Genomic DNA, 57,671 nt, shown 5'->3' with positions numbered 1-57,671 from the left:
CGACGTTCGGGTTTGCCGTGGACCGTGTTCCGGTATGGAGGGGGAGGGCCCCCGCCGGGAACCTCCGTGCGACGGCCCCCGTTCAACTGTCAGTCACAAGGGGGTGGGCGCATGTCCGGAGAGCTGGGCACTGCGGAGATCCACGCTGGTCAGGCCAACGGTACGGCTGTCGCCGAGGACCGGATCCCGCTCCAGCGGGTCCCGGCCGCCGCGCCGCCCGGGCCCGAGACGCCGCCCGGCTCCGGGCTGGACACCCGGACGCTGTCGCGCTCGCTGTTCCTGCGGCTGGCCGCCCTGGAACCGGGCAGCGCGGAGCACACGTACGTCCGCGACACCCTGATCGAGCTCAACCTGCCGCTGGTCCGGTACGCCTCGGCGCGCTTCCGCAGCCGCAACGAGCCGATGGAGGACATCGTCCAGGTCGGCACCATCGGCCTGATCAAGGCGATCGACCGGTTCGACCCCGAGCGCGGGGTGGAGTTCCCCACCTTCGCGATGCCCACCGTGGTGGGCGAGATCAAGCGCTTCTTCCGGGACACCAGCTGGTCGGTCCGGGTGCCCCGGCGGCTCCAGGAGCTGCGGCTGGCGCTCACCAAGGCCGGTGACGACCTGTCCCAGCGGCTGGACCGCTCCCCCACCGTCGCCGAGCTGGCCGCCTGCCTGGGGGTCAGCGAGGAGGACGTGGTCGAGGGCCTCGCGGTGGGCAACGCGTACACCGCCAGCTCGCTCGACTCCAGCCCCAGCGAGGAGGACGGCGACGGACCGCTGGCCGAGCGGCTCGGCTACGAGGACCTCGCGCTGGAAGGCGTCGAGTACCGGGAGTCGCTGAAGCCGCTGCTGGCCAAGCTGCCGCCGCGCGAGCGCCGGATCATCATGCTGCGGTTCTTCGGCAACCTCACCCAGTCGCAGATCGGCGAGGAGATCGGCATCTCCCAGATGCACGTCTCCCGACTGCTCACCAGGACGCTGACCCAGCTCCGCGAGGGCCTGATCAGCGAGGGCTGACAGGCCCGGGGAAGCCACACCCGTCGCCGTCCTGGCAGGCCGATCGTCAGCCTGCCGGGACGGCGTCGTCCATCGCCCGGCCGGCCACTGCGGTGGCGCGTTCGTCGGTGCGCTCGACGGCTCGTTCGTCGGTGCGTTCGTCGGTGCGCAGGAAGTCCGCGAGGACGGTTCCGCGGTCGGCGCCGACGGTGTGCGCGCAGCGGGCCGAACTCGTCGGTAATGACACGGTTCAGGCCATCACTGCACAGGGCCACGGCGTGCCGCGGCGCCCGCCCGTCGACCGCCCAATAGCCGCCGGGATCACGGGCGTTGAGCGCACCGCGCGGTCCGGGAGTGGGCCCGACCAGCGCCGTTCGACCGGCTCCGGCGCCGCTTTCCGCCCGGCCCCGATTGCACCGGACTCGGTCCGCCGATCGACCGTGCGAGCACCTCCATTGCATATTCGGACTGTCACATGGCACAGCGGTGCCCGATATTGCATGAACCTGCCCAAGGCGTCGGCAAGATGTGCAAGAGTGTCATGCGCGACGACGACAGTGTAGGTGTCCGGTGGTCCGCCCAAGCCGCACGGGCGGTAACCAGGTGTAGCTCTCAGCTTCCGCTTTTTCATTCTCAATTCATTATTTGCATGGCCGGTCCGGTTCCGGTCACAATCGGCGCCTTCATGGCTTCGCCATGAACGTTGGTAACAGGTTCGCTGCACTCTCGCCCAATTGGTCCCTCGCAGAGGCCCCCCTCGACCAGGATGGGCGCCGGGCAGCCTGCTGCCCGCGAACAGCTACAGGGCAGGCGAGCGCTGAGCAGCGAGGCGCCTACCCAAGGGGAGGATCACCATGGGTCGAGCGACCCGAAGAGTTGCCGCGTGCGCGGCGGCAGTTCTGCTGGCCAGCGGCCTGCAGACCACCCTGGCCCACGGCGACACGCCGCCCAGGATCGACCTCACCATCCTGGTCATCGACGACGGAGGCCCGTCGGTCGCGGCGATCACCGCCGAGCTCAAGAACCAGGGCACCCCGTACAAGGTCGTCAACCTCAACGACACCAACCGTCCCATCATCAACTCGGCTTTCCTCAGCGACACGGTGAACGGCCAGCCCCGCGGGAAGTACCAGGGCATCGTCCTTCCCAACGAAAACCCCTTCCCCAACAGTGCGGCCGAGATGACGGCCATCGCGGGCTACGAAGCCGCATTCGGAATCCGGCAGATCGACGCGTACACGTTCGCCAGTCCTGCGGTGGGGCTGAACTACGCGGTGAATCCCGGTTACTACGGCACGCTGGACGGATTCCAGGGCGCCACCACCACGGCCGGCACTTCGGGTCCGTTCGGGTACCTCAAGGGCAGCGTGCCGTTCGAGGACAACGACCCGACCGTCAGTGAGAGTTACGGCTACCTGGCCACGCCACTGGCCAACCTGCCGGCCGGCGCCTCGTTCGTCCCGCTGGTCGACGCCGCGATACCGAGCACCACCTCGCGCGGTTCGCTGGTCGGCGAGTACACCCACGACGGCCGCAAGGAACTGGTCGTCACGTTCGTCTACAACCAGTACCAGCAGCAGTACCGCCTGCTGGCCCGCGGCATGGTCGACTGGATCACCCAGGGCGTCCACCTCGGCTACGACCGCAACTACTTCGCGGCCCACGTGGACGACGTCTTCCTGGCCGACGACCGCTGGGACACCGTGCTCAAGTGCACCCCCGGCGACGTCACCTGCCCGCCCGGCACCCCGGACACGGCCAACCCGATCCGGATGACGCCGGACGACGCCCAGCACCTCAAGCAGTGGCAGACCGCCAACGACTTCACCCTGGACATGGTGTTCAACGGTGGCGGCAGCGAGGACTGGAAGGCCGACCACCAGACCACGGTGGACCCCACGGCCAACCAGATGATCGCCGACCAGAACAGCTACCGCTGGGTCAACCACACCTACACCCACCCGTACCTGGGCTGCGTCCAGGACGTCACCGTGGTGCCGTGGCGCTGCTCCAAGGACTCCTCGGGCAAGACCGTCTGGACCGACCAGAACACCATCTCGGGCCAGATCAAGGACAACTTCGACTGGGCCGCCAAGAACGGCCTGAAGGTCGACCCGCAGGCCCTGGTCACCGGCGAGCACTCCGGCCTGCTGACCGCCCCGCAGGAGACCAGCGACAACCCGAACCTGGCGCCGGCGCTGGCCGCCAACGGCATCAAGTTCACCGGCAGCGACGCCTCCCGCGAGCCCGCCCAGCGGGCCGTCGGCTCGTCCACGCTGACCGTGCCGCGCTACCCGATGAACGTCTTCTACAACGCCGGCACGGCGAAGGAGGAGGCCGACGAGTACAACTGGATCTACACCAGCAAGGCCAACGGCGGCAGCGGCGTCTGTGAGAACAACGCCAACTCCACCTGCCTGACGCAGCCGCTGGACGTCAACACCGGCTTCCAGTCGTACATCGTGCCGCTGGAGGCCCGGATCGACCTCGGGCACGTGCTGAGCAACGACCCGCGGCCGCACTTCATCCACCAGTCGAACCTGTCCGAGGACCGGATCCTCTACCCGGTGCTGGAGAAGATCCTCGGCACCTACCGGTCGCTGCACGCCGACAACACCCCGATCGTGAACCTCGGCGAGCGCGAGATCGGCCAGGAGTTCCAGCGCCGCGCCGCCTGGAACTCGGCCGTCGCGGCCGGCCAGGTCACCGGCTACCGGGTCGGCAACACCGTCACGGTCAACGCTCCGGCCGGTGTTCAGGTCCAGGCCACCATGCCGACCGGAACTTCTCAGAAGCTGGTCATCGGATCGACCGCCTTCGGTTCGTCCTACGCCGGTACGATCTCCGGTTGGGTGTCCCCGGGCACCCTGCAGAGCAGCGTCTCCCTGCAGCTCCCCTCGGCCGGCACCCCGGCCGCCCCGGCCGCCGTCGCACCCGGCGTCGCGGCCAAGTCCGTCCCGGCCCCGGCCCCGGCGGACAAGAAGGTCGTCCCGCAGGGCGTCGCCACTCCCGTCCCGGTGGGCCCGAGCGACACCGGTCGTACCAGCGCCCCGACCCTGGTCCCCGGTAGCGGAAACCCGGTGCCCGGCAAGGACGTCGCCACCGGCGGCAACGGCGGCACCGCCGCTGCCGCCAAGAGCGGTAAGGCCACCGGGGGGGCGGCCTCGCTCGGCACCAGCACCACCGGACGCTCCGGCAACCGGTAGCCCGCAGCACCCGATGGCGGGGCCGGGCCGGTCGCCCGGTCCGGCCCTGCCTCGGGTCCCGTTCCGGCCACCCAGACCGGACACCGAAGCAAGGAACAGGAGGGGGGACAGGAGATGCGCGTCACCCTGCTCACCGAGGGGACGTATCCGCACCAGCACGGCGGTGTGAGTGTCTGGTGCGACCAGCTCGTTCAAGGCATGCCGGACGTCGACTTCGACGTCATCGCCGTCACTGGTACCGGCCAGGAACCGCTGGCCTGGGAACTGCCCGCCAACGTGCGGTCGGTCACGACCGCACCGCTGTGGGGCCCGGCCTCCGAGGCCGGACCGCCCCGCGGCAAGGAGATGCGGCGCTTCCTCAACGCGTACGAGCGCTTCCTCCACTCCATCCTCGATCCGGTCTACACCACCCACTTCGGCACCGAGCTGTACGGCTTCGCCGACCTCGCCCGGCGCGGGCTGCTCAGCCCGGCGCTGCGCAGCGAGCGCGCCCTGCGCACCCTCCAGCACGTCTGGACCCGTGACTACCTGCCCACGGCCGTCTCCCGGCCCACCATGCACGACGCCCTCAACGCCACCGACCTGCTGGAGCACGCCCTGCGGCCGCTCTCGGTCGAACCGCCCACCGGCGGCGTCGCGCACGCCGCCAGCGGCGGGCTGGCCACCCTGCCGGGGCTGATCGCCGCCCAGCAGTACGGCGTACCGTTTCTGCTCACCGAGCACGGCATCTACCTGCGCGAGCGCTACCTCGGCTACCGCACCGGCCCGTACCGCTGGCCGGTCAAGGCGCTGCTGCTCGGCTTCTACCGGATGCTCGCCGAGGAGAGCTACCGGCAGGCCGCGCTGGTCACCCCCGGAAACCGGTACAACCGGCGCTGGGAGGAGCGCGGCGGCACGCCGTCCGCCCACATCCGCACCGTCTACAACGGCGTGGACCCGGCGGCCTTCCCGCCCGCCGGGCCCGAACCCGAGACGCCGACCCTCAGCTGGGCCGGCCGGGTCGACCCGATCAAGGACCTGGAGACGCTGATCCGGGCCTTCGCCATCGTCCACCGTGAGATCCCCGAGGCGCGGCTGCGGCTCTTCGGCGGAACTCCCAAGGGCGGCGAGGCCTACCGGGACGGCTGCATAGCCCTGGCCGCCGAACTCGGCATCGCCGACTCGGTGGCCTTCGAGGGCCGCGTCGCCGACATCACCGACGCGTACGCGGCGGGCAACGTGGTCATGCTCTCCAGCATCAGCGAGGGCTTCCCGTTCACCCTGATCGAGGCGATGTCCTGCGGCCGGGCGACCGTCTCGACCGACGTCGGCGGCGTCCGCGAAGCCGTCGGCGACACCGGACTCGTCGTCCCTCCCCGCGAACCCGAACCGATGGCGGCCGCCGCGATCGAGCTGCTGCGCGACGCCGAGCGGCGCGCCCGCCTGGGCGAACAGGCCCGGCTGCGGGTCATCGAACAGTTCACGCTCCGCCAGAACATCGACGGCTTCCGGGGCATCTACACCGAACTCCTCGGCACCGCGCGCTGGATGCCGGACGGCGTGGTGGCCGTCACCGACCAGACCCCCACCACCGACTGGGACCAGCAGCTCGCCGCCGCCCAGCCGCAGCACAGCGAGGTGGGCGCGTGAACGAGCTGAGCGAGAGAACCATCAACGGGTACGTGTGCGGGGTGGAAGCATGAGTGGGCCCCTGCGGCTCGTGGAGGACGAGGGCGGCTCCGAGCGGACGATGCAGCTGCGCACCCTGCCGCTGAAGCGCCGCCGCCCCGCCCCGTCGGCGCAGCCCGAGCCCGAGGAGCAGCTCGACCTCTCCGCGGACCCGCTGGACGAGCTCGCCGAGCGGCTGCACGACATCTGCGCCGATGCCGTCCACCCGTACGAGATCGCCGCGTTCCTGGAGTCCGACGGCCTCTCCGACGAGCAGGCCGCCCTGCTGTACGGCCGCCCCGACTCGTTCACCCTCGCCGAGGAGCTGTTCGAGAAGGTCGAGCGCCGCTACCCCGGCCCGAGCTCCGAGTTCGCCAACCCGTGGCGGGCCGACCCCTGGCGCTGCGTCGTGCGCGGCCTGGTGTTCGCCCTGCCCGGGCTCGGCTACCTGCTCGGCGCCAACCTGTTCGCGGCCACCCGGATGCGGTTCGGCCTGCCCTCCGGCATGCTCGCGCTGTCCGTCGCGACGCTGGTCAGCTGGGGCTTCAACCAGGCGCTGGCACACCGCTCGTACCGCTGGCTGGGCCGGCTGCGGCGCCGCGAGGCCGCGGTCTGCCTGGCCCTCGGGGCGCCGCTGGGCGCGCTGGTCGCGTCCGCCGCGGCGTACGTGGTCGGCGGGCCGCTGGGCGCGCTCCTCTTCGCCGCCGGGCAGTCGATGTACCTGGGCGCGGCCACCGTCCTGTTGGTGCTGGGGCGGGAGAAGTTCCTGCTGCTGGCCCTGGTCCCGGCCTCGGTGGGCGCGGGCGTGGTGCTGGCCGTGGACGTCCCGCAGGTCGTGCGGACGGTCGTGCTGCTCGTCTCGCTGGTGCTGGCGGTCGGCCTGGCCGCCCGGGAGCTGCTGTTCTGCATCCGCGGCGGCGAGAAGGAGTCCGTCGAGCTGAAGCTGCCGATCCGCCAGGAGGTCCCGCACCTGCTGTTCGGCCTGGCCTGCGGCACCCTCACGCTGATCGCCGGCCTCGGCGAGACCATCCACCAGGCGGTGCAGACCGGCGCCGCGCACGGCGCGAAGGCCACCCCGACCGGACCGGCCATGATCGCGCTGACGCTCAGTCTCGGACTCGCCGAGTGGCTGCTCTTCCGCTACCGGGCGATGGCCGTGGCCGCGCTGCGCACCAGTCACACCAGCGGGCAGTTCACCCGCCGCACCGGCGGGATCCTGCTCGGCTGCCTGTTCATCTACCTCACCACCGTGGCCGCGCTGGACGCCGCCACGACCGTGCTGTGGCCCGGCGCCCCCGCGCTCGGTGTGCCGCAGCTCGGCGCGATGCTGCTCCTCGGCGGCTCGCTCTGGCTGGCGCTGCTGCTGAACGCCTTCGGGTTCAGCTGGAGCACCGCCCTCATCTGTCTGGCCGCCGCGGGTGCCGAGAGCGCCGGGCTGCTGACCGGTGCGGATCCGATCGTCCTGCAGCTGATCGGCTGCGGGGCGGCCGCCTTGCTCCTCACCGCCATCGCCGGGCCTGCGCTCGGCCGCACCACCCAGCACCGCTGAACACCGAAATCACGCACGCCCAATTCGCGTGCACCGCTCGACCCGCTCCACCTGAACACGCTCCACAACGCGCTTCACCCGAACACGCTCCACCTGAACGCGCTTCACGGCACAACTGAACCACCACCGGCCGGTCGCCACCGGGAGTCCGGCCGTTCCCAAAATCGAGAGAGCGAATCACGCATGAGCAGCGTCGCGGTCACCGGAGCCGAGGGCTTCATCGGCTCCCACCTCGTCGAGTCCCTGGTTGCCGACGGGCACCAGGTCCGGGCCATGGTCCAGTACAACTCCTTCTCGTCCTTCGGCTGGCTGGAGACCCTGTCCAAGGAGGTGCTGGACTCGGTCGAGATCGTCCTCGGCGACGTCCGGGACCCGGGCTCGGTCAACGGCCTGGTCAAGGGCACCGAGGCGGTCTACCACCTGGCCGCCCTGATAGCGATCCCGTACTCCTACCTGGCCCCGCACTCGTACGTCGACACCAACGTCACCGGCACCCTGAACGTGCTGGAGGCGGTGCGCCACCAGGAGATCCCGCGTCTGGTGCACACCTCCACCAGCGAGACGTACGGCACCGCGCAGACCGTGCCGATCACCGAGGACCACCCGATCAACACCCAGTCCCCTTACGCCGCCTCCAAGGCCGGCGGGGACCGGCTGGCCGACAGCTACCACGCCAGCTTCGGGACCCCGGTCGTCACCCTGCGCCCGTTCAACACCTTCGGCCCGCGCCAGTCGATGCGCGCCGTCATCCCGACCGTGATCGCCCAGGTCGCCGCCGGCGAGACCGAGATCACCCTCGGCGACCTGCGCCCGACCCGCGACTTCATGTTCGTCAAGGACACCGCGCACGCGTTCCGCACGGTCGGCACCGCACCCGCCGAGACCGTGGTCGGCCGGACCTTCAACGCCGGCACCGGCGGCGAGATCTCGGTCGGCGACCTGGTCTCCCTGGTCGGCAAGCTGATGGGCGTCGACCTCCTGGTGAAGGAGGACGAGCAGCGCATCCGCCCGGCCAACTCCGAGGTCATGCGCCTGGTCGCGGACGCCACCCGGCTGCGCGAGGCCACCGGCTGGGCCCCCCAGTTCACCCTGGAGCAGGGCCTGGAGCAGACCATCGAGTTCTTCCGCGACCCGGCCAACCTGGCCCGCTACAAGACCGACATCTACAACGTCTGACCGCCGTAGCGATCAATGCCCGTCCTGGTAACCAAGGTTCGTGTCCTGCACATCCTTTCCGTGGGGGAAACACCATGCATGCAGTGATCCTGGCCGGCGGTAAGGGCGTCCGCCTCCGCCCGTACACCACCGCGCTTCCCAAGCCGCTCGTCCCGATCGGCGACCAGCACGCGATCCTGGAGATCGTGATGCGCCAGCTCGCCGCCGCGGGCTTCAAGACCGTCACCCTGGCCATCGGCCACCTCGGCCACATCATCCGCGCGTACGTCGGCAACGGCTCCCAGTGGGGGCTGCGGGTCGGCTACGCCGTCGAGGACAGCCCGCTCGGCACCATGGGCCCGCTGCTCACCATGCAGGACCGCCTGCCGGAGCACTTCCTGGTGATGAACGGCGACATCCTCACCGACCTGGACTTCGCCGGGGTGCTCAAGCACCACGAGGCGTCCGGGGCACCGCTCACCATCGCCACCTACGCCCGTCAGGTGAAGATCGACTTCGGTGTGCTGACCGCCGAGTCCGGCAGCATCACCGGCTTCCAGGAGAAGCCGAGCATCGACTACCGCGTCTCGATGGGCGTGTACGGCGTGTCCCGTTCGGCGCTCGCCAAGTACACCCCCGGCCTGCCGCTGGGCTTCGACGAGCTGGTGCTGGACCTGCTCGCCGCCAAGACCCCGCCCGCCGCGTACGACTTCGGCGGCTACTGGCTGGACATCGGCCGCCCGGACGACTACGACCGGGCGAACGCCGAGTTCTCGTCCATCCGACCGGTGCTGATGCCCTTCGAGTCGGCCGGCGCCGGCCAGGGCGTGGCGGAGCTGCCGATCCCGGCCGCCCGCACCGCCCCGGACGACACGGCCGAGGCTCCCGCCACCGCGGGCGCCCAGAGTGACGGACGGGCCGCGTGAGAATCCTGCTCCTCGGCGGCGACGGCTTCCTCGGCCGTCACGCCACCACCGTCCTGCGGTCACTGCCCGGTGCCACCGTGCTGACCGCGGGCCGGCGGCCCGCCCACGACCTCCGGCTGGACCTGGCCACCGCCCAGGCCGGCCCGCTCGGCGAGGAACTCGCCGCGCTGGCACCCGACGTGGTGGTCAACTTCGCCGGCGCGGTGGCCGGCAGCGCGGTCAAGCTCGCCGAGGTGAACGCGCGCGGCCCGGCCGTGCTCTGCGAGGCGCTGCAGCTCGGCGCCCCGAAGGCCCGGCTGGTGCACATCGGTTCGGCCGGCGAGTACGGCGTCTGTCCGGCGGGCAGCTCGCTGTCCGAGGACTCCGACGCCCGCCCGGTCGGCGTGTACGGCGCGACCAAGCTGGCCGGCTCCCTCGCGGTGGCCGGCTCGGCGCTGGACGCCGTGGTCCTGCGGGTGTTCAACCCGGTCGGCCCGGGGGCACCGGCGGGCTCGCTGCCCGGCCGGCTGGCCGCCGAGCTGCTCCGGGTGGCGCCCGAGGGCGCCGACGGCGTGATCACGGTCGGCGACCTCTCCGCCTACCGCGACTTCGTCGACGCCCGGGACATCGCCCGCGCGGTCGGCCTGGCCGCCGCCGCGGACCGTCCGCTCCCCCGGGTGCTCAACCTCGCCTCCGGGCAGGCTCAGCAGGTCCGGGCGATCGCGGACGGGCTGGTCGCCGCGGCCGGCTTCACCGGCCGGATCGACGAGAGCGGGGCGGGCTCCGAGCGCTCGGCCGCGGTCTCCTGGCAGCAGGCCGACGTGTCGGCCGCCGCCCGGGAGCTCGGCTGGCACCCGGAGACGGACCTCGCCGACACCCTGCGCGACCTGTGGCTCAGCACCGCCGAGCCCGCCTCCCCACCGGTCGTCGCATGACCGGCGGGATCATCCCCGACGGCCGCCTGCTGGTGCCGCTGTACGTCCACCCCGCGGTGGACCCGGCGGCCTGGCAGGCGGTCGCCGCCGCCGACCCGGGCCGGATCGCCGCCGTCGTGCTCAACCTCGCCGACGGGCCGGGCGAGAACCCGGACAACGTCTTCGCCGAGGCCGCCGACCGACTGCGCGCGGCCGGAGTGCCGCTGGTCGGCTACACCGACACCGACTACGGCCGCCGACCGCACGCGGCGGTGGTCGCCGACATCCTGACCTACCGTCAACGCCACGACATCACCGGCGTCTACCTCGACCAGGTGGCCACCCACCCGGGTGCCCTCGCGCACTACCGGCGGCTGGCCACGGCCGCGCGCGCGGCCGGCTGCGGCACCGTGGTCTTCGGCCACGGCGAGCACCCCGACCCGGGGTACGCCGAAGTCGGCCTGGCCGACCTGCTGGTCACCTTCGAGGGCGACTGGGACACGTACCGTGCGATGACGCTCCCGCTGTGGACCGGCCGCCACGCGGCCTCCCGCTTCTGCCACCTGGTGTACGACGTCCCCGCCGAACACGCCGAGGACGCCACCGCGCTGATCGCCGCCCGCCGGGCCGGCGTCGGCTGCGCCGTACCGGGCGCCGGGGAGAACCCCTGGCGCACCCTGCCCTACGGCCTGACCGCTGCTGAACTGACCTGACCCGATCCGGAGTTCGACTACCGTGAACCGCCGTACCCGGCTCCTGCCGGCCGCCATCACCATCGCCGCCGCCCTGCTGGCGACCTCGTGCAGCAGCTCAGGCTCGGACGACGACGGCTCCTCGGCCGACGGCTCCCCGAGCAGCCCGCCCGCGGCCACCGCCCCGACCACCCCGGACGGCAGCGCGACCCCGGGCACCCCGTCGGACGCCGGCACCACGCCCCCGGCCCCCGGCACGCCCAGCGCCCCCGGCACACCCACCGCGCCCGGCGCCACCACGCCCCCGGGCGCCACCACCGCCCCGAGCACCCCCGGGACCCCGAGCGGAACTCCCGGCGGCACCACCGCCCCGCAACCGGCCGGCGCCCGCTGGCAGCCCACCCCGGGCCTCGCCTGGCAGTGGCAGCTCGGCGGCACCGTCGACCAGTCCGTGGACGTCCCGGTCTACGACATCGACGGCTTCGAGAACGACGCCTCGGTGGTGGCCGCGCTGCACGCCAAGGGCCGCAAGGTGATCTGCTACATCAACGCCGGCTCCTGGGAGAACTTCCGCCCCGACTCCGCCGCCTTCGCCAAGTCCCTGCAGGGCTCCGACACCGGTTGGAAGGGCGAGAAGTGGTTCGACATCCGCAAGCTCGACCAGCTCAAGCCGCTGATGGCGGCCCGCTTCGACATGTGCAAGAGCAAGGGCTTCGACGCCATCGAGCCGGACACCATCGAGGCCTACAACCAGAACAGCGGTTTCCCGCTCACTCCTGACGACCAGATCAAGTACAACCGCATGCTGGCCCAGCTCGCCCACGAACGCGGCCTGGCCATCGGTCTGAAGAACGACCTCGACCAGATCCCGGCGCTGCTGCCGGACTTCGACTTCGCGGTCAACGAGGAGTGCTCGCAGTTCGACGAGTGCGACCGGGTCGCGCCGTTCGTCAAGGCGGGCAAGGCGGTCTTCCACGTCGAGTACAAGCTCGGCACGGACCAGTTCTGCGCCAAGGCCAAGTCGCTCGGCTTCAGTTCGATGCAGAAGAAGCTCGACCTGAACGCCTGGCGCAAGCCCTGCTGAGCACCGGCGCACCGGTTCTCGGCGCACCGGTTTCCGTCGCGCGGGTGACCCTCGTCCGGGTCACCCGCGCGAGGATCACTTGACCGCCAGCCAGATGACGCCGCCCAACACGGCCAGCACGATGACGGCGACCAGCGCGATCACGCCGGTGCGGCCACCACCACCGCTGTTGCTGCGGCCGTAGGTGGAGACGGTGCCCGGCGCCTGCGGGGCCGCCGGGGTCTCGTCGACGAACGCCCGGAACATCTGGGTGCTGCCGGCGGGGTCGTAGTCGTTGTCAGCCATGGCACGGACTCTAACGAATCCGCCCACCTCACGGACACCCCGGACCCCTCCTGCGCGACCCCCACCACCCGGTCGCGCAACGGCGGTACGACATCCTCGTGAAGTCCGCCCGACACGCGGAATGCCGACCAGTGCGATCCGGTTGAATCCGACCATGACCGGAAACCACAGCGACGCCCCGGGCCGGGTCCGCCTCGGCGCCTCCGACCTGTCCGTCTTCCCGCTCTCCCTCGGCGGCAACGTCTTCGGATGGACGGCCGACGAGCAGCAGTCCTTCGCCGTCCTGGACGCCTACGCCGCGGCCGGCGGCAACTTCGTCGACACCGCCGACGTCTACTCGGCCTGGGCCCCGGGCAACACCGGCGGCGAGTCCGAGACCGTCCTCGGCAACTGGCTGCGCAGCCGCGGCAACCGCGACGACGTCGTGATCGCCACCAAGGTCGGCATGCATCCCGAGGCCGGCGGTCTGGGCGCGGCCAACATCAAGGCCGCGGCCGAGGGTTCGCTGCGCCGCCTGGGCGTCGAGCGGATCGACCTGTACTACACCCACCGGGACGACGACACCCCGGTCGAGGAGTTCGTCACCGCACTGGACGAGCTGGTCCGCGAGGGCAAGGTCGCCGCGGTCGGCGCCTCCAACATCGGCGCCGAGCGGCTGTCCGAGGCGCTGGCCTTCGCCGACCGCGAGGGCCTGGCCAAGTACGTCGCCGTCCAGCCGCACTACAACCTGGTCTCGCGCGGCACCTTCGAGGGCCCGCTGGCCGACGTGGTCGCCGAGCACGGCCTCGCCACCGTCCCGTACTACGCGCTCGCCTCCGGGTTCCTCACCGGCAAGTACCGCCCCGGCGGCCCAGGCGTCGACAGCGCCCGCTCCGAGGGCGCCGCCCGCTACCTGGACGACCCGCGCGGCCCGAAGGTGCTGGCAGCCCTGGACACCGTCGCCGGGGAGCACGGCGTCGCCCTCGCCACGGTCGCCCTCTCCTGGCTGGCCGGGCGGCCGACGGTCGCCGCCCCCATCGCCAGCGCCCGCACCGTCGAGCAGCTCCCGCCCCTGCTGGCAGCCACCACGCTCCGGCTCACCCCCGAACAGACCGCCCTCCTCGACGCCGCCTCCGCCTGACCCCGCCCCACCCGCAGGCTGCGAACCCGCCCCCACCCGGGCCCGTTCGCAGCCTGCGCCCGTTCCCGGCGAACCCCGCCCGGTTGGGAACGCCGTCCGCAATGATCGGACTTGGTCCACGAACGGCCCGACCCGGAACGGGACTTCGACGCCGAAGCCGGCACGGCGGCGGCATCACCAGGAATCCCGCCCGGGACGGGCTCCCTCGACGACGAGGACCGGAAGAAGTACGCGTGCCCGGCCCCCGATTCCGCAGACAATCCGGGCCCGGGCGGTAACACCCGCAGGATGACCGTCGGCCCCGCCGATCCGAGGGCCCGCGCCGGCACCGTCGACGAAATCCAGGCGACTTTCCGGGCGGTCGGCGAATCGGCCCGGAAAAAGACGGCCAACGCACCTGGCACACCGGCCCATTGGCAGATCGGGCCCGAACTGCGCAACCGATGCCTCCGCGAGGACGACCAGCCGGCCACGGTCACGCTTCGGGCCCCCGGCAGCACGCCGCTGTCGGGGGCCCGAAGCGCCCCGGCGCTACGGCCGCCCGAAGTGCGTCGGGTAGTAACCCGAGTTGAGGGTGGAGACCCGGACCGTCCTGCCGGGCCGGGGCGCCTCGACGAACTTGCCGCCGCCCAGGTAGATCCCCACGTGGTGGATCCCGGAGGCCCGGCCGCTGTCCGACCAGAACACCAGGTCGCCGCGGCGCAGCTGCCCCGCGCTGATCGGCGTGGTGGCCGCGTACTGGTCGTCGGCCACCCGCGGCAGGCTGATCCCGCTGCGCCGGTAGGCCTGCTGGACGAGCCCCGAGCAGTCGTAGCCTGACGGGCCGTTGCCGCCCCAGACGTACGGCTTGCCCAGCTGGGCGAGCGCGTAGTCGATGGCCGCCTCCATGCTGCCGGAGGCCGGTGCCTGGTCCGCCGACGGCGTGGCCGCGGGCCGGGCGGGAGCGGGATCGGCACCGCCGCCGGACTGGCCGGTGCGGCTCGCGTAGACGTCGTAGTGGCTGGTCCACCGCCACTCGCCGCTGCCGTTCTTGAACCAGTACTTCGACCCGTCCCAGCCCTGGCGCAGCCCGGAGGAGGAAGCGGAGGAGGCGGAACCGTTGGACACGGCGGCCGCCTTGCCACTGGCACCGCTGGAGCCGCCCGAGCCGCCGGACTGGCCGGTGCGGCTCGCGTACACGTCGTAGTGGCTGGTCCACCGCCACTCGCCGGCGCCGTTCTTGAACCAGTACTTCGACCCGTCCCAGCCCTGCTTCCCGGCCGCGGCGTGCGCGGACCCGGCACCGGCCGTCAGGCCGACCACGCCGGCGCCGGCCAGCACGGTGGTGGCCAGACAGGTACTCCGCACGGCACGGTGTATTCGGCTGCCGCCGGTCCCCGTCGCGGAGCGGGCGGTGCGCGGCCGGGCCGCGCAGTTCGGGCAGCCGCACCCCGCGATCGCGGGGATGCTGCCGGTGCTCTCCTCGAAGCCGATCAGGCCCCGGTCGAGGGTGGCGTCGAAATCGGCGTCGAGGTCGAGGTCGAGGCCGGGATCGGCGTACGCGCCGGTGGCTATCCTCATGCGGGTCGTCCTTCCTTCCGCCCGGCCCGTGCGGCCGGGGGCGGTACCGAGGCGGCCACTCCGGCCGGGGCGACGAAGGCGACCAGCAGCTGCTCCATCAGCGCGCTGCGGGCGGCCTCGTCCAGTTCGTGGGCGGTGGCGCGCTCCAGCCGCCGGACGGCGAGCGCCGCCGCCTCGACCGCGTCGTCCACCAGCACCGTCCGCAGGCCCGCGTCCAGGTCGGCCAGCCGACGGCGGCGCATCGACTCGGCGACCTCGGGCGCGTAGTCCAGTGCCAGCGGCTGCGCCGAGTAGACCTCCAGACCCGCCGGGGCGACCTCGGCGGCCAGTGCTCTGGTCAGCTCGTCGGCGAACCACTGCCCGTCACGCAGCGCGGGCCCGGGCGCCGCGTTGCTGTCGCACGGCAGGATGGACGCGGTGCGGGTGAGCACCGCCTGCACCTGCTCGCGCAGGTAGCTCTCGTGGTCCTCGATCGCCAGCAGCGCCCGCGCGGTGTCCTTGACCCGCCAGACGATCAGCAGCCGGACGACGATCGGAGTGCCGGTCCGGTCGACCGCCTTGACCGGCTCGCTGCGCCAGTGCCGCAGCCGCACGTCCACCCGGCGCCGGCGTAGCAGCGGGTTGACCCAGACCAGGCCGGTGCGGCGGACGGTGCCCCGGTAGCGGCCCCAGCGGGTCAGCACCCGGGTCTCGCCGCCCGCGTTGGCCAGCAGTCCGGCGAGCGCGAACACCACGAGCAGGCCGACCGCGCTGACCGCGGCGACCGACCTGGCGTCCACCTCGGCCTGGCCGCTCGCCTGCGCGGCGGCGCTGCGCAGGTCGGGCAGCGCGTCCCAGTACGGGATGACGCCGTCGCGCAGCAGCATCAGCAGCACGCCGGCCACGCCGACCAGCACCACCAGCAGGGCGATCCAGCCGGGCAGGACGGTGGCGCCGTGCTCGCGGACCGCCTGGTCGGCGCGCGGGGGGCGGCGGGAGGTGGCGGCCGCGGGGGCGCCGACCTGGACGGGCTCCGGGATCTCGGCGGTCTCCGGGGCGGCCGCCTCCAGCGGATCGCGCAGGTCGGCGGAGGCGCCGGAGGCCGGGCCGGGGACGACGACCAACGGAGTGGTCGCGGGGCCGCCGTCGACCGGGCCGAGCAGCTTGGCCGTCTTGGCGGCTGTGGCCGTGGCCAGCGGGCTGGCGCCGGAGGCGGAACGTTCCGGCAAGGCCGGTGGGAGCGCCTTGGGCAGGTGGTCGGGTCGCTGCGAAGAATCGCGGGTGACGTCCATGCACGGATCCTCGGGGTCGGTGTGTCGCGCAACGGGCGGCCCGGATCTGACGGGCAGTGCCAAGATCAGGCTAAGTTCATACGTCATCAAATGCGACATTTGAGGTGAGGTGTGTCGACATTTGCTGACGAATCGTCCGAAGCCGACCTGACGCGCAGGCACATGAATGGATGGTCGGGATGGTTCAGCGCAGGTCAGCGCCGTCGGCCACCGTCACCACGGGCGAACACCCGGCGGGTGATCAGCCCGATGGCGGCGAGCACCAGCAGGCCACCGGCGACCCCACCGCGCCAACCGCTCACGGTGGACCGAGCGGCCGCCGCCTGCGAGGCCTCCGCGGCCGCCCCCACGGGCGGCGCGCTGGGCGGCGCCGGCAGCTGCCCGGCACTCTCCCCGGCGGACCCGGGCGGTTCGGCGACTACCGGCGTCGATGACGGTGACGGTGACGGAGGCGATGACGGGGGCGATGCCAGTGACGGTGACGGTGACGACGCCACGACACCGACGGCCGCCCGGAACGGACCGGCGTCCAGGGGCGGAACGGTACGGAGCGTCGGAGGGACGGAACTGGTGGTGGTGGGGGCGGTCGGGAGGACGGTCGGGGCAGTAGGGGCGGTCGGGGTGACTGAAGCAGCGGTCGGCCCGGCCGCCGCCGGAACGGCAATCGGCAGCACGCCCACCGGCACCGGCGCGAGCGCGGGCGCATCGGGCGCCGCCCCCACAGCCGGGCTCGGCGACGAGGTGACCGGGATCGAAGGCCTGGACGGGGACGTGGACGGGGCTGGGGACACGGGCGACATCGCGGGACGGGACGGTACGGAGGAGGCCATCGCCGTGGAAGCACCGGCCGAGGGCAGCACCGGCACCGCCACGCTCGGACTCGGCCCGATCGGCACCGAAGCCGACGCCGACGGGCTCGGCACGGTCGGCACGGTCGGCACCGAGGCCACAGGGCTGGGCCGCACGGGAACCGACGCCCCCGAACTCGGCACCGCCGAAGCCGAAGCCGCCACCGACGCCGATGCCGACGGGCTCGCCACGGTCGGCACCGAAGCTGCAGGACTCGGCCGCGCAGGAGCCGACGCCCCCGAACTCGGCACCGCCGAAGCCGAAGCCGACGCCGACGCCGATGCCGACGGGCTCGCCGCCGCCGCGACGCGCACCGGCACCGCGTCCGCCGCCGCCCCGTTCCCGGCCAGATCGGTCGCCGTGACGACCAGCCACTGCTGCCCGTCCGTCAGGTCACGTGTGGCGGTGCAGGTCCAGCTGCCGTCGAGGGCCGCCGTCGCCCCGCACAGCACCGTCCGCTCGCCCGCCGCCGAAGCCGAGCCCGAGGCCGCCGAGCCGCCCGCCCGCGCCGTGACCAGCACCTTCGAGCCCGGCTCGGCCCGCCCGGTGAACGTCGGCCGGCTGACCCGCAGGGTCTCCCCGGCGGCCGGCGAGCCGAGCACCGGCTTGTCCGGCGGGACGGTGTCGACGACCAGCGCGACCGCCTGCCCGGCCGTACGGTTCCCGGCCGCGTCGACCGCGACGGGGGTGAGCAGGTGGCGCCCGTCCAGCAGGTTCTCGACCGGCAGGCAGGACCACTGGCCGTCCGCCCGGACGGCGCTGCGGCACAGTTCGGCGGCCTGGTCGGTGACCGCGACGATGCTGCCCGCCTCGCCGGTGCCGGTGAGCTGGATCCCCGGATCGTTGGTGTACTCCGGGAGGGTCAGGACGGGCGCCGCGGGCGGCGCCGTCTTCACGGTGACCCGGACGGCCTCGCCGCGCAGCACCACGCCACCGCTGGTGATCTCGACCGGGGTGAGGGAGTGCGGGCCCGCGGCGAGCGCTTCACCGGGCCGGCAGGACCAGTCGCCGCGGCGCTCGACCCGGGCCCGGCAGGCCGTGGCGTCGCCGTCCCGGATCTCCACCGAGGCGCCGGCGACCGCTCCGTCGCCGTGGATCCGCGGCCGGGCTTCGGCGAGGACGGCGCCGTCGACGGGTTCGGCGATCTCGGGCCGGGCGGCGCCGACGGTCAGTTTGATCCGCTGGTCGGTGACCTGCCCGGAGTCGGCGAAGCCGCCGGAGGGGACGAGTTGGCTGGCGTCGCGGGCGATCCGCAGCCGGGCCCAGGTGTCGCCGGAGCCGGCGCCGGTCGGGACGGTCCATTCCAGGGTCGCGGTGTCGGCGCCGGCCGGGATCTCGGTCTGCACCCGATCGGCGGGGTCGAATCGCCCGCTGTGGTCGAAGTCGATCCAGCCGGCCAGGGTCGCGGGCTGGTCGCCGACCGCCACCGGGACGGTGAGCCGGTAGTAGCGGCCGATCGCGGCCTCGGTGGGGAAGCTGATCGACGGGTCGGCGCCCTGGTACTCGCCGCGGCCGGGCTGGAGCTTGGGCGGCGGCGGGCTGGCGAAGGCGCTGCGCCGGCCGACGCCGTGGTCGAGCTGGACCAGCGGCTCGTCGGTCGGCCGGTCGGCCGCGTCCCGGTCGTCGGCGGACCGGGGGCGGGTGCGGTGCGCAGCGTTGGCGGCGTCCGCGCCGAGGAACAGGTCGGAGAGCACGTGCGAGGCGTTGCCGTAGTTCTGCGGGGCGGTGCCGAGGTCCTCGTCGACGGTGACGGTGTAGGCCTGGCGCAGGGCGGGCGGGGCGGTGGTGCTGCCGGCCTGGGCGGTGGAGCGCTGCTCGACCCGGAAGACCGCGGTGCGCAGGGTGCCGACGAGTTCCAGGGTGCCCTCGGAGACGGAGCCGGCCGCGCCGTCGGAGCTGCCGTCGGCGCCGACGGGCGCGAGGGCGTTGGCGTCGACCGTCCAGCCGGGCCAGTCGGTGCGGTTGACCAGGGTGGGGGCGGCGGGTGAGCCGCCGGTGAGGGTCAGCCGGGCCGCGGTGCTGGTGGTGCCGGACTTCCCGGTGGCGAGCGCGACCAGTCCGCTGAGGTGCAGCCGGGGGTTGCGGACCGGCCGGGAGAAGGCGAGCCGGAGCGTTCCGACGGTGCGCCAGGATCCGTCCGCCTGCGGGCGGTTCTCGGTGACGCTGAAGGTCTGCGCGGGGTTCCCGGGGTGCATTCCGTCCGCGTACGGCCCGGCCGCGCGCCCCCCGCCGGGGCGGTCGGCCAGTTCGCCGGCCGCGGCGGCCACCTCGGTGCCCGGGGTGGCGGCGAATTCGAGCTGGACGGAGAGGCCGGAGGGCAGGACCGCCCGGTGCTCCCCCGACCAGGCGTCAGGGGACTGCTGGGCCACCGAGAGTGGGGCGTTCCAACCGGTCAGCAGCCCGGCCAGGAGGACGGTCAGGGCGGCGGCCGTGCGGGGAAACTGTCGGCCCATCCGGCTCTCCTTCGCGGTCGGCTGCCGGGGTGCCGGGCAGTCTGGGCACAAGATCTGACAAAAAGGAATCACGATCCTGAACCGGTCATACTGCGACACCTGGGCTTATAGCCGGGTCCCACCCGTTTGGCGGTCATCCGAGCGACAGGACGGGATGTACCCGAAACAGATGCATTTCATCCATTAGGCCCGCAATCCAGAACGGAGCAGGCACCCGGCGCCCTCGTCCGGGCCCGGAAACGGGAGAAGCCCCCGGCCGGTGGCCGGGGGCTTCTCGCTGGTGCGCTCAGCAGGATTCGAACCTGCAACCTCTTGATCCGTAGTCAAGTGCTCTATCCGTTGAGCTATGAGCGCAAGGAACGGGCGAACCCGATCTTGCGGAGATTGGTGCGCTCAGCAGGATTCGAACCTGCAACCTCTTGATCCGTAGTCAAGTGCTCTATCCGTTGAGCTATGAGCGCTCGCCCTGATGAACAGTGCCAGCGGGGCGTTGCGGGGACAACATTACATGACCTGCGACGCGGGACGAAATCGATTGCTCCCTCCCCCCGGGCCGACCCCCTGGAGGCCGCTCCGGGCCCCCGGCGGCCCCGGCCTGCGGGGCAGGTCGGGGAGGCAGGTCGGGAAGGCCGCAGGTGGGGCCGGAACCTCCCCGGAGATGAGGAAAGCCCCGCCGACAAGATCGTCGACGGGGCTTTCCGGCTGCGGAGGCTGAGGGATTTGAACCCTCGATCAGGAATAACCCCGAAACCGCATTAGCAGTGCGGCGCCATAGACCGGACTAGGCGAAGCCTCCTCCACAGGGACCACGTCCGCGTGAGCGGACCCGTTCCGTGTGCCTGAGATGATGCCACAACCGTGGGGTTCGGCACCAACCACCGCCCACGTTACTAGGCGGGTCGACCCCGCCGCAAAGAAGAATGAGATACTGCCGTCTCCGGAGGAGCTGCCCTGAGCCGAGGAGACCTGTCGACGTGAGCAGCAGGCCGATCCGAGGCGCTGCTCGCCTCGCCGCCATACTCGACGCCCTGCCCGACGCGTTGTTGCTGGTGAACAGCAACGGCACCGTCGTGGACGCCAACAGCGCAGCCGTCCAGGCGCTCCAGACGCCCGGCACCTCGCTGGTCGGCATGGGCGTGCTGGACCTCCTGCCCGAGTTCGACCCCAGCCGGATCCCCGGCTCGATGCGCCCGGCCGCCCGCGACGGCGACGAGCCCGACCGCCCGGTCCGGATGACCGCCCGGCGCACCGACGGCACCAGCTTCCCGGTCGAGGTCTCCGGCAACGACTTCCCCGACGACGGCACCGGCGAGGGCCGCGGCTACGGGCTCACCTCGTACGACTCGTACCGCGAGCGCTCCCGCCCGTCCTCCGCGAGCGACCTGCTCCTGCTGCTGGTCCGCGACCTCTCCAGCCGGCTCGGCGTCGAGGCCGAGCTGCGCCGCCAGCACAAGCAGACCGAGATGATCCTGCGCGCCGCCGCCGAGGGCGTGCTCGGCGTCGACCTCGAAGGCCGCTGCGTGCTGGTCAACCCGGCCGCCGCGCACATCCTGGAGTACCGGGCGAGCGAGCTGGGCGGGCGCGAACTGCACCCGCTGATCCAGCACTCCCGGGCCGACGGCACCCCGCTGGCGCTGGAGGAGTCCGCGCTGCTGGACACCCTGACCTCCGGGCGCAAGCACCGGGTGCGCGGCACCGTGCTGTGGCGCAAGGACGGCCGCCCGGTCACCGTCGACCTCACCACCGCGCCGGTGCGGGACGGCGACCAGCTGGTCGGCGCGGTGATGACCTTCACCGACCGCAGCCGCGAACTCGCCCTGGTCGCCCGCAACGAACACCTCACCGCCGTCCTGGAGAGCGAACTCGGCGGCGCGCTGACCGCGCTGAACCAGCGGCTGGACGCACTCGCCGCCGACCCGGCCGGACAGCTGTGGCCGGAGGCCAACTGGACGCTGCGTCGGCTCGCCGACGAGTGCCGCCGGTTCAGCCGGCTGATCGACGGCGTGCTCGCGCACCAGCGCTCCGAGGCCGGCGAGACCGGCGAGACCGCCCCGGCGGACGGCCCGGACGCGAAGGACGGCAAGGACGGCAAGGACCGCCGCAAGCCGACCGAGCGGCGGGTGCCCGTCGCCCTGGACAAGGTGGTCCGACGGGCCGTCGAGGCGGCCGGCGAGCTGGTCGGCCCGGGCCGGGTGCGGTTCTCGGTGCACGCCGCCGCCGTCGAGGTGATCGCCGACGAGCGCCGGCTCGCCCAGGCGCTGGCCCACCTGGTCGCCGACGTCAGCGGCATCGGCCTCGCCCTGGACGCCCCGACCGCCCCCTCCCCCGGTCTGGCCGCCCCCGGCGCGCCCGCCGCGCTGCCCTCCGGCGGCGAGCAGCCGACCGTCGTCCTGGCCGCCGCCCAGCGCGGCGAGGTCGCCCGGGTCGAGATCCGCGGGTCCGGCCTCGGCGGCAGCCCCGTCCACCTGCCGATAGCCCGCGCGGTGGTCGAGCGCCACGGTGGCGTGCTCCAGCCGCACGAGCTGCCCGGCAAGGCCGGCACCACGTACGTCGTCGAGCTGCCGTTGGACCCGGCCGCCGCGAAGGCCGCCGCCGAGCGCGCGGCCGCCGAGGGCCGCTCCGACCGGCCCAAGGAGGGCGACAGCGCCGTCCTGCCCGACCTTCCGGGCATCCCGCAGCTGCCCAGCAGCGACGAGGCCGCCGAGCCGGTCGCCGACGGCGGCGAGCAGCCCGACCGCGAGATCCCGGCTCCGGCAGCGACCCCGGCTCCGGCAGCGGAGCAGCCCGCCGAGGAACCCGCCACCGAGCGGCGCGGCCGCCGCGGCCGCCCCGCCGCCGAGGAACCGGCGCCGCCGACCCGGACCGCCCCCAACGCCCCCGCCGACCAGTGGCCGAACGCCCCCGCCCGGATCGAGCGGGCCGTCCCCGAACAGTGGAACGGCACCGGCAACGACCCCGCGTACGGCCGCCAGGGACTGGCCGGTCCGGACGGCGCGCAGCGCGACCCCTGGGGCAAGGACGACGGCCGCTCCGGCCCCGCCTACGCCGTCCCCGTCGAGGGCGAGCGCCCGCAGCAGCACCGGACCGGTGGGCGCGAACCGCTCGCGCTCGGCCCCGGCACCGGTGCCGCCACCGCCGACGGCACCCCGGCGGGCGGCACGCCCGCCGCGGAAGGCGCCCCGACCGCCGACGGCGGCGAGGCCAAGCCCCGCCGGCGCCGCGCCCTGCCCCCCACCGAGGACTCCTCCGGCGGCTTCGCCCTCCCCGGCGCCCCCGACACCCCGGTGTACCCCGGCCTGGAGCACGCCCTGCCGACCGGCCCGGCGCCCGCGCAGCCCGAGCCCGCCGCCGCCCCGACCGGCCGCCGGCGCCGACTGGCCGTGCCGCCCGGCCCCGGCCAGGAGACCCCGGCCGCGCCGTCCGACCAGGCCCCGCAGGAGGACCGGCCCGCGCCCGACGGCCCCGCCGCGCTGCCGCCCGCCCGCCCGGCGCTGCCCGCCGCCGAGGACCCGTCCGGCCCGCGCCCGGTCGGCACCGGCCTCGCCGAACTCGCGCCGCCGCGCCCGCTCGGCGGTTCGCCGACCCCCGCCGCCGGACCGCAGCCGCCCGTCCCGGCCGAGGCCAGGACCGCCCCGCGCCCGATGGCCGAACTGCCCGCCGCCGCCGGCGACCGGACCGACGAGCAGCCGCCGACCATGGCCAGCCCGAACGGCCCGAACGGCTCGAACGGCGAGGGCGGCAGCGCCCGTCGGCTGCTGGTCTGGCCCGAGCCCGACCCGGCCACCCGGCAGGCCCTCCAGGAACGCGGCTACCGCCCGGTGATCGTCCGCTCCCGCGAGGAGGTGGACGCCCAGGTCGCCGGCTTCCCCGCGGCGCTCTTCGTCGACCCGCTGACCAGCCCGATCACCCGCACCGCGCTGCAGTCGCTGCGCACCGCCGCGCTCAACAGCCGCGTCCCGGTGCTGGTCACCGCCGGTCTCGGCCAGGCCACCCGGGACGCCGCGTACGGCGCCGACCCGGCCGTGCTGCTGCGCGCCCTCGCGCCGCGCGACGGCGAGCACCACGCCCCGCGCGTCCTGCTGGTCGAGGGCGACCCGGACATCGCCGCCGCCATGATCAGCAGCCTGGAGCGGCGCGGCATGCACGTCGAGCACGCGGTGGACGAGAACGACGCCGTCGCCCGGGCCAGCAGCGTGCAGCCCAACCTGGTGGTGATGGACCTGCTCCAGATCCGCCGCCGCCGGGTCGGCCTGCTGGACTGGCTGCGCGCCAACGACCGGCTGCACCGCACCCCGCTGGTGGTCTACACCTCGGTGGACCTCGACCCGCGCGAACTGCCCCGGCTGCGCACCGGCGAGACGGTGCTGTTCCTCGCCGAGCGCTCGACCAGCGCCGACGTCCAGTCCCGGATCGTCGACCTGCTCGGGCGGATCGGCGCGATGGGCGAGGCGGGCGTCGCCGCGGCGGGCTGACCGCACCCTGACGCCGAGGGCCGGCGAGATCCGCACGGCACGCGCCGAGGGCCGGCCACCCCGCTGGAACGGGGGTGGCCGGCCCTCGGCGGTCGGGCGGGCGGCTACTCCTTGCCGAGCACCGTCACGTCCAGTTCGTCCGCCGCGTAGCTGGCGCGGATCACCTTCTTGTCGAACTTGCCGACCGAGGTCTTCGGCACCGACTCGACGATCGACCAGCGCTCCGGCAGCTGCCAGGAGGCGATCCGGCCGGCCAGGAAGGCCCGCAGCTCGCTCAGCCCGGCCGTGGCACCCGGGCGCAGCACGACCGTGGCCAGCGGGCGCTCGCCCCATTTCTCGTCCGGGACGGCGACCACGGCGGCCTCGGCCACCTCGGGGTGGGCCATCAACTGGTTCTCCAGTTCGACCGAGGAGATCCACTCGCCGCCGGACTTGATCACGTCCTTGGCCCGGTCGGTGAGGGTCAGGTAGCCGTCGGCGGTGATGGTGCCGACGTCGCCGGTGCGCAGCCAGCCGTCCTCGGAGAACTTGTCGTCCGGCCGGAGCGGGTCCTGCCCGGCACCGCCGTAGTAGGCCCCGGCGATCCACGGGCCGCGCACCTCCAGCTCGCCCGCCGCGACGCCGTCGTGCGGCATCCGCTCACCGGACGGGCCGACCAGCCGGGCCTCGACGGAGGCCGGGAAGATGCCCTGGGTGACCCGGTAGGGCCACTCCTCCTCCGGGGTGAGGCCGCCGGGCGGCTGGGCGAAGGAGCCGAGCGGCGAGGTCTCGGTCATGCCCCAGGCGTGCAGCACGCGGATGCCGTGGCGCTCCTCGAAGCCCTTCATCAGCGAGGGCGGGCAGGCGCTGCCGCCTATGACCACCATGCGCAGGCTGGAGGTGTCGTAGTCGCCCGCGTCGAGTTCGTCCAGCAGGCCGCTCCAGATGGTCGGGACGGCGGCGCCGACGGTGGGCCGGACGGCGGCGATCATCTCGGCCATCGGCTTGGGCTGGAGGAAACGATCCGGCATGAGCAGGTTGGCACCGGACATGAAGGCGGCGTGCGGGATGCCCCAGGCGTTCACGTGGAACATCGGGACCACCGGCAGCGCGGTGTCGCGCGGGGTGAAGGCGAAGTTGTCGCCGGTGTTGACCTGGAGGCAGTGCAGGTACACCGAGCGGTGGCTGTAGAGCACGCCCTTCGGGTCCCCGGTGGTGCCGGAGGTGTAGCAGAGCACGGCGGCCTCGCGCTCGTCGAGGTCGCCGCGCCACGGGTAGGCGGTGGGCCGGCCCGCGATCAGCTCCTCGTAGTCGTGCACGGTGCCCGGGAAGCCGGCCAGCAGCGAGCGGTCGCCGGGGCCGTTCACCACGATGTGCCGGAGCGTCGGGGCGAGGTCCGGCAGGACGGCGGCGAGCAGCGGGAGCACGCTGCCGTCCACGATCACCGCGTGGTCGGCCGCGTGGTTGACGATGAACGACAGCTGGTGGGCGGGCAGCCGCAGGTTGAGCGTGTGCAGCACGGACCCCATCGCGGGGACGGCGAGGTACGCCTCCAGGTGGACGGCGTTGTTCCACATCAACGTGCCTATAACACTTTCCTCGGTGCAACCGAGTTCGTCGCGCAGTGCATGGGCGAGCTGTGCGGCGCGGGCACCTACCTCTGCGTACGTCCGGACGACCGGGCCAGTGCCGTCCCAGGTGGTGACCGTCGAACGGCCGTGGATCGTAGACCCGTGCTCCAAGATCCGGGCGACGGTGAGCGGTACGTCTTGCATGGTGCTGTACACGGGTCCTCCTTGACCGTCCGGCGAGCGTCGAGATCACTACTGACTAGTAGCGGGCTCGTCGCCTGCATTCTGGCGCGCCGCGGTGGCGCTGTCAGCAGGCCCGGCCGAGGTGAGACCTGTTTCTCTTCGTCCTAGGCCGCGAGCTCGTGTCCCGCCGTCTTCGACGCCCACGGGTCCGGCATCCACAACGGGTGGATCTCGACAACAACTTCTCCGGATTCATTCTTGGTCAGCGCAACACGCCTGATCAACTTCCGGATGATCGCGTTACGCTCCGAGACGAGCAGGGTTTCCCACTCGGCCATGAGGCCTACGACTACGGGGCGGAGCTCTGTGAAGGTGGGTTGGGCTGCTTCAACGGTCGTCGCTTCGAGCTGCTTAGTGATCCTCGCGCGTTCGTCGGTCAGCTTGGCCTTTGCCTTCTCGTAGACGTCATCCTCGTAGTTCTCGGGGTTCAGACTCTTGTCTACGGCAAGGTTGGTGAGAGCAGCCGTAAGCCGCTTGTGCTGCTTCTCAAGTTCCTTCCGGGCAAGGGAGGTTCGCTTCTGAGCCGCTTCAAAATCCCTTGCCTGCCTTACTTTTACAGATGGCGACTCGTCAATTCCATCTGCGTGCTGGCGAAGGAATGTAGTCACCTCTCCTTCCACTTCTGAACGGAGGATGTAGCAACCCGCACATGCGAGCTGTCCCTGCTGGGCGCGGGTTCCGCACCGGTAGGCGTATCCGCGAATGTTCTTCCCCTTCCGCTGGGCAGCGTTGACACCCGCACTGCGGCGGCATCCACCACAGTTCATCGTGCCGGTGAGCATGTAGCCGCCCTGTCGGGAGCGTGGTGCCGTGTCCTTGATGAGCTTGCGCCGCTCGACGTACTGCTGCCAGATATCGGGCCCTATGAGCTCCTCGTGTGCCCCTTCGACGAACTGATAGTTGGGGCAACTCCCGTTCGTTTTGCTCCCGTTGCACGTACAGTCACGGCTGTGTACGCGCAGCAGGCCGGCAGCGAACCCCGAGTCCATGTACCGGGTGAGGGTCGGGGTCGACCATAGGCCGCCTCGGGTCGTGCGGAAGCCCTGCGCGTTGAGCCACCCGCACAGCTTCGCGAAGCCCTTCGAGCCGGCAACGTACATGAGGTACAGGTCGACGACGGTAGGGCCGATGTCCAACTTCGGCTCGTAGAACTCCTGTTGAACCCTCTCAGTCTTCGGGTCATAGCGCCGGTGCCATGTGTACCCGAATCGTTCCCGCCCGGTCGCCGGGAGCCCCATGGAACGTCGGAGGTCATGGGTTTCGGTCCACTGTTCGCCGGCGCGGTCGCTCTCGTATGCCGAGAACTCGAAGATGATTCCCCGGTAGAGACGTCCGATCGCGGTACGGGCGTCAATGGGTTCGGTGGCGGAGACGAGTTCTCCACCCGTATTCTCAACTCGCTTGAGATTGACGGCGACACCGTCGCGGGAGCGCCCGAAGCGACTGAACTTCCAGACTGCAATGCCCTTGGCCTCTGCACGTTCGATGGCCTCGATGCCTTGCATGATCTTGCGCTTAAAGTTTCGGCCGGTCATGTCGAGGTCAGTGATCCACCGGACGATGCGCTTACGGTTCCGGCTGGCCCACTCCAGGATCGCGGCCTGCTGGATTTCGGGGCTGATCTTCTCTTCTTTCCAGGTCGAAACCCGGATGTACCCGATGTACGGTTCGAGGTCGCTCTCGATAAAGGTGTCTGCGGCGACGAGCGGCGTCACTGTGCCGCCCTCCCTCCCTGTTGGGTGCCGCGGGCCGGTGGTGCGTCGGTGACCCGCGGCAGGTACACGACGTTGTCGGCGGACTCTTGCGAGCCCGGCCGGGGATCAGATGGCTGAGGGGGTGTCAGGAGACCTTCGGCCACGTGTCGAAGCGCCAGGCGGTAGCCGGCGCTGTGGATCTCTGCACGCTCGTCCTGGCGCAGTTCGGCGGCGCGCTTCTGCTGCATGGCGATTGCGGCGGGCAGGGCTGCCAGCATCATGGCGAGCCCGACCCATGCGATATCGCGGTCGTCGCCCGACAGGCACATTGCCACCGCCACGGTGAGCACTCCGACCGTCTCGGCTGCGAGAACCGCCACGGTGCCGATCGTCCACTGCTGGCGCTCGAACACGCGCCTTCCCCCCTCGTTCAACGTGCTGCTTCCTCCCCTACGGCTCCATGCGGCGCACCTCCTGATCGCGGCGCATGGCCTCTTGGTCCTGCATGGTCTCGACCATCGAGACGAACAGCGCGACTGCGGTCTCGCTCTCGATGCCCAGTTGTGCGGCTGCCTCTTGCGGTGTGATCGGTCGGCCCTCGGGTTGCGGGGTAGCCGCCCTGCTGACTTCGTCGGCCGTGACGACTCCGGCCTTGATCAGCAGGGTGCTTAGCTCCACGCCGAGTACGGGCGCGATCTTGGCGAGCAGCGGCGCGTCGGGTGTTCCGCGGCCGGCCAGTAGTCGGGTGACGGATGAGGCGGAGATGCCTGCGTCAGCCGCGAATCTGGTGCGGCCGCCGCCCCGGGCGCCTAGGTCGTATCCGAGCTCGCGCAGGCGGCTATCTAGCCACTGAGGGAACAGGTCTTCCGCCCCGGGGGTGGCGGGGGTGCGTTGCTGCATGCGTGAAATCTACCGCGCTCGGCAGGTAGGTGGCGAGTCCATGGCGTGTTTTCACTCATGAAAACTTGCAGGTGGACGGGCATGCGATCCATCCCTGCAGCTTAGACCCTGTGCTCGAACATGCATCTGATTATGTGCGGCGCGTCACGACACGGCTGAAACTTCCTTCCATGGCAGCAAGATCCTTGTTAACTTTCACCCGCGGCAGATGATCTGCCGTGGGTGAAAGATGGGGGGTTCGTCATGGTGTACCAGCACGAGCAGCTCGTCGCGGCGGCACAAGCTGCAGGCGATCACACCGACTCAGACATCGCTGACCGGCTGAAGGTTGCCCGGGTCACTGCGTGGCGTCTGCGCACCGGCAAGACCGCGCCGAGCGCCTCGACCCTCGCGCGGATCGAGCTTGCGTACGGGCTCACCGCCGCCGACCTGCTCGGCGGTGAAGCGGCGTGACCGGGACCTCGATCACCCAAGCCCAGGCGTACGCCGCCGCACGACTCGTTCTCGACGCCGCCCGAGCTCGTCGCGATTCGATGCCGATCCGCGACGCCGCGCAGGCTGCAGCCACGTCCGACCGTTCCGCCGACGAGGTCGAGCTGATCCTGCGCCGCTTGCACGCAAGCAGCCCCCGTAGTTCGGCACAGTCAACGCGACTCGCTGCGTGAGGGCCCGATGATCCACTCTGAGCAAAGGATCGGGCTGTCTGGTCGGTGGTGGTTGGCCGCTGCCGGTGGCGCGCCGGATGCCGAGCAGGTACGGGGGATTTGGCGGGCAGCGCGGGCCGCGGGTGAGCCGCGGTGGTACCTCGACCTGATCGCGGGCATCGGCCGGCGCAAGGCCGGCGCCGCGCTGTCGAGGGCCGGCTCGTGAGCGGCCGGCGGCCGCTCGTCGAGGACCGGGTCGACCGGCCGGTGCAGCTCGCCCTCGACGGCACCGTGCACCCCTACCCAACTACTTCCCTGCCGCCGGTGCGCCGCCGGCGCCCGCCGAGACCGCCCGTCGAGGACGTCGTCGACCCGATGCCTGGGCAACTCGACGCACTCTCGTGAGCCTGTTCTGTGGCGCTGGCCCAGGCCCCTGTGGACGGCCGGCCCGCCCCTACCCGTGCGGCCCGCGGTGCGCCGCCCACTCCCCCTCCGCCGTCGCCGGCCACCCCGAACCGCCTTCCACATCCAACACACAAGAGGAGTAGGAGAGTTGAGTCACTCAGCCCGTGAATGGGTGTGGGAGAAGTCCACGACCCGAGGCACGGCCCGCCTGGTCCTGCTCGCTCTGGCCGAGCGCGTCGGCGAGTCCTGCGTCGCGTTCGGTTCGACCCGCGCTCTGGCCGCCCGCACCAACGCCTCGGAACGCGCGGTGAGCGACGCGATCAAGGCCACCATCCGGCTGGGCGAGCTTGAGCTCGTCGAGGGCCGGCGCGGGCCCTACGGCGCCCGTGTCTACCGCCTCCCGGACGCGGTCGGGTGGGTGCCCGGCGCCGCCGTCGAGGGGGGTGCAGATTCTGCAGCCCCGGCGAACGGGGGGTGCGAAAACTGCACCCTCGGGGGCGCAGGTTCTTCCGGGGAGGGTTGCAGTTCCTGCGGGGGTGGGGTGGCAGATTCTGCACCCCAGAACCAGAAGAACGAGAGTGGAACGGGAAGGAAGCAGAGGGGCGCGCGCGAGCGCGTGGGCTCTGCCGCCGTGGATGGCGCTGCTGCGATCTCTCTGCCTTCCGACTGGACCCCGGACGACGAGCTGATCGGGTGGGCCGCTGTCTCCGGCCACCTGCAGCGCCTCGGGCCCGACGGCCTCGACCACGCAACCGCGAAGTGGCACGCCCACCGGGCGACTGCGCCGGCCCGGACCGCGGGCCAATGGCGCGCTGACTGGCAGCAGTGGATCAGCCGGGAACGTCCGACCGGCCGGCCGCCGTTGCGGACCGTCGCCGGGGACGCCTCCCGCGCCCCACAAGCGGCCGACCGGAACGCCGCGTTGTTGCAGGCTGCGCTCGCCGATCTGCAGGCCCGCGGGGGTGCCCGATGAGCCCGGACGAGGTGGCGGCGCTGCTCGCGTACGCGGGCGAGCTCGATCCCCGCACCGCCAACACCGACCAGGACGAAGCCGGGGCGCAGCTTCGGCGGTGGTGTGAGCTGCTGCAGGACGTGCCGGCGGTTGCGGTCGACGGGTGGGACGCCGCGGCCGCGGTGCGGCGGCACGTCGCGTCGTCGCCGTGGCCGATCATCGCCGCGGACGTGGCCCGGCCGTGGGCCGCGCACCGTCGGGCCCTGCTCGCCCGTCACACCGACCCCCGTCCCCTGGTCGATCCGGACGACGACCAGGCGTACCGGGCCGCGATCCGTGCGCAGCGCCAGGCCGTCGCCGCCGGGCGGGTCGAGCCGCGTAGCTCGCGGGAGCTTTCCGGCGGGCCGGCCGCCTCGGTGGCCGTCCGGATCGGGCGGGCGCTTCCGGCGGCGGCTGCAGAGCAGCTCGCCGAGTTCCGGCCGGTGCGGGCGGCGCGGGAGGCCGCCGCCGCGGCCGGCAGGCCGGATGCGCTCGCGGTGTCGTGCGACTGGTGCCACGCGCCGGTTGGTGAGCCGTGTCGACGGCGCACCCTCGCACCCGGCGCGCAGGCCGGCACCTGGGCCCGGCGCCGAACCGTCCACCCGACCCGCACCGACAAGGCCGCCGTTCGTCGACAGGAGAGTGCCGCGTGAAGTCCCGTCACCGCCGCAACGCCCCGCGCAACCCGATCCCCGGGTCTGCCTACCGGCTCACTGCCACGTGGCCGGGCCGCGATCGGCCGGCTCTGTTCGAGTCGTCTGACCGCCGCCAGGTCCGGCGGGTGGCGCGCGAGCTCGCCGCGGCCGGCGCTGTCGTGATCTGTGAGGAGAGCCTCGGCTACGGCCGGTGGCGCGTGGTCGACCGGCTCGACGGTCCTGCCCTGCTGCGGGAGCAGCGGGCCGTCGAGCATGCCGCCCGCCGGGCCGCGGTCGAGCAGCGCGCCCGGCAGCGTCGAGACGAGCGGCGGGCCGTCGAGCTTGCGATCGTCGAGGCCGTGATGGTTCAGCCTCCGATCCCGCGCGACGGAGGTAGTCCGCGGGCCCGAACTGTCTCTCGGCGTAGGGGAATTCGATGATTCCGCCGTCGCGACCGGTCGATGCGCCTCCCATGCGCGCGGGTGTCCGCGCCCTCCCTTCCGAAAGGTCACAGCCCGTGTCCCTGCCCTCCCGCTTCCTCGTGCACGAGACCCGCGCCGTACGCGCGGTGTCCGTCCCCGTGTCCCTGCCCGTCGTCGCCGAGTTGCTCGACACCGTGCGCGCCGAGCTGCGTGCCGCCGGTCGGCCCGCGGTCGATGCCGAGCTCACCCTCGACGCCGTCGGGCAGCAGCTCGTCGTCGCCTACCTGGTCGATCCGCGGGACATCCCGTGAGCGCGGCCGCGGCCGATCGGCGGCCGGACGACGTCGAGCTGCTGCTGCACCTGGTCGAGCAGGCCGAGCGTGGCGCCCTGCTGCCCGACGAGGCCGCGCTGCTGCGCGAGGGGATCGTCGAGCTCGCCCGCTACCGGCAGTGGTGCGCGCAGTGGAGTACCCGGCATGCGCGGCTGCGACGGACCGCACACCAGCGGCTGCGGGCCCTGCAGCGGGCACTGCCCCGGGCGCAGCGCGGCCGGCTCGTCGAGGTCGAGCTCGCCCACGTGCGGGCCCGCCTCGACGCCGGAACGCAGCAGGGCGTCGAGGCGGTCGAGTACGAGCGCCTGCTCGCCGCCGAGCTGCTCGACGGGTGGGCGTTGGCCCGTGGCCGGGCGCGGGTCGAGCTCGCCGCGGCCGGCCTACAGCCGACGGCCCCCGCCGTGGGCGCGGCCAACGTCCCGACCGCGCCGGCCGATCGACCGGCCCCCTAGACCGGTCCGGGCGCCCCCGTTCCACACAGAGGGGCGCCCGGACCCACCAACTCACCACCTGTACAGCCTGATTGGGAGAGCAACCGTGCACCCGTCCACCCGTGTCCGTCGAGCGGTCGAGCAGTTGCGCACCGTGCGCACACAGTGGGGTGCGCTGCTCGTCGCCATCGAAACCCCGCCGGCCCCCACGTGGCCGCCCGCCCAGCTCTCGACCCACCTTGCGCAGCAGGCCGCGGACGACGTCGAGCTGCTCGTCGCCGACCGCGTCCCGCTCACCCTCCGGGAACACCCGGCCCCCGCCAACCTGTCCGCCCTCGACGCCGCGGTGCGCGTCGAACGGCTCCTCTTCGACGCCGCCGACATCCTCGCCGCCGCGGTACAGCGGCCGGTCGAACGCCGGCCAATCTCCCACCCGGGCCGGCCGGTCGCGTGGGCCGTCGACCAGGCGGACGCCGCCGACCCCCGCCGCTGGTTGTACGCGAGCGCGACGGACCCCGGGAGCCGTCAGCACGGCCTGCACTGGGCCGCGATGTTCATCGAGGGCCGACTGCTCGACGAGGACACCGAGGCGGAGCAGCGCGCCGGCGCACTCACCCGCGGTCCGGCCCTGTTCGCACTGCTGCCCGAACACCTCGCGCACGAGGCGATACGGGTTGCTGGGCAGGCTGAGCGGCTCGTGCTCGGCGCGCTGGAACTCGACCGGCGCGAGAGCGTGATCGAGGGTCGGCCGTGCCCGTGGTGCTCCGGCGAGCTCACCCTGCACACCGACCCGCAGACCGCCCCGAGCATCACCTGCTCCACCGGGCCGGCTTGCACCGCCCCGGCCGCGCCGGACCGCCACGGCCGGCGCACGTGGGTCGGCGCCGAGCTCGTCGAACTGCTCGTCGCCCTCGACCGGCCGGCCGCCGGCCGGGCCGCGTGACCCCGGGGGCGCACCCCCGCCAGCGGGCCCGGGCTGTTGCCCGGGCCCGTTTTTGGTTCCTCTCTTGCACGCATGGACTGTAATGATTACAGTACTCATTACTGCAGCGATTGCAGGGCCGGCCGCTACCCGGCACCCCACCACAAGCAGGGAGAGCACCCCATGACCACCAAGACCCCCCACCAGCCCACCGAGAAGGCGCAGGCCCCCGAACTGTGGTCGGCCGTTGTCGGCCGCGGTCGCGCCGAGCACATGTCGACCAGGAACGACGAGACCCTGTGTGGCAAGCCGGTCACGCGGTACGTGTCCGGCGACGAGTGCATCGGACTCAAGCCGTGCGGAGGATGCTGGCGCGTGTACCTCTCCCGGTGGGCCGACCCGCTCGACGAGCAGACCGTCACGTCGGCCGCCACCACCTTCGAGCCGATCCCTGACCTGACCGTCCCCCAGCACCGCCGCCGCACGGCGCAGCAGCAGGGCACCATCTCGGTGGCCGTCAACGCGTTCGAGCAGGCGGTCGCTGGTCTGCTCGATCCGAAGCCTGCCGGCCGGTACACCTTGCAGGTCTGCGACGAGACGCTCAACGTCTGCGACCGCGGCGCCTGCACCCTGCACTCGACCCGCGCCGCCGGCACCCTCGACGAGGTGCGCGCCGCCAGTGCCCTGTACCGGCACGCGTGGGCCGTCAGCCCGTCCGGCGAGCGCATCCCGCTGACTGAGCAGCCCGTGCCCGCCGCGGCCGAGCAGACGCCCGTCGAGGACCTGCCCGACGGCCCGATGCGCGTCCGGGTGCGGATGGGCTTCTCGCGGGAGGATCTCGACCGGATCAAGGCCGAGGCGGACGCCGCGCGCGCCGTGTTCGAGGCGGAGTCCGCCGCGCGGCGCGCCGCGGAGCGGGCGAAGTACGGCCCGAAGGACGAGGCGCAGCAGGCGCCCGTCGAGGGCACAGTCGTGGCGCACCGCGGGGAGGCGCGCGGGAGCCTGCCCAAGCACGCGGACCACCCGGACGTGCGGGCCGCTCTCGACGTCCTCACCGATCACGGCAAGCGCCGGACGCTGCGACTGGCCGCGCTGCAGGGCGACGACGTCGAGACCAACCTGCATGCAACCGGCGTCATGGTCGAGCCGCGCGGCGAGGGGCTCGTCGCCCTTTACTGGCTCGTCGATGGCCAGTACGCGGATGAGCGTGGCGGCCCGTGGCGGGTGCAGTTGGAGATCATCGCCGACCGCATGCGGGCGGCCGACTGGCTCATCGAGGCCGGCACCGGGCCCGTCGTGAAGGCGTGGCGCCTCTACGAGCACGCGCCCGTCGAGGTGCCGGAGGAGAGCGAGCCGGCGCCACGGTGCCGCGAGTGCTCCGGCCGCGGGTGCAACTTCTGCGACTTCACCGGCGAGAACCACCTCGGATAGGACTGCGGCCGGCCGCCGGCGTCACGGTGCGCCGGCGAATCGACGAGAGTAGGCAGTGACAGCACAACGGCCGGTCGAGCAGCCGCTCGGCCGGCCCCGCGGAAGGACACCGATGCCCGAGCAGCAGCAGGACGAGCCCCAGCTCACCTACGACGACGCCGTGCGCATCCGGCGCGAGGCGCAGCAGCTCGACCAGCAGCTCGCGCGAATCGTGGTCGAGGCCAAAGCCGGCGGCCGGTCGGCGGTCGAGATCGCACGCGATCTCCTCTACACCGAGGGCCGAGTGCATCAGCTCGTCCGCAAGCACAAGGCCGAACAAAGCGATTGAGTGACGAGACGGCCGGCCGGCGCCGCTACAACGCCGACCGGCCCCGCGGCCCCGCGAGGGACCGCGCGCACCCCGACAGAGAGCACCTGTCAGGGGCGCCACCTACCCTACGGCGGTAGGGCCCGGCGCCCGCACCCACCGCACACACAGGAGGCGCCCACCATGACCGCGAAGCCCACCACCGCGACCTACACCAAACGGCCCGCAGGCGACCAGCCGCAGACCCTGCACGAGCAGCAGGCCAGCGCGCGCATGCTCGCCGAGAAGATCGGCGCACTGTCCGCCGAGCACGACACTGCGGAGGCGCTCGCCGTACTGCGGCGCGCGCGGCAGGAAGTGGCCGCCGGCCTGCCGGTCGACGCCTGGCTCGTCCCGCTGGTGTTCGAGGCCTACCTCGACGGCCGGTTGTCAGCCGAGACGATCGCGGCCGAGCTCACCCTCACCGAGTCGCAGGTGCAGGCTGTACTCGACAGCCACGTGCTGATCGTCTCCCGCGTCGATCTGCAGACACCGGCCGGATGGGACAGCTCGGACTGCGACGAGGTCGAGCTCGTCGAGCTCGTCGACGACGACGTGCACCGAACCGCCGAGCAGTTCGCGCAGACCACCCTCGACGAGGTGCTCGCCGACTACACCACCGACGCCAAGGTCGCCGCCGCGCGGGTCCTGGTCTGGATCAAGCGCCCCGGACGGGACGCGGACGCCGTCGCGACCGCCGAACGTGCCCGGGCCTAACCCCTTGCGCCGTTATGTGTTCGTGACCTAGAGTTGGAGGCGCTTCCGGCGTGCCCGGAAGCGCCACGGTCCACGGCCCGCCACCCTCCCCCTGGTGACGGGCCGTCGCCGTCCCTACCGCCGCCCGCCGCGCCGGACCGGAACCGCAATCGCAGCGAAGCCCGTACCGAGCAGCGCCATCGCCGCCGCGTCGAGCTGCGGGTGCTTGAAGAGGATCACGACCATCACGCCTGCCGACATGGCCGAGCGCGCAAGCTCGATCACGTCAGAGGGCACCCACCCACCCCCCGGCGGCACGTCATGCCACCGCCTATCAACTTTTTCCACAGAGCGCCCTTCCTCGCGATGAGTATTGGGCGGCGCCGCTCCACACCCAGTCTGGCAGCGCCCGTCGGGGGTTCAGGCACCCAAAGTGGGTGCCTTTCACTGGTTCCAAGATCGTTCCGCCGACCCCCCTTGAACTGACCGCCGAGCAAGTGTTGCGATTTTCGATTCACAGGCAGATTCGATAAAAGTCCTTGATAGCTATAGACAACTTTCATTGTTGATGTTACATACACGGGCCAACAGCCCCTACGGCCTGTGATTGAACGAATAACGCTTTGCAACCGGCCCGCTCGACGAACCGCAGCCTCCTGGGAGGTGACCATGCGCGAGTTGATCAGTGATACGGATCGGGCCAAGGTCCGCCGCCTGCACGCCGCCGGGAAGTCCCGGAACTTCATCGCCCGCGCGATCGGACGCAGCAGCTCGACCGTGTCGAAGATCGCGGCCGACGAGGGTCTCGCGTTCACCGGCGGCGCCCGGACGGCTGCGGCTACCGCCGCGCGGCAGGAAGACCTCGCGGCGCTGCGGCGGGACTTGACGGCCCGGTTGTACCGGCGGGCCGCGGCGAACCTCGACCGGGTCGAGGCTGACATCTACACCCGCGTTGAGCTGCTGCCGACCGGTGACACGGTCGAGGTGGTGTCCGAGGACCCGCCGGCGCAGGACGAGCGCCACCACAGCCAGGCCATCGGCGGCTATCTGACGTCTGCGGCGCGGTTGGCTGAGATTGATGCCGGCACGTCCGGGCACGAGGTGCGGTCCATGCTTACCGACTTGGCGAAGGGCCTGCGGGCTGCCTTCGCCGACGAGGACGAGGGGGCCGTCGACGGGGGGTGAGCCGTGCTCGCCTCCCTTCCCCTGTCCCGCAAGCAACTTCGGTCGGTCGCACAGGCCACGGCCCGCATCAACGTGTGGCACGGCGCGGTGCGCTCCGGCAAGACCGTGGCCTCGCTGCTCGCGTTCCTGCTGGCCGTCGCCGAGGCGCCGCCGTCCGGGCTGATCCTGATCTGCGGGCGCAGCTTGCCGACGATCGAGCGCAACGTGCTGGAACCGCTCTGCGATCCGGCGCTGTTCGGGCCGGTCGCCGCGGGGCAGGTTCGGCACACCCGCGGCGCCACCACCGCTGTCATCCTCGGGCGCACCGTCCACCTGATCGGCGCCGCGGACGCCCGGGCCGAGGGCCGACTGCGCGGCCTCACGGCGTACTTGGCGTACGTCGACGAGGCCACGCTGCTCCCCGAGGCCTTTTGGGTTCAGCTGCTCGCCCGCTTGTCCGTCGACGGAGCACGGGTGTTGGCCACCACCAACCCGGACTCGCCGCGGCACTGGCTCAAGGCCGGATACCTCGACCGCGCCGGCCAACTGGACTTGCGCGCCTGGCACTTCGGGTTGCGCGACAACCCGAGCTTGTCGCCGGCCTACGTCCGGTCGTTGCACGCCGAGTACACCGGCCTGTGGCGCCGACGGATGATCGACGGCGCATGGGTAGTGGCTGAAGGCACGATCTATGACTGTTGGGACGAGCAGCAGCACGTCGTCGACGAGCTACCCACGATCACCCGGTCGTGGCTGGGGATCGACTACGGCACCACAAACCCGTTCGCCGCCATCCTGTTGGGGCTCGGCGTCGACGGCCAGTTGTACGCGTGCGCAGAGTGGCGCTACGACTCCCGGGCCCGGCGCCGACAGATGACCGATGCCCAGTACAGCGCGGCCCTACGCGGCTGGCTGTCCGGCCTCGGTGTCGACCCCGAGTGGACGTTCGTCGACCCGTCGGCCGCTTCCTTCCTTGCCCAACTCTGGGAGGACGGGCACCCAGGCGTCGCCCGCGCCCGGAACGAAGTCGTGGACGGCATCCGGACCGTGTCGACCGCACTCGCCCCCGGCCTGCTGCGAGTCCACCGCTCGTGCGACGGCCTGCTCGGCGAGCTCCCCGCGTACGCCTGGGACCCGGCCGCGGCCGCCGTCGGCGAAGACCGCCCGATCAAGCGCGACGATCACTCGGTCGACGCGCTTCGGTACGTCACGCACTCCACCCTCGCCGAGTGGCGCCACCTGGTCCCCGATCTACTGCAGGAGGTGAGCACGGATGCCCCTGCCTGACGCCAACAGCCCATGGCCGCCGCGCCGTTGGGCGCCGGAGCTCGCCGAAATGGCCGTCGATGACGCGTGGTACTCCGGTGACCCGCGCCGGCTCGCCGCCGTCTACCAGGGACAGAGCCACCGGCAGGACGGCCGACGCCGACTGTGGGGGCGCGACCGTACCCCGGACCCGGGCCGGCGCGAGCACCGGCTGCACATCCCCATGCCGGCCGACGTCGCCCGCCGCTCCGCCGGCCTGCTGTTCAGCGAACCCCCAAGGCTGACCGTGGGCGACACCGCACTGCAGGCCCGCCTCGACGAGCTGCTCGGCGAGCACGCCGAGCGCGTGCTACTCGAAGCCGCAGAGGTCTCCGCCGCGCTCGGCGGGGTCTACCTGGTCGCCGCGTGGGACGCCGAACTCGGCCCCCGCCCGCTCCTCACCACCGTGCACGCCGACGCCGCCCTGCCGGAGTTCCGCCACGGCTACCTGACCGCCGTCACGTGCTGGGAGGAGCTCGCCCGCACCGGGGCGACGGTGCTGCGCCGGTTGGAGCGGCACGAGCGCGGCCGGATCGAGCACGCCCTCTACGAGGGCACCCCCGACAACATCGGCCGCCCGGTGCCGCTGACCGAGCACCCGACGACCGCCGCGGTTGTCGACTCGCTCGGCCCGTCCGGCGCGATCGAGACCGGTATCCCTCAGCTGACCGCGGCGTACTGGCCCAACATCGGCCCCAACCGATCCCACCGCGGTTCGCCGCTCGGCCGCTCCGACCTGCAAGGGCCCGGGCGGGATCTGTGCGACGCGCTCGACGAGACGTGGTCGAGCTGGATGCGCGACATCCGGCTCGCCCGGGGCCGGCTGATTGTCCCCGCGGCCTACCTGCGCGACCGCGGCCCCGGCCGCGGCGCCACCTTCGACGAGGACCGCGAAGTCTGGCAGGCGCTCGACATCCCGCCGACCGAAGCCGGCGCCGGCATCACGCTGGCGCAGTTCGCAATCAGGGTCGCCGAGCACAAGTCGACGTCTGACGCGGTGGTGCGGCAGATCATCGAGGCCGCCGGATACAGCCCGAGCACGTTCGGGCTCGACGGTGGCGGGCCAGCCGCCACCGCGACGGAGATCGAGGCCCGGGACCGCGATTCCATGGTGACCCGCAAGGCCAAGACCAGGTATGCAGGGCCGGCGCTGGCGGACATCGTCGAGGCGATGCTGCAGCTCGACCGCGCGCTCGGATGGTCCCGGCTCACCCCGGAGCGGCCGCACGTCGCGTTCGGGCCTGCGGTCGCCAGGGACCCGCAGTCCGCCGCGCAGACCCTCGCCCTGCTCGCACAAGCGCAAGCCATCTCCACGGAGACCAAAGTCCGCATGGCGAATCCGGAGTGGGACGCCGAGGCGGTCGCCGCCGAAGTGACCCGCATCCACGCCGAGACCGGGCAGGCCGTGCCCGACCCGGTGCCGAACTTCACCGCGTAGGGGCCCGAGGGGGTGATCGTGTGCCGGTCTCCCCGTGGATGGCCGAGGATCTCGCCGACCGTGTGCGGGACCTGTACGCCGATGCCGAGCAGCGACTGCTCGGCATCGTGGCCCGGCAGATCGCCGACGGCCTCGAAGCCCCCGGGTGGGCCGTCGCCAAACTCGCCGACGTACAGCCGCTCCGGAGGGCGGCGCAGGGCGTCGTCGACGCGCTCGGCACCGCCATGTCGACCGAGGTACACGACGTCGTCGCCGAAGCCTGGAACCGGGGCGCCCGGACGGGGCTGGCCGAGCTCGGCGCCCTGGGCGACGTCGACGCCGCGCGCATCGCGGAATCGACGCCGGCCGGCCGCGCCGTCGACCGGCTCGCCATGGAGACAATCGAGCTCGTCACCGCCACGCACCGCGGCATCCTGCGCGGCGTCGAGGACGGATACCGACAGGTCGTCTCCGAAGTCGCCGCAACCCCGCTGCTCGGCATCGACACCCGCCGCCAGGCGACACAGAGGGCCATGGAGAGGTTCGCCGATCGCGGCCTGCGCTCCTTCGTCGACAAGGCCGGCCGGTCGTGGCAGATGACCAGCTACGCCGAGATGGCCGTGCGCACCGCGGTCGGCCGGGCTGCCGTCGAGGGCCAGGCCGACCGGTTGCGCGCCGCCGGCGTCGACCTCGTTCGCGTCTCCACCACACCACGCGAGTGCCCGCTCTGCCGCAAGTGGGAAGGCCGGATCTTGTCCCTCGACGGCCCGGACGGGACGCGCGAGATCGAGACCGCGCACGCCCTCGACGACGCCCGCACCGTACGGGTTCGGGTGGCCGGAAGCGTTGAGCAGGCAAGGCGCGCCGGCCTCCAACACCCCAACTGTCGCCACTCCCTGTCTGCCTTCACCCCAGGTGTCACCGCGGCCGAGGTGCCCGAGCCGTCCGACGGCACCGGGTACGAGGCCGGCCAGAAGCAGCGCGCGATCGAGCGCCAGATCCGCAAGTACAAGAAGCGCGCGGCCGCCGCCGCGACGCCCGAGGCGCGGCAGGTTGCCGAGCAGCGGGTGCGTGACTGGCAGGGCCGGATGCGCGACCACCTCGCGGCCAACCCGGAGTTGAAGCGGCTCCGCTATCGGGAGCAGCCCGGGGCGGGGAACCTGCCCGGGCCGCGCCGGCCGGTGCCGCCGGATGCGGTCGAGGCCGCGAAGATCCGGGCGGGCGACCACCGGACGCCGGCCGAGATGAGCGACGAGCAGCTCGGCGCCGCCCTGCGGCACGGCTCCCTCGACAAGCGCGACCGCGCCAAGATCGAGGCCGAGGCAGGCCGGCGGGACGAGCAGGCGCTGCTCGACCGCGTGCGGCCCGGCGGCCGGATGGCCGACCTGGTCGAGTTCAGCGACGACGAGCTCGCCCGCGCCCTGCCCATGCTCGGCGACTCCGACGTGCTACGGGTGGCGGCCGAGCTGGACCGGCGCGACATCGACGCCGCCCTGCCCGGTGCCCGCCGCGACCTGATCGCCATGTCCGAGCGGCAACTCGCCGAACGGGCCCGGCACGCCTCCGGTGACGAGCTCGCCGCGCTCGCCGCCGAGGCGGACCGCCGGCAGCTACTCGCCGAGTTGCTGCCCGGCGGCCGGCTGCTGGCGGACCTCTCGCAGGTCGCCGACGACCGTCTCGGGTGGGCGCTGCGCTACACCGACCCCGACGGGGCCGCGCGCATCGCCGCCGAGCTCGACCGCCGATACCCCGTCGACCCGCCGCCGGCCACCGCCGGCCGCGGTGTCGAGGCGCAGCTCGCCGACCGGGCCGCCCTCGACGACGCTCTGCGGCCGGGCTCCCGGATGGACGACTGGTCGTGGGTCGACCAGGCACCCGACGAACACCCCTGGGACCGCCTTCCGGCGGCTGAGCGGTGGCTCGCTGAACGGGAGTGGGCCGAGTCCGGGCGCCGGTCCGCGTTCAGCGCCCGGCAAGTCCGGCAGATGTACGACGAGTACGTCTATGCCCAGTGGCTCGACGCAGAGGACTGGTGTCGCGGATACCTGCTGACCAAGCGCGCGCAGCTCGACGGCATCGGCCCCATGAGCCTGTTCTCTGGGCCGTCGCACGTCGCGTACGCCCGGGCGTCTGAGGAACTCAAGCGCTACTGGGCTGAGGTGAGCCCACGGACCACGCTCGCCGAGTACACCGAGCAACTCACCGGGGTTCGTTCGGCCGCGGCCGACACCGCCCGCAAGACCGGCGCCGACGTTCGCAACCGGTTCTAGGAGGTGGCGAGTTGGGGTTCCGCTCCGACGTCGTGCGCGCCGTCGAAGCCGGCCGCGCCGCGGCCCGCGCCGGACAGTCGGTCACCGTTTGTCCCCACCCACGCGAGTCCATCCTGCGCGCGGCGTGGGTGCGCGGCTACGCCGCCGCCCGACCGATCACCCCGCCGCCATAGCGCGGCCCGCCCCCGCCACGGTCCGTGCCCCGCCTCGGGGGACGGGCCTTTCCCATTTCCGCCCACGGCCCGGAGGGACCAACTCCCTTGAGCATCACCGCACTTCCCATCCACTCCCGCACCGGGCTGCAGGCCGTCGGCCTGCGGCGCGACGGCCGCCCGATCTGGCCGATCCTCGGAGGTTCCGGCGACCCGGACCCCGGCACCGGTACGGGCGCACCGACCGGTGACCCGACCACCCCGCCCACCCCGGGCCCCACCGACCCGCCCGCCGCACCGGCCCCGGTTGCGCCGCCAGCCCCGGCTGGCCCGACCGCCGAGCAGTTCGCCGACGCGCAGCGCCAGGCAACCGAGGCGGCCGAGCAGCGCGACCAGTTGCAGGCCGCCCTCGACGCGATCAACAAGGCGATCAACCCCGACTCCGGCGCCGGGGCGGAGTCCGATCCGGCTCAGCTCGCCGCGCAGGTGGCCGACCGTGACCGGCAGCTCGCCGACCTTGGCGCGCAGCTCCGTACCGCGCGGGTCGAGCTCGCCGCCCACCAGGCCGCCGAGGCGGCCGGCGCACGCCCCGACCGCCTGCTCAACTCCCGCTCGTTCGCGGCCGCCGTTGCCAAACTCGACCCGGCCGGGCCCCAGTTCGCCGAGCAGCTCAAGGCCGCCATCACGGCCACGGTCGAAGCCGACCCCGACCTCTACCGCGCTGCCGGCGCTCCGCCCGCCCGGTCCGGCGGCGAGTTCCGCGGCGCCCCCACCACCCGTACCGAACCCGCGTCGCTGCTCGAAGCGATCTCGGCGCGGCTCGCCAAGTAAGGAGGGCCCTGCCCCATGGCAATCACGCTGGCTGACGCCAAGATCAACACACAGGACGCCATCGACCTACAGGTGATCGACGAGTTCGCCAAGTCGAGTTGGCTGCTCGACAACATGATCTGGGACCCCGCCGTCAACCCGGCCGGCGGCGGCGCGACCCTCAGCTACGGCTACACCCGGCTGGTCACCGAGCGTTCCGCCGCCTTCCGCCCGCTGAACACCGAGTACGCCAAGGGCCAGGCCAAGCGCCAGCGCTACAGCGTCGACCTGTCCCCGCTCGGCGGCGCGTTCGAGATCGACCGCACGATCGCCGAGCTCGGCCCGGCCGCATCTGCAGAGGTCAACTTTCAGATGCTGCAGACCATCAAGGCGGCGAACGCCTTCTTCTCCGAGCAGGTGATCACCGGCAAGCGGGTCACGACCCCGGGCGCTGAGGCAGGATTCGACGGCCTCGACAAGGCGCTCGCCGGCTCCGTGACCGAGATGGGCGCCGGTGGCTCCCTCGACTGGACCGGCACCACTCTGGGCGCCGACACGGCCAAGGTGCACAACGCGCTCGACATCCTCGACGAGTTCCTCGGACTGCTCGACGGCGTCCCGTCGGCGCTGCTGGGCAACAAGAAGACCATCGCACGCGTGCGCTCCCTCGCCCGCCGGGCCGGCTACTACAGCCGCACCGAAAACAGCTTCGGGCAGACCGTCGAGTCCTACAACGGGATTCCGTTCGTCGATCTGGGCGCGGTCGCAGGCAGCAACAACCCCGTCATCCCCATCGAGTCGCGCGACGTCGACGGCGCCGGCCCCGGCGGGCAGATCACCGGCCTGTCCGACATCTACGCCCTCCGACTCGGAATCGACGGTTTCCACGGCGTGACCACCACCAGCGGAAAGCTGGTCCGGCAGTGGCTGCCCGACTTCGATCGGGCCGGCGCGGTGAAGGTGGGCGAGGTGGAGCTCGGGCCGGTGGCCACCGTGCTCAAGGCCACCCGGGCGGCGGCGGTGCTGCGCAACGTCAAGGTGCAGTGATGTACACGATCACCTCCCCGTACGGGGACGACGGCCCGGTCGCCGGGGTCGACTTCACCGACGGCCGGGCCACCACCGATGAGCTGTCCGCAGGTGCCCGGCTGTACTTCCGGCGCCACGGCTACAAGGTCGAGCAGCTCGACGCCCCGGCCGTCGAGGCGGCCACCACCACGACCAGGCGCGCCCGCGCCAAGTAGGGGACGCGCACCGCCGCGTCGCCGATGGGGGGTGGTGCACGTCGTGGCACGCAGCTACGCCACCCCCGAGCAGCTCGCCGCATGGCTCGGTCGGCCCGCGCCCACGGATGCCGAACGACTCCTCGCCCGGGCGTCCGACGACGTCGACGCCGCGCTGCTCACCGCCTGCTACCCCGTCGACTCCACCGGCGCCCCCACCGCCCCCGCGCACGCGGCCACGCTCGCCGATGCCGCGTGCGCTCAGGTCGAGTACCAGCTCGCCGCGGGCGAGGACGGCACCGGCGCCGCGGCCCGCTGGTCGTCCGTGAGCGCCGGCTCGATCAGCCTCTCAGCGAGCAGCCCGGCCCCGGCCGGCGCGCTCGACCTCGGACCCCGGGCCCGCCGCATCCTGCAGCGCGCAGGACTGACCGGGCACGGGGTGCACTCATGGTGACCCGCGTTCCCGAGTGGCTGCTGCGCCACCGGATCACGATCGAGCCGTACCTCGGGGAGTCGGCATACGGACCGGCGTTCGGGCCGCCAGTCGTCGACGTGCCGGCCCTGGTGTCCGAGTCCGTGCGGCTCGTCCGGGCGCCGGACGGCCGACAGGTCGTCAGCCCGGCGCAGGTCCTGCTCGACCTCGACACGACCGTGCCGGCCGGTTCCCGAATCACCCTGCCCACCGGCCGCACCACTGTCCCGATCACGGTCTCAACCATCGACGCCCCGGGCCTGCCCGTACCCGCCCATCAGGAGGTGATGTGCGAATGAGTCGGCCCCGCAGTCGAGTTGAGTGGACCGGCACGGCCGTCCTACGCGCCGAGCGGGCCGCGGCCGCGCGCGGCCTTCTCGCCGCCGCCGAGCACGTGCTGCAGGCCTCCCGCGAAGTCGTGCCGATCGAAGAGGGCACACTCGCCCGCTCCGGCGTCGCCAGCGTCGACGAGCAGCAGCTCGTCGCCGGAGTCTCCTACGACACCCCTTACGCGACCAGGGTGCACGAGGATCTCAACGCCCGACACGACGCCGGCCGCAGCGCCAAGTACCTGGAGCGCCCCGCCGCCGAGCAGGCCGCGGCGGTCGAGCAGATCATCGCGGCCGCGGTCCGGCGGGCGCTTGGTGGCTGATCTCCTCGACTCCCTCGCCCGCTATCTGCAGGCCGCCGGCCTGCTCACCTACGACCCCACCGGTACCCGGGGCGACACCTTCATCGAGCTGATGCCCCCGGCGCCCGATCGCGCGGTGCAGCTCAGCCTGTACGGCGCGGGCGTCCCCGACCCGCTCAACGCTTGGGACGAGCGGTCGCTGCAGGTGCGCGTGCGGGGCACCGCCGACCCTCGCGTCTCCCGAGCCCGTGCCGAAGCGCTCTACGCGGCGCTTCACGGGCTCGCCGGTATCGACCTGCCCGGCGAACTGTGGCTCGTGCTGTGCATCGCGCAGCAGACCCCTTACCCGCTCGGCGTCGACGCCGGCGGCCGGCACGAACACGCCGTGAACTTCCGTCTCGACATCGAGGCGACCACCGACCGCCCTACCTAGGAGGTGACCATGCCGGCCCCCACCACCCCCGTACGCCCGATTGATGCCCGCGGCTGGATCTTCGAAGTCCAGGATGTGAGCACCAGCACCGAAACTTGGCTGCGCGTAGGACTCCTGACGTCGTTCAGCCACAACCCCGGCGAGAGCGAGGAAACGGAGGACATCACGTCGTTTGACGACGAAGGGTTCTTCTCCCAGGACGTCATGCAGCGTGGCGCGTCCCTCTCGGTCGAGTCGAAGTACGCCGCCGACAAGACCGGCAAGCGCGACCCGGGGCAGGCCTACATCGACGACGTGTGGACCTACCGGCTCGGCGTCGACTCCCACAACCTCGTGCGCTGGCGACACCGCAGCCAGACATCGTGGGTGGTCTGGGACGCCACGGTGACCCCCGGCGAGCAGGGCGGCGGAACCACCGAGAAGACGTCGTGGTCCGCGACGATCACCCGGTGCGGGAAGCCGACCAGCTCGGTCGTGACCCCGCCGGCCGGGGGTGGCTCGTGATCGACGACGAGCAGCTCGACCTCGACCACCAGGACCACGGCGACGGGTTCGCGGACTTCGATGCGTTCTTCGCCGAGCAGTCCCGCAGTCGCGCAGAAACGTTTCGCCTCTACGGCCGCACTTACACCCTGCCCGAGTCCCTGCCGCTGATCTTCTCCCTGCAGCTCGACCGCCTGCAGCACTCGAACGACCCCGCCGACGTCCGGACCATGCTTCGCGCCCTGGTCGGCGTCGACGCCCTCGACCACTGGGCAGAGCGGGGCATGACCGACCGCCAGCTCGGCATCCTGCTCATCTACGCCGCAGCCAACGTCCGCAGCCCCGGATCGGTGTCGATGGCGCGGGCGGCCGAGCTGCACGACGAGCAGGCCGGGGGAAAAGCCCCGGGGGCGCCGGCCCCGAACCGGGCGCAGCGCCGGGCGAAGGCGACGCCGCGGGCGCGGCGGGCGGGCTCTGGTCGGCGGTCCTGACCCACTGGGCGGCGGTCGAGGCCGACCTCGCCCGCACCTACGGTCTGAGCGCGGCCGACGTCGCCGCGTTGTCTGAGCGGCGGTTCGTCGTCCTGCTCGGAGGCCTCGACGAACGCTCGCGGTTCCGTGAGCTGTGGGCCCGTACCCCGCGCGCCATCTCGTCGCCTTCAGAGATCGCGGCTATCACCGGGCTGCCCGCCGAGGTGTAGGTCGCTGGCTGCATCAGGCCGAAGGCCACGAACTTCTACCAGCGGATCATCTGGTGATGGTTTCGCTCGGCGAGGGGGTGAGCCGAGTTGGCGCTCACCGTCGGCGAGTTGCTCGCCACCATCACCGTCGACGACTCCGGTGCCGAGCAGGGCCTGCGCCGCACCGAGCAGGGCATCCGGCGTACCGGGCAGGTCGTCGAGGACGAGGCCGGCCGCGCCGGCCAAGCCGCTGGGAAGGACCTGGGCGACGGGCTCGCCGACCAGTCCGAGCGCGGCGCCGAGCGTGCCAGTTCCGGCATCACGAAGTCGCTTAGCGCCATCAAGGGCGCGCTGATCGGTGGCGCGATCGGTGCCGCCGTCGTGGTCGGCCTGACCGAGGCCGTCGACCAGCAAAAGGGTACGAGCCTGCTCACGGCGCAGTTGGGCGCCAGCCCGGAGCAGGCCGCCCAACTGGGCAAGGCTGCGGGGAAGCTGTACTCCGGCGGGTACACCGACAGTGTCGAGACCGCGAACGAGGCACTGAAGCACCTGTGGCAGCAGGGTCTCGTACCGGCGGACTCGACTGCCGAGCACCTGCAGCAGGTTGGCGGCCGCGCGCAGCAGGTCGCCGACATCCTCGGTGAGGAAGTCGGCCCTGTCGCGCGATCCGTTGGGCAGATGCTCAAAACGGGAATGGCGAAGAACGCCGACGAGGCATTTGATGTTCTCGTGCGCGGCGCGCAGCTCGGCGCGAATAAGAGCGAGGACCTGCTCGACACTTTCAACGAATATCCGACGCAATTTCGCGATCTGGGCGTCGACGCAAAGCAGGCCATGGGCCTTATCCATCAAGGCCTCGAAGCCGGCGCGCGTGATGCCGATGTGGTGGCGGATGCTTTCAAAGAACTGAACATCCGAGTTAAGGACGGCTCTGCGGCCGACGGGCTGAAAAGCCTTGGCTTGAACGCGGATAAAATGGCGACCGCTTTCGCCAAGGGCGGGCCGCAGGCTAATTCCGCGCTCGATCAGCTCATGGACCGGCTACGGCTGGTGAAAGACCCTGCGGAGCGTTCACGCCTTTCTGTTGCGCTTCTGGGAACGCAGGCCGAGGACCTTTCGAAGGCGCTTTTCTCTCTCGACCCGTCGACCGCGGTTGCTGGGCTCGGCGCGGTCGACGGTGCCGCCAAGAAGGCTGGCGACACGATGCGCGACAACGCATCCACCCGGTGGACGCAGTTCACGCGGGGCCTGCAGCAGGGGGCTGTCGAAGTCCTCGGGTCCAGGGTGGTGCCGGCGCTCATGTCGGCCGCGGACTGGGTCGGCACCCTGGGCGAAAAGTTCGACACAGGCAAGCGGTTCGTCAGCGAGCACAGCCTCGCAGTGTCGATCGCTGCGGGCGTGATCACCGCCATCATGCTGCCGACCCTCATCGCCCTTGGCGTGCAGGGCACAGTCACCACCGCGACCCTGGTTGCAGGGTGGGTGGCGCAGGGTGCCACCGCGGTCGCCACCGGGGCGGTGTACTTGGTCACCAACGCGCAGATGGTCGCGGGTTGGGCTGCGCAGGGCGGCGCGGCGGTGGCGGCCGGTGCGCGGGTGGTCGGCACGTGGGTCCTGATGGGCACGCAGAGCTCGCTGCAGGCCGCCCGGGTGGCCGCTGCCTGGCTGATCGCGATCGGCCCCGTCGCGCTGGTGATCGCTGCCGTTGTCGGGCTGGTCGCGCTGGTCGTGTCCAACTGGGACGCCATCAAAAGCGCTACAGCGGCGGCCTGGGATTGGATTGTTGGCGTAGTTCGCGGCGCCGCACAATTCATGGTCGACGCCTTCATGACGTTCTCACTCGTCGGACTTCTGATCCGCCATTGGGACTCGATCAAGAACGGTGCGGTCGCCGGGTGGAATGCGACCACGGATTTCATCCGGGGAGTTCCTGGGAGGATCGTCGATTTTTTTCTCAACTGGACTCTTGTCGGGTTGATCATCCGTCATTGGGATGCGATCCGGTCCGGTGTGGCCGATCGCGCCGGCGCCCTGGTCGACTACGTCCGCGGCCTGCCCGGGCGCATCGCGGATTCCCTCGGGAATATGGGCCTGCTACTGATCGACAAGGGCAAGGATGTAGTCCGCGGCTTGTGGTCGGGCATTCAGTCCATGGGCGGCTGGTTGCGCGACACCCTGACCAGTTGGGCAATAAACCTGATCCCCGGACCGATCGCTAAGGCACTCGGCATCCACTCGCCAAGTCGCGTGATGGCGAGCGCAGTTGGCCGCTGGATTCCTGCCGGCATCGTGTCCGGCATCGAGGCGGCGCAGCCGCAACTCGCCGAGACCATGCGGGAGTTGGTCGAGGTGCCGGAGACTCCGGCGCTCACTGCGGCGGTGCGGGGTCCTGTGCCCACCGGGCCGGCGCCGGTCATGGCCTACGCCAGCACCCCGGCCGGGCCATCCGGGCCGCTGCTGCACATCGAGCAGTTCAACGCCGGCGGGCAGAGCCCCGACCAGATCGCGGCCGCGCTCGGCTGGCAGCTCAAGGGCAGGGGGTGATGCCGTGGCCGCGGGCGACCGCGTGCTCGCCCCCGGGCACATCCAGTTCGGCGAGCAGTTGCTGCTCGGCCCTGGCACCCCCTACCGGTGGCGCAAGCTCACCGGCTGGTCCGACAGCCCTTCGTTCGACTCCGGCACGACCAACAGGCCGGCCGGACACGGCGCCTACCCCGGCGACCTCTGGGCGCAGCCGCGCACGATCACGGTGGATGAGATCACGATCCGGGCGCCGGCCGCCCGGATCGGCGCGGCCGTCGCCGCCTTCGAGGCGGGGGCGGTGTCGCTGGTTGACGAGGTGCCGCTCGTGGTGCAGGTGGACGAGCGCGGGCCGCTGATGGTGTGGGCGCGGTGCCTGCGGTGGTCGGTGCCGACCGGCCGCGGCTACCGGGTCGGCACCATCACCGGGTGCGCGTTGCAGTTCGAGGCCACCGACCCGCGCCGCTACTCGCTGGCGGAGCAGCAGGCCGAGGCTGGACTGCCGGTCGACGAGGCCGGCCTCGACTGGCAGGCCGCCGGTGCGGTCGAGCAGGGCCTCGACTGGCACCTCACCACCCCGCCCCCGCCCGCCGGTGGCCCGGCCGTCGAGGCCGGGCTCACCTTCGGGGCCGGCGGCGCGTCCGGCAGCCTCACCGCCACCAACGCCGGCAACGCCGACGCGCCGGCCGTGCTGACCTTCACTGGGCCCGTAACGAGCCCCTCCCTTCGTTGCGTCCGAACCGGCCGGCGGTGGGAGTACGACCTCACGCTCGGCCCGGGCGAGCAGCTCGTCGTCGACGCCGCGGCCGCCACGGTCACCCTGGGCGGCGCCTCCCGGATCTACACCGTGACCGATCTCTCGGCGCCCGAGCAGCTACTCGCCGTCCCGCCCGGGGTGACCGACTTCGCGTTCCGCGGCGCCCCCGACGTCCCCCCGCACCCGGACGCCCGCGCGCTGCTGCGCTGGCGCCATGCCTACTGGTAGGAGGCACCCCGCATGACCGTGCGCGCCGCGTGGCTCCCGCCCACCGGGCAGAGCCGCACCGACACCCGCCTGTCCCCCATCGGCACCATGACCCCCACCGGACCGACCACCACCGCCCCCGGGGTCATCCCCGGCGGCACCCCGCTCCTGCTCACGTCCACTGCGCCGATGCAGGCGCAGCTCGGCGTTGGCCGCGCAGTCGTGCAGGGGAGTGTCCTTCAGGGCGGCTACCCGGTCACGGTGACCGCGCCGGAGGCGCTCACCTTCGGGGCCGGGCACCCGCAGTACGACCGGATCGACCTGATCGTCATCAGGGTGTACGACGGGTTGTTCGACGCCAGTGGCAAAGCTCTGGTGTCGGTCGAGATCGTGCAGGGCGCGCCGGCTTCCAAGCCCGGGGCGCCGGCGGCGCCGGCCTGCTCGCTGCCGCTGTGGTCGGTGCGGGTACCGGTCGGTGCGTCCGCGGGCACCGGCGGAATCCCCTGGGCAACGGCCCTGACCGACCTGCGCACCTACACCGTGGCGGCCGGCGGTGTCCGACCGGACGGCTCTACCGACCCGGGCTCCTACACCGGGCAACTGCGTGACACCGGCGCCCGCGTCGAGCGGTGGTCCGGGGCCGCGTGGGTGGCCTACCCGCAGGCCATCGGCGGCATCATGCCCAACTCGGGTCTAGCGTTCGGCACTTACGTTGGTCAGTGGCGCGACGGCGCCAACGGCCTGGAACGGTGGTCCGGTACCGGGTGGGTGCCGATGGGCGGGTGGACGTCGTACACGCCCACGTGGGGCGGTCTGGAGTCGCTCGGTTCCTCGGTACCGTCCGGCCGCTACTGCCGCATCGGGCGCCGCGTCGAGGTGGTCGCCTCGCTCGCCTGGGGCCCCGACAGTGTGCTCGGTTCGGCCAACATCACCGTGAGCCTGCCGTTCCCCGCGGTCGACGGTGCGGCCCCGCTCGGCTGGCAGGGCACCGGCCGCTACGTCGACGGCGCCGGCAACGCCTGGAAGCTGCTCACCCCGTGCATCGAGCGCGGCGCGAGCGTCGCCTACGTGTTCGCCTACCGGGTGAGCGATCTTGGCTTGGTTACCCCCGGCAGCATCGGCCTGTACTGGGGCAACATCCTGTCGACCATGCGTATCCAGATCACCTACGAGACCACCGCCTAGGGCCACCGGCCCCGGGCACCCCGGGGGGTGGTCGCGTCGCTGCCCCCCACCCCGTACCGCATCCTGATCTGCGATCTCCGCTCCGATCAACTCCTCGACGTCCTACCGCTGTGGGCCGTCAGCTTCGACGAGTACCTCGGGAAGTCGGGCTCACTGCGGGCGACGGTGCACCTCGCGACCGCCGAGCTCGCCGTCCGCGCCCGCGCCGCCCTGGTCCCCGGTCGCACCGGGCTGTGGGTCGAACGCGACGGCGCGATCTGGTGGGGCGGCATCCTCTGGACCACCAGCCTGCAGAGCGACGACCGCGGGCGCCTGCAGCTCGATCTACAGGCCGCCACCTGGGACAGCTACCTGTCCCACCGCATGCTCTACGACTCCCAAGTCGTTTACGGCGCCGACCAGTTCGACATCGTCCGCAACCTCATCTCGTACACCGCCGGGCAGCCCGGGGGCGACATCGGCATCGAAGCCGATACCGAGATCTCCGGCGTCCCGCGAGATCGGTCCTACAGCCGATACGACCTGCCGTTCATCCGGGACCTGATCGAGCAACTCTCACGTGTCGAGCACGGCTTCGAGTGGCGGATCGCATCCCTTCGCGACCCCGCCACCGGCCGACGCATCAAGCGACTGCAGCTCGGCCACCCGATCATCCGCGCCGGCCGCGGCGACATCGTGCTCACCCGCCCCGGACCGATCATCTCGTACACGTGGCCGACCGACGCCACGCGCAAAGCCAACGCCTGGCAGTCCCGCGGCGCAAGCGTCAACCGCAACCAGACTGCCGAAAGCACGCCGCTACTCTCCTCGCTGATCACCACCGCGGCGGACGTCGAGGCCGGTTGGCCGCGCCTCGACGGCAGCTCGGACTACAGCACGGTTGAACAGCAGCCCACCCTCGACGCGCACGCCCGGGCCGACGCCGACGCCCACCTCGACCCGCACACCGTGCCCGAGCTCACCGTGCGACTCGACGGCCAGATCACCCCCGCCCTGCTCGGCGCTACGGTCCGCGTGCGGATCGTCGACCTGTGGTGGCCCGAAGGGATGAGCGCCCGATTCCGGATCATCGGCATCGCAGTCACGCCCCCGGAGCGCGGGCGCCCCGAGACCGCCAAACTCACGTTGGAGGAAGACTAGTTGGCCGCGATCCCGCAGGATCTCCTCGACCGCATCCGGACCCTGGAGCGGCAGGTGCGCGAACTGTCCGGCCGCGCGCAGACCCGCCCAGCCCTCGACCAGATCCAGCACCGCCCTGTCGTCATCGCCGAAGGCGGCACCCTCCAAGTGAAGGCCAAGACCGGCCAAGAAATGGTGTACATCGGGGGAATCAGTCCGGACCACCCGGACGGCAGCGAACAGTACGGCGTTCTGATCAGCCGCGAGGACGGCTCACTCGCCCTCGCCATGTGGTCACCGGGCAAGATGCCGCAGGGCATTGATATCTACGACAGCCGCGGATCAACGATCTTCACCGAAGACCGGATCAACGGCGGTCTCGGCGTGCCCTACCTGCACACGCCGTTCTACGCCGACGGGGACCTCGACAGGTACCCAAAGACGCAGTCAGGCAGCCCTGAAGCCCTGTGGACGGCGGCACACATCCGCTACCACCCCATGCTCAACGTGGCCGCCTACGGCGCTGCGGACTTCGGCACCACCGGTGCCGTGCAGGTCTACGTCGACGGCCAGCCCTGGGGCGAGCAGCACACCATCAACTCGGGTGACTGGTACTACTTCGCCGACGGCCCGAAGCTCTGCCCCGGCGAGTACGCCGCCCTAACAAAGATCGAAATCAAGGCCTGGCGCACCGGCGGCACCGGCAACGTCTACGCCTGCGCAGCCGGATGCCTGGGCACACAGACCCGCTGACCCCAACTCCCCCTCTCTCCCCGCCCCGTGGCCGTCCGGCCCCGGGGCTTTCCCATGTCTGGAGACACCCCCTATGTCCTGGTACCCCGGCGCCGAACGCATGGAGCTGCAGCCCGAATCCGACGCCCAACCGGCCATCGTGCCCACGCAGTTCATCCTGCACAGCATCGCGGCTGAGTGGTCGCCGCGCCGCATTTACGAGTACTGGCGCGACAGCACGAACTTGGAGAGCCATTTCGGGCTCGGGTACGACGGAGCGATCGCGCAGTTCATCGGCACGCAGACGAGGGCGGACGCTAACGCGGCGGCGAACCGCCGCAGCGACGGCACCGGTGCCGTGTCGATCGAGACCGAGTCCAACAACCAGCACACCGACCCGTGGACCGACCAGCAGATCGAGCAGCTCGTCGCCCTGGGCGTCTGGCTCCACCGCGAGCACGGCATCCCGCTCCGCATCTGCCGCAGCGCCGATGACCCCGGGTACGGGTATCACGGGCTGTTCCGGTCGTGGTCGACGTCCGGCACGGCCTGCCCCGGCGACGCCCGGATCGAACAGTTCCGTACGGTCGTCTTCCCGTCGATCGTCGCCCACGCCAACGGCGCCCCGGACCCCACCACCCCCACACCGCCCCCGCCGCCGGAACCGGCCGGCCCCGCCCGCTACCGAGTCACCATTGGCGGTCAGGAGTACGGTTACGGCGCCCACGGCCCCCAGGTACGGCAGGTGGGCGAGGCACTCGTCACCGCCGGCTACGGCCAGCACTACACCGTCGGCCCCAACGAGGACTGGACGGACGCCGACACCGAGAACTACGCCGCGTGGCAGCAGAGCCTCGGATACAGCGGCGGCGACGCCGACGGCATCCCCGGTGAGCAGTCGCTGCGGCGCCTGCTCGGCGGCGCCCTGCCCGGCGAGCAGACCCTCATCGACCTCGACCAGGTGATCGCCGCCGCCCGCCGCGACCCCGGCCTCGACCAGGGCGCCACCACCTACCCCGACGCCGTCCGACCCGTCGAGGCCGCGCTCGCCGCCGAAGGCCTGCTCGACGCCCAGTGGGCCGGCGACGGCTCGTTCGGCACCCGCACCGTGGCCGCCTACGCCGCGTGGCAGCGCTCCCTCGGGTACCGCGGCACCGCCGCCGACGGCATCCCCGGCCGCGCCTCCCTCGACCAGCTCGGCGCCCGGCACGGCTTCACCGTCCGCTAACCCACCCGCCCTGCCCGGGGCCGGCCGGCCCCGGGCCCCACCAACAGGAGACTCCCTTGACCAACGCCACCCGGCGCACCATCCGCACCGGCCTGCAGACCGTGCTCGGCCTGCTCGCCGCACTCCCCCTACTCGTCTCCACCGCCGGCATCCCCGAGACCCTGCCCGGTATCGCCGTGGCCCTCACCGTAGCCGGAGCGATCACGCGCGTGATGGCCCTGCCCGCCGTCGAGCAGGTCCTGCCCGCCTGGCTCCGGACCACCGAGGAGGACCCCACCGAGTGAGCGCCCCCACCAGCGCCGGCCACCTCGACGACGTCCTGCTCTGGGCCGGCGCGGTAATCACCCTCTCCGCCGCACTCGGCCTACTCTGGCGAGCCACCCGCGGCGCCCGCCACCTCGCACAGCGCGTCGAGGACTTCGTCGACGACTGGACCGGCACCGACGACCGCCCCGGCGTCCCCGGCCGCCCCGGCGTCATGACCCGACTCGGCACCATCGAACAGCAACTCGCCACCGTGCAACACGAACTCCACCCCAACAGCGGCAGTTCACTCCGCGACGCCATCGACCGCGTCGACCAGCGCACCGCCCGCCACCTCGACCCCCCATAGACAGCACAGCGCCCCCTGTACCGGCTACGGCCGGACAGGGGGCGTTCTTGTCGTTGAGAGGAACTAAACGGCGCCGAACTCGCCGCTCCGGATGGCCGACACGAAGGACCGCCAGCCAGCGGGGGAGAAGCCAAGTTCCGGGCCCTGCCGGTCCTTCGAGTCCCGTACGGGAACGATGCCCTCGACCGGTGCTGCGCTGACTGCAACTTCAACGCACTCGCCCCCGTTGCCCTGGCTGACTGACGAGGTCTTCCAGTCGCGCGGGCGGCGCCAGTCAACAGGGATGTAAGGCGGGCGGGGGGTGGTCACGTTCAGCAGCTCCCTCATGGCGCGGTGGATCCGGCGTGCGGAGTCCGTCCAGTTCAGCGCTTCCGCACGGAGCCGATCATAGGCCCGGCTGTGCACTGCTGAGATTTCCTGATCAGTGATGAAGCGTCCGTGGCCCAGAACCTCGGTGTAGGTCCATGTGGAACCTTCCGGAAGGGTCAGCAAGTGAAAGCCTCCCTGGCCGGTCCTCTCGCCCAACTCTCGCTGAGCAACGTGCAAGTGGACGTTTGGGTATTGCTCGGAGACGGTCAACAGGTGCGCGAGCTGGTCATACATGACCATGCGTCCGCCGACATGCTGCCAGATGACCCCTTCGTCCACTATGGCGACGAGCTCAGGGCCGTCGACATCGAGGAACCGGCCCTGTCGGTGCAATCGGGCCTGGACCGTCTGCTCGATGTCGTCCGGGTCGGAGTCCGGGTTGAGATGCCGTACCAGCGCGCGGGCGTAGTTGGCTGTTTGAAGTAGGCCCGGCACGCGCTCAGTGTGCAGTCCTCGAATCCGGGTGGCCTTAGCTTCCGTGTCGGCGTACATCTGGAACCAATCTGGATGATCGATGATCCTCCAGTCGGTGTCATCGAACGACCGCATGAGTTGCCCGCTGGTACCGAACAGGGCGTCGCAGTCGTGCACGAAGTCTCGGTGGGGCTTGCGCTGGCTGCTCTCGATCTTCTGTACGAAGGATTCGGACACGTGAAGCGCCGTGGCGAGACTCAGATGGGTGGAGTAGCCGGCGGCTGTCCGGAGATCCCGAAACACCCATGCAAAGGTCTCCGGTCGCAGCGTTGTGCGCACTCGTCGTCCCGCCATCCGCAACCCCATTCCGTACATCAGGTTCTGTCGTGCTGTCAGGTATACCCCTCTGGCTTCCCCGTGCAGTTGGCTAGTTACCGCAACGCAACTCGGTAGGAGGCAACGGCATGGGCACCCTGTTCAAGCCGACGGATCGACAGCTCGTCCACGACCGGCGTAGTCGGCGGGTCGGCGTCTACATGGGCACCTTGGCCGGTAGGTACTACCTACGTCCGGAGCATGGCGGGTGTGAGTGGGCGGCGCAGCCTGTCGATGTCGAACCTGTCTGCCCGCCGCTGGAGTACGCCAACCCGGCTGGAGCCCCCAGGGGTTCGGTCGCTTCGACGTACCGGTGACCCCGCCTCGGGTCTACCTGCCGCTGGTCGGCGTGGTGGCCGTCGCCGCCCTGGCGGTCGCGCTCGTGGCGGACATGGCTATACGCGGTCAGCCGTACGGCTACCGGGCGCTCGTCGTCCTGGTCCTGTTTGGCACCGTGTTCGGCGCGGCGGTCGTCGTCGCCGAACCCCTGCTTCGAAGAGGTCAACTCCCCACAGAAGGGCACCACCTCATGAGTGAACCGCCCCCCGACCTGGACGACCCCGAGCCCGACGTGTGCCCCCCGTGCGGCACGCTGATCCGGCCCGACCCGCCGACCCCCGACGGATGCGCCGGCTGGCGGTACGACTGTGGTTGCTTCGGCTACCTGATGCCGTCGGGGTACCAGGGTGACGAAGTCCGCGTTCAGGTCTGTGGCCGTAAGCCCGTCCGGCGCCGGACCACCGCCCCGGTTCCCGCCGCGTGACGCGTGGTTCCTGGAGTCGGCTTTGGCTTCACCGGGTCACCCACCCGGTAGTCACGGCTCAGATGCTCTGGGGTCTGCACGCCCAATTTGCCTGGCCGGTAACGATGTTCAGCCCCCGACGTCGCGAGATCGTCCGTGACGAACGGGCCTATCGTCTGGCACTTCGCGCGGAACTCGACCGGCGCCGTCTGGGGCTCCCGGCGAACCCCGACCGCCCCGAACACCTTGAAGGAACGAGCGCAGATGGAGCCCCCGGCAGCACGTGAGGTCCGCGTGGAAGTCGTGCCCGCCGACGGGTACCAGCTGGAGATCGAGGGCGCACTGTCCGATCCGTACGTCACGACCGATGACATGAATCGGTACTACGAAGAGGTCATTGCTGACTCGGTCCGCCGGGAACTGTTCATCGCTGACGACGTGCCGCTCGTGCTTCTGGTCACGGACGAAGACGGAGAACTCCGCCGGATCGAGCAGTCGAAGAAGCCCGTCGAGTAGCACCTAGACCCCCGTCCCGGACGCGCAGTCATGGAAACGGCCCGCTCGGGACGGGCTCCAACTCCCG

At 71.9% G+C, this 57,671-nt stretch carries 56 protein-coding genes, 3 tRNA genes and 1 pseudogene; 46 read left to right on the top strand and 14 right to left on the bottom strand.

Translation table 11 applies throughout. The features are described 5' to 3' along the window. Nucleotides 1–111: 111 nt before the first annotated feature. Entirely contained in the window at nt 112–1,005 is an 894-nt protein-coding gene (locus OG556_RS18600; protein WP_371518026.1) for an RNA polymerase sigma factor SigF, read from the top strand. A gap of 46 nt (nt 1,006–1,051) precedes the next feature. Here OG556_RS18600 and OG556_RS18595 read toward each other — a convergent pair whose 3' ends face one another. Further along, complete coding sequence (locus OG556_RS18595; RefSeq protein ID WP_371518025.1) at nt 1,052–1,231, bottom strand: hypothetical protein; 180 nt, start codon at nt 1,229–1,231, stop codon at nt 1,052–1,054. A gap of 607 nt (nt 1,232–1,838) precedes the next feature. Here OG556_RS18595 and OG556_RS18590 point away from each other — a divergent pair. From OG556_RS18590 to OG556_RS18555, 8 genes and pseudogenes are all read left to right on the top strand, one after another. Continuing rightward, complete coding sequence (locus OG556_RS18590) at nt 1,839–4,190, top strand: hypothetical protein (RefSeq protein ID WP_371518024.1); 2,352 nt, start codon at nt 1,839–1,841, stop codon at nt 4,188–4,190. 114 nt (nt 4,191–4,304) lie between these two features. Next, nucleotides 4,305–5,819: a GT4 family glycosyltransferase PelF gene (pelF, locus tag OG556_RS18585; protein WP_350876425.1), complete on the top strand. Its 1,515-nt coding sequence runs from the start codon at nt 4,305–4,307 to the stop codon at nt 5,817–5,819. A 49-nt stretch (nt 5,820–5,868) separates the two neighbouring features. Continuing rightward, nucleotides 5,869–7,386, top strand: a complete 1,518-nt coding sequence (locus tag OG556_RS18580) for a hypothetical protein (RefSeq protein ID WP_371518023.1) — start codon at nt 5,869–5,871, stop codon at nt 7,384–7,386. Nucleotides 7,387–7,569: 183 nt separating this feature from the next. Further along, the gene (locus tag OG556_RS18575) at nt 7,570–8,562 is read left to right on the top strand and encodes a GDP-mannose 4,6-dehydratase (RefSeq protein WP_371518022.1); all 993 of its coding nucleotides are present in this window, start codon (nt 7,570–7,572) and stop codon (nt 8,560–8,562) included. 74 nt (nt 8,563–8,636) lie between these two features. After that, nucleotides 8,637–9,338 (top strand): annotated as a pseudogene (locus OG556_RS18570) (NDP-sugar synthase); the annotation flags it as partial. A 125-nt stretch (nt 9,339–9,463) separates the two neighbouring features. Further along, nucleotides 9,464–10,381: an NAD-dependent epimerase/dehydratase family protein gene (locus OG556_RS18565; protein ID WP_371518021.1), complete on the top strand. Its 918-nt coding sequence runs from the start codon at nt 9,464–9,466 to the stop codon at nt 10,379–10,381. Next, entirely contained in the window at nt 10,378–11,073 is a 696-nt protein-coding gene (locus tag OG556_RS18560) for a spherulation-specific family 4 protein (RefSeq protein ID WP_363579765.1), read from the top strand. Before OG556_RS18565 ends, OG556_RS18560 begins: the two co-directional genes overlap by 4 nt. A gap of 22 nt (nt 11,074–11,095) precedes the next feature. Then, nucleotides 11,096–12,136 (top strand): endo alpha-1,4 polygalactosaminidase, encoded by a 1,041-nt coding sequence (locus OG556_RS18555; RefSeq protein ID WP_371518020.1) that lies wholly within the window; start codon nt 11,096–11,098, stop codon nt 12,134–12,136. Between the two features lie 75 nt (nt 12,137–12,211). Here the strand turns inward: OG556_RS18555 and OG556_RS18550 are convergent, their stop codons facing one another. Further along, on the bottom strand, nt 12,212–12,421 hold the full coding sequence (locus OG556_RS18550; protein ID WP_350876437.1) for a hypothetical protein: 210 nt from the start codon (nt 12,419–12,421) through the stop codon (nt 12,212–12,214). Between the two features lie 154 nt (nt 12,422–12,575). Here OG556_RS18550 and OG556_RS18545 point away from each other — a divergent pair, with 154 nt between their 5' ends. Next, complete coding sequence (locus OG556_RS18545; RefSeq protein WP_363579767.1) at nt 12,576–13,541, top strand: aldo/keto reductase; 966 nt, start codon at nt 12,576–12,578, stop codon at nt 13,539–13,541. Nucleotides 13,542–14,072: 531 nt separating this feature from the next. Here OG556_RS18545 and OG556_RS18540 read toward each other — a convergent pair. The 6 genes from OG556_RS18540 to OG556_RS18515 form a co-directional block, all read right to left on the bottom strand. After that, the gene (locus tag OG556_RS18540; RefSeq protein WP_371518019.1) at nt 14,073–15,101 is read right to left on the bottom strand and encodes a C40 family peptidase; all 1,029 of its coding nucleotides are present in this window, start codon (nt 15,099–15,101) and stop codon (nt 14,073–14,075) included. Beyond that, nucleotides 15,098–16,372, bottom strand: coding sequence for an SPFH domain-containing protein (locus OG556_RS18535; RefSeq protein WP_371518018.1), 1,275 nt, complete (start codon nt 16,370–16,372; stop codon nt 15,098–15,100). Before OG556_RS18535 ends, OG556_RS18540 begins: the two co-directional genes overlap by 4 nt. 194 nt (nt 16,373–16,566) lie before the next feature. Next, nucleotides 16,567–19,674: an Ig-like domain-containing protein gene (locus tag OG556_RS18530; protein WP_371518017.1), complete on the bottom strand. Its 3,108-nt coding sequence runs from the start codon at nt 19,672–19,674 to the stop codon at nt 16,567–16,569. A gap of 278 nt (nt 19,675–19,952) precedes the next feature. Further along, nucleotides 19,953–20,028: transfer RNA gene (locus tag OG556_RS18525), tRNA-Arg, on the bottom strand. Between the two features lie 31 nt (nt 20,029–20,059). Continuing rightward, a tRNA-Arg gene (locus OG556_RS18520) sits at nt 20,060–20,135 on the bottom strand. 244 nt (nt 20,136–20,379) lie between these two features. Further along, nucleotides 20,380–20,470, bottom strand: a tRNA-Ser gene (locus OG556_RS18515). Nucleotides 20,471–20,648: 178 nt separating this feature from the next. Here OG556_RS18515 and OG556_RS18510 point away from each other — a divergent pair. After that, nucleotides 20,649–24,146 carry a PAS domain-containing protein gene (locus OG556_RS18510; RefSeq protein ID WP_371518016.1) on the top strand — a complete coding sequence of 1,166 codons (3,498 nt, stop codon included), beginning with the start codon at nt 20,649–20,651 and terminating at the stop codon, nt 24,144–24,146. A 104-nt stretch (nt 24,147–24,250) separates the two neighbouring features. On the opposite strand, the gene OG556_RS18505 is transcribed toward OG556_RS18510, so the two are convergent. The 4 genes from OG556_RS18505 to OG556_RS18490 all read right to left on the bottom strand — a co-directional run bounded on the left by OG556_RS18505 (nt 24,251) and on the right by OG556_RS18490 (nt 28,533). Beyond that, nucleotides 24,251–25,912 (bottom strand): long-chain fatty acid--CoA ligase, encoded by a 1,662-nt coding sequence (locus OG556_RS18505; RefSeq protein ID WP_371518015.1) that lies wholly within the window; start codon nt 25,910–25,912, stop codon nt 24,251–24,253. 131 nt (nt 25,913–26,043) lie between these two features. Further along, nucleotides 26,044–27,654: a recombinase family protein gene (locus tag OG556_RS18500; RefSeq protein ID WP_371518014.1), complete on the bottom strand. Its 1,611-nt coding sequence runs from the start codon at nt 27,652–27,654 to the stop codon at nt 26,044–26,046. Beyond that, nucleotides 27,651–28,046: a hypothetical protein gene (locus tag OG556_RS18495; RefSeq protein WP_371518013.1), complete on the bottom strand. Its 396-nt coding sequence runs from the start codon at nt 28,044–28,046 to the stop codon at nt 27,651–27,653. The genes OG556_RS18500 and OG556_RS18495 overlap by 4 nt, the downstream gene beginning before the upstream one ends. Before the next feature lie 37 nt (nt 28,047–28,083). Then, nucleotides 28,084–28,533 (bottom strand): helix-turn-helix domain-containing protein, encoded by a 450-nt coding sequence (locus tag OG556_RS18490; protein ID WP_371518012.1) that lies wholly within the window; start codon nt 28,531–28,533, stop codon nt 28,084–28,086. 243 nt (nt 28,534–28,776) lie between these two features. On the opposite strand from OG556_RS18490, the gene OG556_RS18485 reads away from it, so the two are divergent. From OG556_RS18485 to OG556_RS18435, 11 genes are all read left to right on the top strand, one after another. Then, entirely contained in the window at nt 28,777–28,986 is a 210-nt protein-coding gene (locus OG556_RS18485) for a helix-turn-helix transcriptional regulator (RefSeq protein ID WP_159398477.1), read from the top strand. A 413-nt stretch (nt 28,987–29,399) separates the two neighbouring features. Next, a complete protein-coding gene (locus OG556_RS18480) occupies nt 29,400–29,582 on the top strand; it encodes a hypothetical protein (protein WP_371518011.1) in 183 nt (60 codons plus the stop codon). A 148-nt stretch (nt 29,583–29,730) separates the two neighbouring features. Then, nucleotides 29,731–30,555, top strand: a complete 825-nt coding sequence (locus OG556_RS18475) for a helix-turn-helix domain-containing protein (protein WP_371518010.1) — start codon at nt 29,731–29,733, stop codon at nt 30,553–30,555. After that, the gene (locus OG556_RS18470; protein ID WP_371518009.1) at nt 30,552–31,226 is read left to right on the top strand and encodes a hypothetical protein; all 675 of its coding nucleotides are present in this window, start codon (nt 30,552–30,554) and stop codon (nt 31,224–31,226) included. Before OG556_RS18475 ends, OG556_RS18470 begins: the two co-directional genes overlap by 4 nt. Then, entirely contained in the window at nt 31,223–31,648 is a 426-nt protein-coding gene (locus tag OG556_RS18465; protein ID WP_371518008.1) for a hypothetical protein, read from the top strand. Before OG556_RS18470 ends, OG556_RS18465 begins: the two co-directional genes overlap by 4 nt. A gap of 77 nt (nt 31,649–31,725) precedes the next feature. Then, nucleotides 31,726–31,941 (top strand): hypothetical protein, encoded by a 216-nt coding sequence (locus OG556_RS18460; protein ID WP_371518007.1) that lies wholly within the window; start codon nt 31,726–31,728, stop codon nt 31,939–31,941. Further along, nucleotides 31,938–32,414, top strand: a complete 477-nt coding sequence (locus OG556_RS18455) for a hypothetical protein (RefSeq protein ID WP_371518005.1) — start codon at nt 31,938–31,940, stop codon at nt 32,412–32,414. Before OG556_RS18460 ends, OG556_RS18455 begins: the two co-directional genes overlap by 4 nt. Nucleotides 32,415–32,547: 133 nt before the next feature. Continuing rightward, nucleotides 32,548–33,336, top strand: a complete 789-nt coding sequence (locus OG556_RS18450; protein WP_371518004.1) for a hypothetical protein — start codon at nt 32,548–32,550, stop codon at nt 33,334–33,336. 162 nt (nt 33,337–33,498) lie between these two features. Further along, complete coding sequence (locus OG556_RS18445; protein ID WP_371518003.1) at nt 33,499–34,746, top strand: hypothetical protein; 1,248 nt, start codon at nt 33,499–33,501, stop codon at nt 34,744–34,746. 112 nt (nt 34,747–34,858) lie between these two features. Next, the gene (locus OG556_RS18440) at nt 34,859–35,074 is read left to right on the top strand and encodes a hypothetical protein (protein WP_371518002.1); all 216 of its coding nucleotides are present in this window, start codon (nt 34,859–34,861) and stop codon (nt 35,072–35,074) included. A 162-nt stretch (nt 35,075–35,236) separates the two neighbouring features. Continuing rightward, nucleotides 35,237–35,809, top strand: a complete 573-nt coding sequence (locus tag OG556_RS18435; protein ID WP_371518001.1) for a hypothetical protein — start codon at nt 35,237–35,239, stop codon at nt 35,807–35,809. Between the two features lie 114 nt (nt 35,810–35,923). Here the strand turns inward: OG556_RS18435 and OG556_RS18430 are convergent, their stop codons facing one another. Further along, nucleotides 35,924–36,085 carry a hypothetical protein gene (locus OG556_RS18430; protein WP_371518000.1) on the bottom strand — a complete coding sequence of 54 codons (162 nt, stop codon included), beginning with the start codon at nt 36,083–36,085 and terminating at the stop codon, nt 35,924–35,926. Nucleotides 36,086–36,457: 372 nt separating this feature from the next. Here OG556_RS18430 and OG556_RS18425 point away from each other — a divergent pair, with 372 nt between their 5' ends. The 22 genes from OG556_RS18425 to OG556_RS18320 all read left to right on the top strand — a co-directional run bounded on the left by OG556_RS18425 (nt 36,458) and on the right by OG556_RS18320 (nt 55,188). After that, nucleotides 36,458–36,973, top strand: coding sequence for a hypothetical protein (locus OG556_RS18425; protein WP_371517999.1), 516 nt, complete (start codon nt 36,458–36,460; stop codon nt 36,971–36,973). 3 nt (nt 36,974–36,976) lie between these two features. Next, nucleotides 36,977–38,239, top strand: coding sequence for a PBSX family phage terminase large subunit (locus OG556_RS18420; protein ID WP_371517998.1), 1,263 nt, complete (start codon nt 36,977–36,979; stop codon nt 38,237–38,239). Then, nucleotides 38,226–39,695 carry a phage capsid protein gene (locus tag OG556_RS18415; RefSeq protein WP_371517997.1) on the top strand — a complete coding sequence of 490 codons (1,470 nt, stop codon included), beginning with the start codon at nt 38,226–38,228 and terminating at the stop codon, nt 39,693–39,695. The genes OG556_RS18420 and OG556_RS18415 overlap by 14 nt, the downstream gene beginning before the upstream one ends. A gap of 20 nt (nt 39,696–39,715) precedes the next feature. Further along, nucleotides 39,716–41,944, top strand: a complete 2,229-nt coding sequence (locus OG556_RS18410) for a phage minor capsid protein (RefSeq protein WP_371517996.1) — start codon at nt 39,716–39,718, stop codon at nt 41,942–41,944. A 32-nt stretch (nt 41,945–41,976) separates the two neighbouring features. Then, the gene (locus OG556_RS18405) at nt 41,977–42,117 is read left to right on the top strand and encodes an Rmf/CrpP fold protein (RefSeq protein WP_371522749.1); all 141 of its coding nucleotides are present in this window, start codon (nt 41,977–41,979) and stop codon (nt 42,115–42,117) included. An 87-nt stretch (nt 42,118–42,204) separates the two neighbouring features. Then, complete coding sequence (locus OG556_RS18400; protein ID WP_371517995.1) at nt 42,205–42,927, top strand: hypothetical protein; 723 nt, start codon at nt 42,205–42,207, stop codon at nt 42,925–42,927. Nucleotides 42,928–42,942: 15 nt separating this feature from the next. Further along, a complete protein-coding gene (locus OG556_RS18395) occupies nt 42,943–43,953 on the top strand; it encodes a major capsid protein (protein ID WP_371517994.1) in 1,011 nt (336 codons plus the stop codon). Then, nucleotides 43,953–44,150: a hypothetical protein gene (locus OG556_RS18390; RefSeq protein ID WP_371517993.1), complete on the top strand. Its 198-nt coding sequence runs from the start codon at nt 43,953–43,955 to the stop codon at nt 44,148–44,150. The genes OG556_RS18395 and OG556_RS18390 overlap by 1 nt, the downstream gene beginning before the upstream one ends. A 43-nt stretch (nt 44,151–44,193) precedes the next feature. Further along, the gene (locus OG556_RS18385) at nt 44,194–44,583 is read left to right on the top strand and encodes a hypothetical protein (protein ID WP_371517992.1); all 390 of its coding nucleotides are present in this window, start codon (nt 44,194–44,196) and stop codon (nt 44,581–44,583) included. After that, nucleotides 44,577–44,900, top strand: a complete 324-nt coding sequence (locus OG556_RS18380) for a hypothetical protein (RefSeq protein WP_371517991.1) — start codon at nt 44,577–44,579, stop codon at nt 44,898–44,900. The genes OG556_RS18385 and OG556_RS18380 overlap by 7 nt, the downstream gene beginning before the upstream one ends. Further along, nucleotides 44,897–45,253 carry a hypothetical protein gene (locus OG556_RS18375; RefSeq protein ID WP_371517990.1) on the top strand — a complete coding sequence of 119 codons (357 nt, stop codon included), beginning with the start codon at nt 44,897–44,899 and terminating at the stop codon, nt 45,251–45,253. The genes OG556_RS18380 and OG556_RS18375 overlap by 4 nt, the downstream gene beginning before the upstream one ends. Then, complete coding sequence (locus OG556_RS18370) at nt 45,246–45,665, top strand: minor capsid protein (RefSeq protein ID WP_371517989.1); 420 nt, start codon at nt 45,246–45,248, stop codon at nt 45,663–45,665. The genes OG556_RS18375 and OG556_RS18370 overlap by 8 nt, the downstream gene beginning before the upstream one ends. A 9-nt stretch (nt 45,666–45,674) precedes the next feature. Further along, entirely contained in the window at nt 45,675–46,169 is a 495-nt protein-coding gene (locus OG556_RS18365) for a phage tail tube protein (RefSeq protein WP_371517988.1), read from the top strand. Then, the gene (locus OG556_RS18360) at nt 46,115–46,639 is read left to right on the top strand and encodes a hypothetical protein (protein WP_371517987.1); all 525 of its coding nucleotides are present in this window, start codon (nt 46,115–46,117) and stop codon (nt 46,637–46,639) included. Before OG556_RS18365 ends, OG556_RS18360 begins: the two co-directional genes overlap by 55 nt. A gap of 296 nt (nt 46,640–46,935) precedes the next feature. Then, on the top strand, nt 46,936–49,371 hold the full coding sequence (locus tag OG556_RS18355) for a phage tail tape measure protein (protein WP_371517986.1): 2,436 nt from the start codon (nt 46,936–46,938) through the stop codon (nt 49,369–49,371). 4 nt (nt 49,372–49,375) lie between these two features. After that, the gene (locus tag OG556_RS18350; protein WP_371517985.1) at nt 49,376–50,332 is read left to right on the top strand and encodes a hypothetical protein; all 957 of its coding nucleotides are present in this window, start codon (nt 49,376–49,378) and stop codon (nt 50,330–50,332) included. A gap of 12 nt (nt 50,333–50,344) precedes the next feature. Beyond that, the gene (locus tag OG556_RS18345) at nt 50,345–51,496 is read left to right on the top strand and encodes a hypothetical protein (RefSeq protein ID WP_371517984.1); all 1,152 of its coding nucleotides are present in this window, start codon (nt 50,345–50,347) and stop codon (nt 51,494–51,496) included. A gap of 27 nt (nt 51,497–51,523) precedes the next feature. Next, a complete protein-coding gene (locus OG556_RS18340; protein ID WP_371517983.1) occupies nt 51,524–52,636 on the top strand; it encodes a hypothetical protein in 1,113 nt (370 codons plus the stop codon). Then, nucleotides 52,637–53,368 (top strand): hypothetical protein, encoded by a 732-nt coding sequence (locus OG556_RS18335; protein ID WP_371517982.1) that lies wholly within the window; start codon nt 52,637–52,639, stop codon nt 53,366–53,368. It begins immediately after the preceding gene. Between the two features lie 73 nt (nt 53,369–53,441). Further along, the gene (locus OG556_RS18330; protein WP_371517981.1) at nt 53,442–54,575 is read left to right on the top strand and encodes a peptidoglycan-binding protein; all 1,134 of its coding nucleotides are present in this window, start codon (nt 53,442–53,444) and stop codon (nt 54,573–54,575) included. Between the two features lie 56 nt (nt 54,576–54,631). After that, entirely contained in the window at nt 54,632–54,859 is a 228-nt protein-coding gene (locus OG556_RS18325; protein WP_371517980.1) for a hypothetical protein, read from the top strand. Next, entirely contained in the window at nt 54,856–55,188 is a 333-nt protein-coding gene (locus OG556_RS18320) for a hypothetical protein (RefSeq protein ID WP_371517979.1), read from the top strand. The genes OG556_RS18325 and OG556_RS18320 overlap by 4 nt, the downstream gene beginning before the upstream one ends. 63 nt (nt 55,189–55,251) lie before the next feature. Here the strand turns inward: OG556_RS18320 and OG556_RS18315 are convergent, their stop codons facing one another. After that, on the bottom strand, nt 55,252–56,310 hold the full coding sequence (locus tag OG556_RS18315; RefSeq protein ID WP_371517978.1) for a Scr1 family TA system antitoxin-like transcriptional regulator: 1,059 nt from the start codon (nt 56,308–56,310) through the stop codon (nt 55,252–55,254). Nucleotides 56,311–56,659: 349 nt separating this feature from the next. Between OG556_RS18315 and OG556_RS18310 the strand changes: the two genes are divergently transcribed. Together OG556_RS18310 and OG556_RS18305 are read left to right on the top strand one after the other, a co-directional pair. Next, nucleotides 56,660–57,109, top strand: a complete 450-nt coding sequence (locus OG556_RS18310) for a hypothetical protein (protein ID WP_371517977.1) — start codon at nt 56,660–56,662, stop codon at nt 57,107–57,109. A gap of 243 nt (nt 57,110–57,352) precedes the next feature. Beyond that, entirely contained in the window at nt 57,353–57,604 is a 252-nt protein-coding gene (locus OG556_RS18305) for a hypothetical protein (protein ID WP_371517976.1), read from the top strand. The last annotated feature ends 67 nt before the right edge of the window (nt 57,605–57,671 follow it).

This window comes from Kitasatospora sp. NBC_01300 (genome assembly GCF_041435235.1).
In the GTDB taxonomy this organism is placed as follows: domain Bacteria; phylum Actinomycetota; class Actinomycetes; order Streptomycetales; family Streptomycetaceae; genus Kitasatospora.
The sequence above is the reverse complement of the archived record's forward strand: the minus strand, read 5'-3'. Positions and strand labels throughout refer to the sequence as shown.

Coding starts and splice junctions, on each gene's coding strand:
- OG556_RS18530 (WP_371518017.1), bottom strand. CDS start 19,674: ATGGGCCGACAGTTTCCCCGCACGGCCGCCGCCCTGACCGTCCTCCTG.
- OG556_RS18330 (WP_371517981.1), top strand. CDS start 53,442: ATGTCCTGGTACCCCGGCGCCGAACGCATGGAGCTGCAGCCCGAATCC.
- OG556_RS18580 (WP_371518023.1), top strand. CDS start 5,869: ATGAGTGGGCCCCTGCGGCTCGTGGAGGACGAGGGCGGCTCCGAGCGG.
- OG556_RS18535 (WP_371518018.1), bottom strand. CDS start 16,372: ATGGACGTCACCCGCGATTCTTCGCAGCGACCCGACCACCTGCCCAAG.
- pelF (WP_350876425.1), top strand. CDS start 4,305: ATGCGCGTCACCCTGCTCACCGAGGGGACGTATCCGCACCAGCACGGC.
- OG556_RS18445 (WP_371518003.1), top strand. CDS start 33,499: ATGACCACCAAGACCCCCCACCAGCCCACCGAGAAGGCGCAGGCCCCC.
- OG556_RS18305 (WP_371517976.1), top strand. CDS start 57,353: ATGGAGCCCCCGGCAGCACGTGAGGTCCGCGTGGAAGTCGTGCCCGCC.
- OG556_RS18380 (WP_371517991.1), top strand. CDS start 44,577: ATGGTGACCCGCGTTCCCGAGTGGCTGCTGCGCCACCGGATCACGATC.
- OG556_RS18545 (WP_363579767.1), top strand. CDS start 12,576: ATGACCGGAAACCACAGCGACGCCCCGGGCCGGGTCCGCCTCGGCGCC.
- OG556_RS18440 (WP_371518002.1), top strand. CDS start 34,859: ATGCCCGAGCAGCAGCAGGACGAGCCCCAGCTCACCTACGACGACGCC.
- OG556_RS18550 (WP_350876437.1), bottom strand. CDS start 12,421: ATGGCTGACAACGACTACGACCCCGCCGGCAGCACCCAGATGTTCCGG.
- OG556_RS18470 (WP_371518009.1), top strand. CDS start 30,552: ATGAGCCCGGACGAGGTGGCGGCGCTGCTCGCGTACGCGGGCGAGCTC.
- OG556_RS18600 (WP_371518026.1), top strand. CDS start 112: ATGTCCGGAGAGCTGGGCACTGCGGAGATCCACGCTGGTCAGGCCAAC.
- OG556_RS18415 (WP_371517997.1), top strand. CDS start 38,226: ATGCCCCTGCCTGACGCCAACAGCCCATGGCCGCCGCGCCGTTGGGCG.
- OG556_RS18560 (WP_363579765.1), top strand. CDS start 10,378: ATGACCGGCGGGATCATCCCCGACGGCCGCCTGCTGGTGCCGCTGTAC.
- OG556_RS18345 (WP_371517984.1), top strand. CDS start 50,345: ATGACCGTGCGCGCCGCGTGGCTCCCGCCCACCGGGCAGAGCCGCACC.
- OG556_RS18390 (WP_371517993.1), top strand. CDS start 43,953: ATGTACACGATCACCTCCCCGTACGGGGACGACGGCCCGGTCGCCGGG.
- OG556_RS18425 (WP_371517999.1), top strand. CDS start 36,458: ATGCGCGAGTTGATCAGTGATACGGATCGGGCCAAGGTCCGCCGCCTG.
- OG556_RS18490 (WP_371518012.1), bottom strand. CDS start 28,533: ATGCAGCAACGCACCCCCGCCACCCCCGGGGCGGAAGACCTGTTCCCT.
- OG556_RS18540 (WP_371518019.1), bottom strand. CDS start 15,101: ATGAGGATAGCCACCGGCGCGTACGCCGATCCCGGCCTCGACCTCGAC.
- OG556_RS18375 (WP_371517990.1), top strand. CDS start 44,897: ATGAGTCGGCCCCGCAGTCGAGTTGAGTGGACCGGCACGGCCGTCCTA.
- OG556_RS18395 (WP_371517994.1), top strand. CDS start 42,943: ATGGCAATCACGCTGGCTGACGCCAAGATCAACACACAGGACGCCATC.
- OG556_RS18435 (WP_371518001.1), top strand. CDS start 35,237: ATGACCGCGAAGCCCACCACCGCGACCTACACCAAACGGCCCGCAGGC.
- OG556_RS18590 (WP_371518024.1), top strand. CDS start 1,839: ATGGGTCGAGCGACCCGAAGAGTTGCCGCGTGCGCGGCGGCAGTTCTG.
- OG556_RS18365 (WP_371517988.1), top strand. CDS start 45,675: ATGCCGGCCCCCACCACCCCCGTACGCCCGATTGATGCCCGCGGCTGG.
- OG556_RS18485 (WP_159398477.1), top strand. CDS start 28,777: ATGGTGTACCAGCACGAGCAGCTCGTCGCGGCGGCACAAGCTGCAGGC.
- OG556_RS18575 (WP_371518022.1), top strand. CDS start 7,570: ATGAGCAGCGTCGCGGTCACCGGAGCCGAGGGCTTCATCGGCTCCCAC.